The following is a 43,700-nucleotide window of genomic DNA, read 5'->3' as shown; positions in this document are numbered from 1 at the left end:
GGGCAAGTCTCCCTGGGGCATCTACGTCGGCAAGGCCGCCTACGTGCACTACGACTTCGGCGTGTACGAGGACTACGACAGCGACTACGCCTTCGTCACCGTCTACAACGGCATCACCTACGCCGGCAACGAGGAAGTCTCCAAGGCCAAGTGGAACTCCTGGGGCGGCGAGAAGTTCCTGGACAAGGAGCGCGTCGACGAGAAGACCTACCTGGCGTGGCTGGGCAAGGGCGGCGAGGGTGAAGTCAAGCCGGCCGTCAAGACCGAGACCGTCGGCCCCGACTACCCCGGCGCCGTCTTCGCTCCCGCCGAGGTCAACAAGGCCACCTACGACGCGGCCCCCGGCCTCGATGTCAAGCAGCCGGGCGCCAAGGCGTTCACCAAGACCGAGCAGGTCACCGAGTCGCAGTGGACCGCCTACAACGGCCTGGGCACCAAGACCAAGGACGCGTCCGGCAACTTCCTGATCACGACCTACTACGTCAAGGCGTGGGTCAAGCCGGGCGCCGACGCTGAGTACTACATCTTCCACTACGTCATCATCTACGTGAAGGACGCCGGTCGCCTGGGCGACAACGTCGGCGGCCAGGGCTTCACCTGGAACCAGAAGGTCGGCCAGCCGGTCTACGTCTTCGGTTACCCCGCGGGCGCGCACCCCGACGGTGACAAGCCGTTCACCGGTGTCACGCCGAAGTGGTGCTACGGCAAGACCTTCGCCGCCGCCGCGTCTGCCAAGTTCAAGGCGGAGGCCCAGGTCGGCCTCAAGTGCTCCATGACCGCCGGTTCGTCGGGTGCGCCGTGGATCCTGAAGTACAGCAGCACCAAGCGTCTCGGCTACATCAACGGTGTCACCAGCCTCATCGGCGACGCCGACGCCAACGGCCGCATCGACTTCAGCACCTCGCCGTACTTCGACGGTGAGACCTACGCGATCTACAAGGCCGCTGCGAACCTGTGGTCCGGCTCGATCGTCACCAAGGACGGCGACACCACCACCAAGGCCTGACGTTCTAGCCAGCTAGAGCAGTCAACCTCATAGCAGGGCCCGGCACTCGTGCCGGGCCCTGTGCTCTTTACCGGATGCTTGGCAGGGCTACAAGTGAGATACGTCACATCGCGCAGGCCGCCGGATGCTCGCAGTTCGCGTACCCCCTGAGCATTGGACCGATTTCACCTGTGCGAGTCCGGGTGGCAGCCCGTCCCGTGGGCGCCCCCTCAGGACGTCCGGGTGGGCCGTGAGGCCGACTCCCCGTTGAGCGTTACAGCCCATTCCTCGTGATCAGACCGATAGGTTCTTACTGTCCCTTTTGGGACCAGTGGGGCAGGGGTCACCTCCTGCGGCAGAACAAGGAGTCTCATTGAACACCCGAGTCAAGCGATTCATGCTCCCTCTCGGTGGCGCCGCCGTCGCCACCGGCATGATCGCGGTATCCCTCACTGCCAGCGCCGCCGCCACCGCGGCCGCGCCGGCCTCCGACGGCCTGTCCACCTCCAAGGCCGCCGCCATGGATACCCTGAAGTTCTGGACCGCCAGTAACGGCAAGGCACTCAAGGCCGCCACCAAGTTCACCGAGGACGCCGCGGTGAAGGGCAAGATCCGGCTGGGCGGCGGCGACGCCGCCCCCGACGGCAAGACCGGCGTCGTCCCGCCGATCGGCCAGGAGAAGGTCGTCCCCACCCGGGTGAAGAACGTCAACCTGCCGCGGACCATCGGCAAGGTGTTCTTCCGCCTCGACGGCCAGCTCTACTGGTGCTCCGGATCGTCGATCCAGGGCAAGTACCGCAACCTCGTGGCGACGGCCGGTCACTGCGTCTACGACACCGACGCCAACCGCGACACCTTGGACCGCTGGGTGTTCGTCCCTGCCTTCTACCAGGGCAAGGCGCCGTTCGGCATCTACGTCGGCAAGTCGGCCTACACGCACTTCGACTTCGCCAACTACGAGGACTTCGACAGCGACTACGCCTTCGTCACCGTCTACAACGGTGTCGAGCCGTGGACCTGGAAGGATGTCGGTCGCCTGGGCGACAACGTCGGCGGCCAGGGCTTCTCCTGGAACCAGAAGATCGGCCAGCCGGTCTACGCGTTCGGCTACCCCGCCGGCCCGCACCCCGACGGCGACAAGCCGTTCACCGGGCTCACGCCGAAGTACTGTTACGGCAAGACCTCCGCGGCCGGTCCGGTCTCGGCGTTCAACGCCGAGGCGCAGATCGCACTGAAGTGCTCGATGACCGCGGGCGCCTCCGGCGGCCCCTGGATCACTCAGTACAGCAGCACCAAGCGCGTCGGCTACATCAACGGCGTGACCAGCCTGGTCGGCGACACCGACGGCAACGGCCGGTTCGACTTCGCCACCTCGCCGTACTTCGACGGCGAGACCTACGCGATCTACAGCGCGGCCTCGAACCTCGCGTCCGGCAAGATCGGCAAGTGAGCGCGGCATGACGTCCCGCGCCGGCTGAGCACGGCGCGGACGGGAGGCCCGGCTTCGGCCGGGCCTTTCGTGTTTTCAACCTCACCACTCGGTGAGGTTCTCCTTGCCAAATATCCCATCAAGTGCCCCTCTGTCCGATTAATGAGTCACCTCATATGGCAGAGGTAAAGAAATCACATAGGCTCGAAATCATCCCCTTTGGGACGCATGGGACACAAGTGGTGTTTCATGTCAGAACAAGAGGAGCTATATGAATACTCGAGCAAAGCGCCTCATCCTCCCTCTGGGCGCCGCCGTCACCGCCACCGGCATGATCGGCGTCGCCCTCACCTCGTCTGCCGGGGCCTCGGCCAAGCCCCAGCCGACGAGCGTCTCCCTCGCCTCCAGCAAGTCCAAGGCGAGCGACACCGCGAAGTTCTGGAGCGCGAACGGCGGCCGGCAGCTCAAGGCCGCGACGCGCTATTCCAACGACGACTCGGTCAAGGGGAAGGTCAAGTTCGGCGGGAGCGACGCCGCCCCCGACGGCAAGACCGGCACCGTCCCGCCGATCGGGCAGGAAAAGGTCACCCCGACCAAGGTGAAGAACGTGAACCTGCCGCGCACCATCGGCAAGGTGTTCTTCCGCGTCGACGGAAAGCCGTACTGGTGCTCGGCGTCGTCGATCCAGTCCAAGTACCACAACCTGGTCTCGACGGCCGGTCACTGCGTCTACGACACCGACGCCAACCGCGACACCCTGGACCGCTGGGTCTTCGTCCCCGCCTACTACCAGGGCAAGGCGCCGTTCGGCATCTACGTCGGCAAGTCGGCCTACACGCACTTCGACTTCGCCAACTACGAGGACTACGACAGCGACTACGCCTTCGTCACGGTCTACAACGGCATCAACGTAGGGACCTGGAAGGACGCCGGGCGCCTGGGCGACAACGTCGGCGGCCAGGGCTTCGCCTGGAACCAGAAGATCGGCCAGCCGGTCTACGCGTTCGGCTACCCCGCCGGCCGGCACCCCGACGGTGACAAGCCGTTCACCGGTGTCACGCCGAAGTGGTGCTACGGCAAGACCAAGGCCGCGGGCGTCACGGCCGCCTACAAGGCCGAGGCGCAGATCGCGCTGAAGTGCTCCATGACCGCCGGCTCCGCGGGCGGTCCGTGGATCGCCAAGTACAGCAGCACCAAGCGGCTGGGCTACGTCAACGGTGTCACGAGCCTCATCGGCGACTCCGACGGCAACGGCCGGTACGACTTCAGCACCTCGCCGTACTTCGACGGGGAGACCTACGCCGTCTACCGCAAGGCCGCCAACCTCTGGTCCGGCTCGATCCGCTGAGCGGACCCACGGGCTGAGCTCCATGCCCTGAGCGGCAGCACAGAGATCCACGACCGGCCCGGCCCCAGAGTCAACTGGGACCGGGCCGGTCTCTCGTTGTGGCGACACGCCCTCGGTGTGGGCCGCGTTCAGGGCGCGTCAGGGCGCGTCAGGGCGCGCTCAGGTGGGGGTTCAGACCGCGGCTCACCGCGGCTCAGGCGGGGGTTCAGACCGCGCTCAGGCGGGGGTTCAGGCCGCGGGTGCCAGTTCCCTGCTGCGCTGTACGAGGGTGGCCACCACCGGCTCCCTGCTGAGCGGTTCCAGCCGCCTGCGCAAATCGGCGACGTAGGACCTCGTCCGTACGGACTGCAGGCCGGCCGCCAGGTCGAGCGCGGAGCCGCCCACCTGGCAGGCCTCCTCGACATCGCCGCACAGCGCATGGGCCGAGGCAAGCAGGGACAGGTTGAACATCCGCCCGCGGACGTACCGCCCGTCCATGTCCAGGGACCGGCGCGCGTACCGCACGGCCTGGGTGCCGTCGCCCAGATCTCTGAAGCAGTGGGCGTACTTGGCCGCGAGGTACGCCTCGTCGAAGTAGCGGATCCACTCGGGCTCCTGCTCGGGACGGCGGCGGTCGAAGGCCAGGTCGGCCTCGTGCAGCGCGAGGGCGCAGGCCGCGCCGTCGGACAGCTTGGCGTGGGCGTGGGCCTCCAGCACGTACGCCTCGGCCAGCAGGGAGGGGACCTCGGCGCGGCGGGCGGAGACCTGGGCCGCCCTTGCCAGATCGAGGGCGTGCCGTGGCCGTCCTATATATATGGCCTGGTGCGCCATGCCGGCGAGGATCTCCCCGCCGAAGCCGTGGTCGCCCGCGCCGCGCGCCAGGCTGAGCGCCTGGATCAGGTGGCGCTGTGCCAGCCCGTGCTGCTCCAGGTCGTAGGCCATCCATCCGGCGAGGCGGGTCACCTCGGCGGCGGCCGACGCCAGCGCCCTGCCGGTCGCCTCGCCGTAGATGCCGTCCTTCAGCAAGGGGGCGACCGCCGAGTCGAGATATCTGACGACGGCGGGACGCACCCGCCCGCCGCCGAAGCGGTTGTCGAGCTCTCCGAAGGAGCGGGTGACCTCGCGGATCGCGGCGATGTCGGGTGCGCCGACCTTACGCACCCCGGCGGCCTGAGGCCTGCCCTCGATGGGAAAGGTCAGCCATCGCAGGGCTCCCGCCGAGCCCGCCCCGACGGCGAAGGCGGAGTCGAGCAGGAACCTGCGCCGCTGCATGTCCGCCCTCCATAGTGCTGTCACGGTCTCGACACCCTCCTGCCACGAGTGTGGGAATTCCTGTCCGAGGTCGAGGGGCGTGGCTCCCCCCGCCATACCGAGGTCCTCTGTGGTGACGGGCCGGCCGAGCCGCAACGCGAAGATCTCGGCGAGCAGCGCCGGCACCGGGTCGCGCGGCTGCTGGCCGCCTATCCAGCGCGACACCGAGCTGTGGTCGTACCGGAGGCCGATCAGGCCCCGCGCGGCTCCAAGGTCGTTGAGCCTGCGGGCCAGCCCCTTGTGGGAGAAGGCGGCCTCGGCGATGAGATGCCGGAGGAGGAGGTTGGGCTCGCGTCGCATCGCTCTTTCCCCAAGGAGGACTACGCGGATGGTGGTGGTGGTCACTCCGCCGCAAGCCCCCCTGCGCGCATACGCCCCTCGCGCTCGCACTCGTCCGGCCGGTAACGGAGGGTTTTTGTTATAGCACGATGCGTGACTCGGTGTGGGAATTCCCAAGAGTTTGCCAAGAGCGATATCTCATGGTGAAGGCTCGGCATTTCGGCGGGGATGTCTGCCGGGAGGGATGGCGCGCATACGTCAGGGCGCCGGAGCCCCGTGTGCAGGGGGCTCCGGCGCCCTGAGCCGCTATGACGCCTCGGTGATCAGTGCCCGGGCGGGTTCGGCCCTACTTGCGCGCCACGCCGTCGAGGCGGGCCTGGTCGGCGACGGCCTGGACGACGGCCGGGGCGACACGCTGGTCGAACGGGCTCGGGATCACGTAGTCCGCCGAGAGGTCGTCCCCGACGACGGCCGCGAGGGCGTCCGCGGCGGCGACCTTCATGTTCTCGGTGATCGTGGACGCGCGGACGTCGAGTGCGCCGCGGAACACCCCGGGGAAGGCCAGCACGTTGTTGATCTGGTTGGGGAAGTCGGACCGGCCGGTCGCGACGACGCGGGCGTGCCTGCGGGCCACCTCGGGGAGCACCTCGGGCGTCGGGTTGGACAGGGCGAACACGATCGAGTCGCTCGCCATGGCGGCCACGCAGTCTTCCGACATGGTGGAGCCGGACAGTCCGATGAAGACGTCGGCCCCGGCCATCGCCTCCTCGGTGGAGCCGGTGAAGCCCGCGCGGTTGGTGTCGCGGGCGAGCGCCTCCTTGAAGGGGTTCAGACCTTCGCGGCCCTCGTAGATCATGCCCTTAGAGTCGGAGACGGCGATGTCGCCGATGCCGGCGTTCAGCAGGATGCGGGTGACGGCCACGCCCGAGGCTCCGGCGCCCGCGACGACGGCCCGCAGGTCGCCGAGGGAGCGCCCGGTCAGGCGGGCGGCGTTGCGGAGGGCGGCCAGCACCACGATCGCCGTGCCGTGCTGGTCGTCGTGGAAGACCGGAATGCTGAGGAGCTCGCGCAGCCGGTTCTCGACCTCGAAGCACCGGGGGGCGCTGATGTCCTCCAGGTTGATGCCGCCGAACGACGGCGCGAGGCGCACCACCGTCTCGACGAGGGCGTCGACGTCGGTGCAGTCGAGGCAGATGGGCACCGCGTCGACGTTGGCGAACTCCTTGAACAGCAGCGCCTTGCCCTCCATGACGGGCATGGCGGCGGCGGGGCCGATGTCGCCGAGGCCGAGGACGGCGGTGCCGTCGGAGACGACCGCGACGACGTTGGGCACCCAGGTGTACTCGTTGACGAGGTCGGGCTGGTCGGCGATCGCGGTGCAGACCCTGGCCACACCTGGTGTGTAGGCGAGCGACAGGTCGTCGGCGTTGCGGACCGGGACGGTCGAACGGACCTCGAGCTTGCCGCCGCGATGCATGGCGAAAGCGGGATCGAGATCGAGAGTTTCGAGAGAAGCGGAGAACGGCGTGACTGCCACAGCGACCCCTGTGTCGTAAGGACGGATTCCTTCGGTAGACGCCGCAGGCGAACGAGGGCCCAGGCTTCTGTAGCCGCCCGGCGGCCGTCGTCGTTGACGGTCGTCTCTTGAGGGGGTACGGGGGTCACCCGTTGCTTGATTGTGCCACACCTCGGGACGCCTGCTGATGTTAGCTGTGCCACAGATAGGTGGCCGAGGACCGACCGCCAGACGCCCCAAACCGGACATATCACTACTTCTCCCCCTTGCTCCGGACTCTTACCCGGACACTCCGGCCGTGATGCCCCCGGCCATGCCCGAGACCCGCACGGCACCCACCCGTAGGCGGCCCATGACCTACCCCGCCCCCGGCCCGGGCGGCCCTGTGGCCTCCACCGCCCGCGGTCCCGTGGCCGGTCCCCGTCCGGGCGGCCGTCGTCCGTGTAATACTCGGTATGCCGAACCGTCTCTTACAGCTGCGGGACTCCACGTGGACCTGACCTCCTACGCCGAGCTGGCGGTGCTGCTGGTCAACAGCGAAGACGCGCTCGACTCGCTGGAAGGCGCGCGGCGGTTCCTCCTCGAAGCCGGCCGGGGCGAGCAGTCGAGCCGCCTCACCCGCGCCGACCTCGAAGCCCTGCGCGAGCTGCGCCGCGAGCTGGCCGCCGTCTTCGCCGCGGCGGCCCGCCACGACGAGGACGGCGCCGTCGAGCGGCTGAACGCCCTGCTCACCCGGCATCCGGTGCACCCTAAGATCTCCCGGCACGACGGGCAGCGCTGGCATCTCCACCTCACCGAGGGCGGCCGGCTGTCCGGCGAGTACGCCGCGGGCGCCGTCATGGGCCTCACCGCCCTGGTCACCGAGCTCGGCGTCGACCGGCTCGGCATCTGCCAGGCGGCGCCGTGCCACCGGGCCTACCTCGACACCTCCTCCAACCGGTCTCGCCGCTACTGCTCGGAGCGCTGCGCCACCAGGGCCAACGTGGCGGCCTACCGCGCGCGCCGCCGCCACCTGAGCGGCCACCACGCCTGACACCGCCGCCGCCACCTGAGCGGGGCACCACGCCCGGCACCCCACCAGGGCCCGTCAACGTGGTCGCATGCCGCCGGCCCGCAGGGGCCAGTAACGCAGGACGACGCGGCCGACCAGGAGAGAGGAGGGCACCGCCCCGAAGTCCCAGCTGTCCTTGCGCCCGGGGGCACGCTGGTTCTCGCTCTCCAGCCACCAGCCGCCGTCCTCCGAGCGCCACGCCGCCCGTTTGACGATCATCTGCTCCGGGTCTCCGGGCAGCCGGGCGACCACGAGATCACCGGGCCTGACCCGCGGGTCGCGGCGCACCACGAGCCAGTCGCCGGGCCGTAGAACGGGCAGCATCGACTCCCCTTCGACGCGCACCCTCATGAACGACATCCCCCTCCGCTTCCAGGAATCAAGGCGAGTAAGTTGGGAACCGGATAGTGCTGTCTGTTAATCAGCATCAAGGAAAGGAAACCGATGCTCGCACGACTGCTGCGGCCGGGCCATGTCGCCTCCGCGCACTGCGACCTCCCCTGCGGGATCTACGACCCCGCACAGGCTCGCATCGAGGCGGAGTCCGTGAAGGCGATCATGCAGAAGTACGCCGACAACGATGACCCCGTCTTCCGCGCCCGGGCCTTGACGATCAAGGAGGAGCGGGCCGAACTGGTCAAGCACCACCTGTGGGTGCTGTGGACGGACTACTTCAAGCCGCCGCACCTCGAGACGTACCCCCAGCTCCACCAGCTGTTCTGGGACGCGACGAAGCTCGCCGGCGCGGCCGGCGCCAAGGGCACCGTCGATGTGGGCAAGGCCGAGGACCTTCTCGGGAAGATCGACGAGATTTCGAAGATCTTCTGGGAGACCAAGGCCGCCTGAGCCTTGCAAAGCCCGATTCTGGCCTCGCGTGGTCCCTCATCGCGCGAGGCCAGAGGTCTTTCATGGCCGCAAAACCCGCCCAGGGCAGCGGTATGTCAAGGAATGGGCAGCTGGGCGTCAGGGAAACCGGCCGCAATTCCACAAGATCACGACTATCGGCGCGTCCCAGTCCTGCACGATGGGGCACGGGGCGGTAAGTTGCTAATCAGCAGCTCTGTGCGAGGAGGAACGTGACCGACGAGACAGCGACGCGTGCGGACGACATCCCCGATGGGCTCTCGGGGATCCGTGATGCTGTCAGCGTGCGCCTGCCCGCTGCCAGCGCCTATCTGTCCGTGCTCCGTACGGCCACCGCAGGGCTGGCGGCACGGCTCGACTTCACGCTGGACGAGATCGAAGATCTTCGTATCGCGGTCGACGAGGCCTGCGCCATGCTGCTGGGCCATGCCGTGCCCGGCACCGACCTGATCGCCGAGTTCGAGCTGACCGGGCAGGAGATGATCGTCCGGGTCGAGGTCAGCACGGTCGGCCAGGCAGAGCCCAAGCGCGACGACTTCGCGTGGATGGTGCTCACCGCGCTTACCGACGACGTGGACGCCGAGACCGACTCCCCCGACCGCATGGCGATCGTGCTGCATAAGCGCCGAGGGTCTGCGAGGCTGTCGTGACGGAGAGGACCCGCGCCGTGGCCGGCAGTGACAGCACCGTCCCCGACAGGGTGCGGGCCCGTGGCCTGTTCGGCGAGCTGGCCGAGCTGCCGGCCGACGACCCGCGCCGCCAGCGCATTCGTGACGAGCTGGTCGAGCTCCACCTGCCCCTAGTCGAGTACCTCGCCCGGCGCTTCCGCAATCGGGGAGAGTGGCTCGACGACCTGACGCAGGTCGCCACCATCGGCCTGATCAAGTCGATCGACCGGTTCGATCTCGAGCGGGGCGTCGAGTTCTCGACGTACGCCACGCCGACCATCGTCGGCGAGATCAAGCGTCACTTCCGCGACAAGGGCTGGGCCGTCCGGGTGCCCCGCCGCCTGCAGGAGCTCAAGCTCTCGCTGACCAAGGCCATTAGCGAGCTGTCGCAGCGCCAGGGCCGGGCTCCGACCGTCGCCGAGCTGGCCGCCCATCTCCAGATGTCCGAGGAGGAGGTGCTCGAGGGCCTGGAGTCGGCCAACGCCTACTCCACCGTGTCCCTGGACGCCCCCGACTCCGGCGACGACGACGCCCCGGCGGTGTCCGACTCGCTCGGCATCGTCGATGAGTCCCTGGAAGGCGTCGAATACCGCGAGTCGCTGAAGCCGCTGCTCGAACGGCTGCCGCCTCGCGAGAAGCGCATCCTGCTGCTGCGGTTCTTCGGGAACATGACGCAGTCGCAGATCGCCACCGAGCTCGGCATCTCGCAGATGCACGTCTCGCGCCTGCTCGCCCGCACTTTGGCCCAGCTCCGCGAGGGCCTCACCGCCGAAGACTGAACCACCGCCGAGCGATCATCGCGGAGGAGCCGCCGGGGACTGACACGCGCCGCAGGCCGGGTCAGTCTTCGATCATGGCGCGCGTCGTGGCGGGCGCCAGCAGCCCGACCAGGCCGGCCAGCGCGACCACGGCCAGGAGCACGCCGAGAACGATCTGCTCCGACTGGAACAGCGAGACGGCCACCGGCAGCGCGAAGATCTGCGTGACCACGCCCGGCGCGCGGCTCCACCGGGCGGCGCCGAGCAGGCCGTAGGCCACCCACAGCAGGGCCGCGCCGATGATGACGCCGAAGGCGGAGACGGCGATGGAACTGCTCACGTCCGCCGGCGTGCCGATGATCGTCTCCACGGCGGCGTAGCCGCCGAGCGCGATGGCGGTGACGCCCTCGATCGCGAGGACGACGGCGGCCACGGTCAGGGTCACCGGACGGTTCGACATATCCGGTCACCCTACTTGACCCAAGTCGCGGGTCCCCAGCCGGTGGATACGCTGGGCGGCATGCGCGCACTCCTCCTGATCAACCCGATGGCGACGTCGACCAACCGGCGCACCAGGGACGTCCTCATCCGCGCACTCGGCGCGGCCGTCGACCTGTCGGTGGAGGAGACCGGGTACCGAGGGCACGCGACCGTGCTGGCCGGAACCGCGCGAGAGAAGGGGTTCGACGTCATCGCCGTCCTCGGCGGCGACGGGACCATCAACGAAGCGGTGAACGGCATCGTCGAGGGCGGGCACGCCCGTCCCGCGCTGATCGTGATCCCAGGTGGGAGCGCGAACGTCTTCGCCCGGTCGCTGGGGCTGCCGAACGATCCGGTGGAGGCGACCGGCGCGGTGCTCGAGGCGATCCGTGAGGACCGGCGCCGCACGATCAACCTCGGCCAGGCCATCTGGGAGGAGAACACCCTCGACGACGGCACACCCGAGGTCCGTCCACCCGGCGCGAGCGACGAGACGGCCCACGGCCCCGCGTCGCCCACCAGCCGGTATTTCACGTTCTGCGCGGGCCTGGGGTATGACGCCGAGGTCGTGCGCGCCGTCGAGGGCCTGCGCGGCGCGGGGTACAAGGCCTCCCCGAGCCGGTACATCAACACGGCGTTGCGGCACTACCTCATCACCGACCGCCGCCATCCCGCGCTGCGGCTGGAGCGCTCGCGCCGGACCACGGTCGACGGCATCTTCATGGCGATCATCTCCAACACCGCGCCGTGGACCTACGCCGGCAGCAGGCCGATCAACCCCACGCCGTGGGCCGGGTTCGACACGGGCCTGGACATGCTCGGCCTGCGGCGCATGGGAGTGGCGGCCATGCTCGGGCTGCTCCGCCAGATCGTCGGGGAACGTGTGGGCCTGCCCAGAGGCGGGCATCTCGTCCATGTGCACGATGAGGAGGAGTTCACGCTGACCGCCAGGCGACCGATGGCGTTCCAGCTTGACGGCGACTATCTGGGCGAGCGCGAACGAGTGACCTTTCGGTCTATACCATCGGCATTACAAGTCCTGGTCTGATCTGTTACATCCCGTCATAGTGTGATGCATCCGACATCCATATCCGGCAAAACGTTCCGTCAAACCTCTTGCGTGACCTGGGCCTGCCTGAAAAGCTCAACACGACGTCGGAACGTAGGACGTTTGAGGATCCCACCCTGATCCTCGAAGGTCTGCGGCGATGACATGAGCTTCCTGGCCCCCCACCCCAAGGCCCAGGCAAAAGTTCGCCCTGGTTAGTGAAACAGTTCACAAACATCCGTCAGTCACCGGACGGAGCCGCAGGCTCCACCTACGAAGGAGTGGAACGCATGGACTGGCGCCACCGCGCTGCCTGCCGTGACGTGGACCCCGAGTTGTTCTTCCCGATCGGCAACACCGGCCCGGCACTCATGCAGATCGAAGAGGCCAAGCAGGTGTGCCGCGCCTGTCCGGTCAGCGACCCGTGCCTGAAGTGGGCCATCGAGTCCGGCCAGGACGCTGGTGTGTGGGGCGGTCTAAGCGAGGACGAGCGTCGCGCTCTCAAGCGCCGCACCGCCCGAGCCCGAGCCCGCGCGGGCGTCTGACGCCGCGACGCACCCCCCGCTCACCGGACCCCGTTCTGGAACATCTTCCCCATCCACGCGCGCTTTCCGCACCGCCCCAGCGTCGTGGCGTACGGAACCAAACGCCCGGCATCGCCCCGCGCGATGGCCGGGCGTAGCAGTTCTCGAAGACGGCCTCCATCTTGCGAGGACGGGCGTCTTTCCGCGGACGGCCTCCGGCGCCCTGCCGCGGCGGGTGACCACTATGCCAGGAGTTCCGCGGCGGTGACCATCCGCCGGTGGCCCGTGCGGCGGTGAACGCTACGCCGGCTGCACCGGGATGGTCAGCGAGACCTCGGTGCCCCCGCCCTCACGCGGCCGCACCGCCAGCCTCCCAGAGAGCTCGCCCACGACGAGCGTGCGGACGATCTGCAGGCCCAGGCTGGTCGACGCCTCCAGGTCGAACCCCTCGGGAAGCCCCTGGCCGTCGTCGGCGACCACGAGATCGAGCCGCTCCTCGGTGCGCGACACGATCACCTTGATCGTCCCGCTGCCGTACGCGAAACCGTGCTGCACGGCGTTCTGCAGCAACTCGGTCAGCACCATGGCCACCGGAGTGGCGATCATCGCGGGCAGCATGCCGAAGCTCCCCACCCGGCGCGGCATCACGTTGGCCGCCGAGACCTCGCCGGTCATCGCGATCACCCGGTCGGCGATGTCGTCGAAGTCGACGATCTCCTCGGGCGTGTGGGACAGGGTCTCGTGCACGATCGCGATCGAGCCGACCCGGCGCACGGCCTCCTCCAGCGCCTCGCGCCCCTCCGGCACGCGCAGCCGCCGCGCCTGCAGCCTGAGCAGCGCGGCCACGGTCTGGAGGTTGTTCTTCACCCGGTGGTGGATCTCCCGGATGGTCGCGTCCTTGGTGAGCAGCTCGCGCTCGCGGCGGCGCAGCTCGGTCACGTCCCTGATGAGCACCAGGGCCCCGATGCGGCCGCCGCCGACGATCAGCGGGATCGCGCGGAGCTGCACCACGTTGGCGCCCGCCTCCACCTCGGTCTCCCGCGGCGCGCGCCCGCTGGCCACCAGCATCAGGTCTTCGTTGATGGGCTCGCCGGTGTAGCAGAGGGCGGCGGTCGTCTTGCCGAGCTCCGAACCGACGAGGTCGGCGTTGAGCCCCAGCCGCCGGTAGGCCGACAGCGCGTTGGGCGAGGCATAAGTGACCCGGCCGGCCCGGTCGAGCCGGAGAAGCCCGTCTCCGACCCGCGGGGAACGGACCAGGATCGGCCCCTCGTCGGGGAAGGGGAACCGGCCCTCGGCGACCATCTGCGCCAGGTCCGAGGCGCTCTGCAGGTAGGTCAGCTCCAGCCGGGAGGGCGTGCGCGCCGAGGACAGGTTGGTGGACCGCTGGATGACCGCCACGAAGTGGTCGTCGCGCCGCACCGGGATGGTCTCCTCGCGCACGGGCACGCCGCTGGACCAGTCGGGGTCGCCCTCGCGGCAGATGCGGCGCTCGCGCCACGCCGTGTCGATCAAAGGACGCTCCCCCGCCGCCACGATCGACCCGACCACGTCGTCGTGGTACACCGTCGGACCCGTCGTCGGGCGCATCTGCGCGACGGCCACCCACGCGGACTCGTCGCGCAGCGGGATCCACAGGATCAGGTCGGCGAAGGACAGGTCGGCGAGGAGCTGCCAGTCGGAGACCAGCGAGTGCATCCACTCCAGATCGGCGGGATCACAGGTGGTGTGACGGGCCACCAGTTCGCTCAGAGTCGGCACCTGTGCATCATGCGTGCTAACCCCTGCCCAACGCGAATCGAGGGTGGCTGCCCTGGGAAGATTCCCTTAATGGAGCACACAGAAGTGCCCGCTTACCCCGCGGAACCTGCGGTGGGCGTGCCCGCCGACACGAGCGGGGCCGCCGGCGAGGTCCAGACAGGCGAGACGATGACCACAGACCCCCTGGCCCGGTTGCGCAGCGCCGCCGCGGCCCGGGACGCGGCGGGACTCAGGCGCGTCCTGCGCCCCCGCACCCCCGACCACGACGGCCTGATCGACCTGGCCTCCAACGACTACCTCGGGCTGGCCCGCGACGAGCGGCTGATCGCGGCCGCCGTACGGGCCACGCGCGAGTGGGGCGCGGGCTCCACCGGGTCGCGGCTGGTCACCGGCACCACGACGCTCCACGCCGAACTGGAGGAGCGGCTGCGGCGCTTCGCGGGCGGTGCCCGGGCGCTCGTGTTCTCCTCGGGCTACCTGGCCAACCTCGCCGTAGTGGCGACGCTCGGTGCCGGCGGGCTCGTGGTGAGCGACGAGGGCAACCACGCCTCGATCATCGACGCCTGCCGCCTCTCCCGGGCCCGCGTCGCGGTCACGCCGCACAAGGACGTCGAGGCGGTGGAGAAGGCACTGGCGAACCGCGCCGAGGAGCACGCCGTCGTCGTCACCGACGCGGTCTTCTCCGTCGACGGCGACCTCGCGCCCGTGCGGGAGCTGTACGAGGCGACCATGCGGCACGGGGCCCTGCTGGTCGTGGACGAGGCGCACTCCCTGGGCGTGGTGGGCGAGCGCGGGCAGGGCGCGGTGCACGCCGCCGGGCTCGCGGACGCCCCGACCGTTGTGAGAACCGTCACACTGTCCAAGTCCCTGGGCTCCCAGGGTGGAGCTGTGCTATGCGCACGCGAAGTGGTGGAAACCCTGATCGACACGGGTAGGGCGTTCATCTTCGACACCGGCCTCGCACCCGCTCCCGTTGCCGCGGCACTCGCGGCCCTTGATATCGTGAGCGACCATCCTGACCTGCCAAGACAGGCTCGGCATAATGCGTCGGCACTGGCCCGCGCGGCCGCGGACCGTGGCTTTCCCGCGACGGACCCGGCGGCGGCCGTCGTACCGGTCGTGCTCGGCCCGCCGGATGCCGCGCTCTCCGCCGCCGCGGTGCTCGCGGAGCACGGAGTGCGCGCCGGATGCTTCCGTCCGCCGTCGGTGCCAAAGGGCCGGTCTTGTCTGAGATTGACCGCACGGGCCAATCTGAGTTCGGATGATCTCGCGGTGATCGGACGCGCGCTCACCGCAGTGGCCGAGATGAAGGTGAACGTGTGACGGACGACTCCCCCCGAATTCCCAAGTACTACGACGTCAAACGGAACTTGCTGGAACTCACCAAGTCTCTGCCCGCGGGAGCGGCGCTGCCGCCCGAACGCGCCCTCGCCGTGCGCTTCGAGACCTCCCGCACGACCGTCAGGCAGGCGCTCACCGAGCTGGTCGTCGAGGGACGGCTGCTGCGCATCCAGGGCAAGGGCACCTTCGTCGCCCAGCCCAAGGTCGCCCAGGTGCTGCAACTGACCTCCTACACCGGAGACCTGCGCACGGTCGGCCTCGAACCCGACACCAAGATCCTCGACATCAACTACATCACGGCCGACGAGACCCTGGCCCGGCGCCTGTGCATCAACCCCGGCGGGCGCGTGCTGCGCATCCACCGGCTCCGCCTGGCGAACGGCGAACCGATGTCGATCGACACCACCCACCTGTCCGCCCGGCGCTTCTCCCGGCTCCGCCGCGAGCTGGAGGTGCACGCCTCGCTGTACGAGACCCTGCATAACGCCTACAACGTCCAGCTCACCGAGGCCGAAGAGATCATCGAGACCGTGCTGGCGACCCCGTACGACGCCCAGGTGCTGGGCGTGGACGTCGGCCTGCCGATGCTGCTGCTCACCCGGCACGCCTTCGACGCCGAGGGCAACCCGGTCGAATGGGCCCAGTCGCTCTACCGGGGCGACCGGTACAAGTTCGTCACCCGCCTCCACAGACCGCCGGAGTCCGGCCTCTAGGGTGGTGCCGGTGAGCATTCTCGTGGTCACCGGCACCGACACCGGTGTGGGCAAGACCGTGGTCGCCGCGGCCGTCGCCGCGCTCGCGCGCGGGCGCCAGGCGTCCGTCGCGGTGGTGAAGCCCGCGCAGACAGGGGTGGCCCCGGGCGAGCCGGGGGACCTGGACGAGGTCATCCGGCTGTCCGGCGTGACCACGACGTTCGAGTTCGCGCGCTACCCCGACCCGCTGTCCCCGGCCGCCGCGGCCCGCGCCTCCGGCCTGCCTCCCGTCTCCCTCCTCGACGTCGCCGAGCGCGTCACCGAGCTGGCCCTCACCCATCGCCTGGTGGTCGTCGAGGGCGCGGGCGGCCTGCTCGTGCGCTTCGACGAGGACGGCGCCACGATCGCCGACCTGGCCCACACGGTCCGCGCCCCCGTGCTGGTGGTCGCCAGGGCCGGGCTCGGCACGCTGAACCACACCGCGCTGACCCTGGAGTCCCTCGCGGGGCGGGGACTGGACCTCGCGGGCGTGGTGATCGGCTCCTGGCCTCGCGACCCAGGGCTCGCCGAGCGGAGCAACGTGACCGACCTGGAGACGCTGGCCGCCCGGCCGCTGGCGGGCGCGCTTCCCGAGGGCGCCGGGGCGCTGGATCCGGCCGCGTTCGCCCGCGTGGCGCACGACGGACTGGGGCCCCCTCTCGGCGGCGGGTTCGACCCTTCCCGGTTCCGGGCAACCCTTAGTCTGTGACGCAACCGACAAGGGAGCAGCAGGACCGATGAGTATGGACATCCTCGAGATCGCCCGGGTTCAGGTGCTTGAAGAGGGTCGGGGGCTGTCCTCCGCTCAGGCCCTGCGCTGCCTCGAACTGCCTGACGACCGCCTTCCCGACCTGCTGGCCCTGGCCCACGAGGTACGCATGGCCTGGTGCGGCCCAGAAGTCGAGGTGGAGGGCATCATCTCGCTGAAGACCGGCGGATGCCCGGAGGACTGCCACTTCTGCTCCCAGTCCGGGCAGTTCACCTCCCCCGTCCGGTCGGTGTGGCTGGACATCCCCTCGCTCGTCGAGGCGGCCGTCGAGACGGCCGCGACGGGCGCCACCGAGTTCTGCATCGTCGCGGCCGTGCGCGGGCCCGACCAGCGGCTCATGGACCAGGTGCGCGAGGGCGTCAAGGCCATCCGCGAGGCCGTCGAGATCAACGTCGCCTGCTCGCTCGGAATGCTCACCCAGCAGCAGGTCGACGAGCTGGCCGAGATGGGCGTCCACCGCTACAACCACAACCTGGAGACCGCCCGCTCGCACTTCGGCAGCGTGGTGACCACCCACACGTGGGAGGAGCGCTGGGAGACCTGCGAGATGGTCCGCGAGGCCGGCATGGAGCTGTGCTGCGGCGGCATCATCGGCATGGGAGAGACCAGGGAGCAGCGTGCGGAGTTCGCCGGCCAGCTCGGCGAGCTGCGGCCGGACGAGGTCCCGCTGAACTTCCTCAACCCGCGCCCCGGCACGCCGTTCGCGTCGTACCCGCTGGTCGAGGGCCCCGAGGCGCTGAAGACCGTCGCGACGTTCCGGCTGGCGCTCCCGCACACGATCCTGCGGTACGCCGGGGGACGCGAGCTGACCCTCGGCGACCTCGGCACGCGTGACGGCATGCTCGGCGGCGTCAACGCCATCATCGTCGGCAACTACCTCACGACGCTCGGCCGCTCGCCCGAGCGCGACCTCGCGCTCCTGGCCGACCTGAAGATGCCCATCAAGGCGCTGTCGCAGGCCCTGTGACGCCGCTGAAACGCCCGATGAACAGGCTAGATGGGGCCCCAAGGATTGACCGGGGCGAGAACAGGTAAGTTCACGTCATGGAGTCTGCAAAGCACGCCGGTGACATCGCGGTCGCCGTCTCACGAGCCTATGGTGCCGACGTCATGTTCACCTTGTCGGGCGGGCACGTCTTCCCGTTGTACGACGGGGCGGTCCATGAGGGGATGCGCATCGTCGATGTGCGGCACGAGCAGAGCGCGGTGTTCGCCGCGGAGGCGACCGCCCGGCTGACGCGGCGTCCGGGCCTGGCGGTGCTCACCGCCGGCCCCGGCATCACCAACGGTGTCAGCGGCGTCGCCACCGCCCATTTCAACGGCTCCCCCGTCGTGGTGATGGGAGGCCGGGCGCCGGCGTCCCGGTGGGGGTCCGGCGCGCTCCAGGAGATGGACCACCCGCCGCTGTTCGAGACGATCACCAAGCTGGCGTTCACGGCGGGCGGCGCCGACTCGATCGGCCAGGACGTCGAGATGGCGTTCCGCACGGCCGTCGCCCCGCACCGCGGGCCGGTGTTCCTCGACTTCTACATGGACCACCTGTTCTCGCCCTCCCCGGCGCACCAGGCCGAGACCATGACGCCGTCCCCGCTGGAGCCCGACGCGGACACCCTTGCCACCATCGCGAGGCTGATCACCGAGGCCGAGCGTCCGGTGCTCGTGCTCGGCTCGGACGTCTGGATGGAGGGCGCCGAGGAGGCGGCCCGCGACTTCGCCGAGGCCTTCCGGCTGCCGGTGATCCCCAACGGCCAGGGGCGCGGCATCCTGCCGGCCGGGCACGACCTGCTGGCCGCCCGGGCGCGGGGCGTGGCGTTCTCCCAGGCCGACCTCGTCATCGTCGCGGGCGCCCCGCTCGACTTCCGCCTCGGCTACGGCTTCTTCGGCGGCAGGGACGGCGCCCCGCTGGCGAAGGTCGTCCACCTGGCCGACGCCCCCTCGCACCTCGCCACCCATGTCGACACGGCCGCCTCGGCGTCCGGCGACCTGTCGGTGCTCTTCTGGGGGCTCAGCACGGCCTGCGCGGACGCCGGGGTGTCGCCCGCCGCCCACGCCGCCTGGGTCACCAAGCTGGCGGAGGCCTCGGCGGCGGCCGTCGCGGGCGACGCCGAGCTGCTCGCGTCGGACGCCGACCCCATCCACCCGATGCGCATCTACGGCGAGCTCAACCGCATCCTGGACGACGACGCCGTGGTCATCGGCGACGGCGGCGACTTCGTCTCCTACGCCGGCAAGTACATCGAGCCCCAGCGGCCCGGCTGCTGGCTCGACCCCGGCCCGTACGGCTGCCTGGGCACGGGGCTCGGCTACTCCATCGCCGCCCGCATCGCCCGCCCGTCCTCGCAGGTCGTGCTGCTGCTCGGCGACGGCGCGGCCGGGTTCTCCCTGATGGACGTCGACACGCTGGTCCGCCACAAGCTGCCGGTCGTCATGATCTGCGGCAACAACGGCATGTGGGGGCTGGAGAAGCATCCCATGCAGATGCTGTACGGCTACGACGTGGCCGCCGAGCTGCAGCCCCAGTGCAGGTACGACCAGGTCGTCACCGCTCTCGGCGGCGGTGGCGAGCTGGTGACCTCCCCGAAGGAGATCGGCCCCGCGCTGCGCCGCGCCTTCGACTCCGGCGTGCCGTACATGGTGAACATCGCCACCGACCCGCAGATCGCCTACCCCCGCACCACCACCGGCATCTGACCGGCGCGGCCCGTGTCCGCGCCGGCGCTCAGCCGGCCCTCGGCCCGGGCGGGCTCCCTCGGCCCGGGCGGGCTCCACAGGGCCTGCTGCGAGGCCCTCGGAGGCGCTCCGGCGCTCAGGTGGCCGAGGGGGTCGGCGTCGGGGACGGGCTCTCGCTGGGGTCGCCGCAGGGGATGCCCTGTTCCACGACGATGGTCACGGGCCGGTCGACCGCCCAGGAGGTGCCGGCCGCCGGCGTCTGGTCGAGCACGCGGGTGCAGCCCTCGTCGCTCGGCTCCCCGCTGATGTCCACCCTGACCTTGAAGCCGGCGGCCCGCAGCTTGGCGGTCGCCTGCGTCTGGTGCAAATTGATCACCGCGGGCACGACCCTCTTCGCCGCCGGGGACTTGGTGACCGAGGGGGAGGGCGAAGGGCTGCGGGTCTTGGTCGGGCTGGGCGACGGCGAGGGGCTCGTCGGGGTCGGCGAGGCGGAGGGCTTCTCCGAGTGCCCGGACCCTGCGACCGTGGGACGCGGTGACTGGACCGGCCGAGGCGAGCGTGCGGGCTTCGTGGGGGACGGCTCGCCCTCGCTGGGAGAGGGGGACTGCGTCCCCTCCACCTCGGCCGACGCGCCGGCGCTGGCGATCTGGTTGTACGCCACCGCGCCGACGCCGCCCAGCAGGGCGCCCACCGCGATGACACCGACGATCAGGCCGGCCTTGCCGCGTTGCGGGGCGGTCTTCCTGCGGCCGCGCGAGCCGCGCTGGACGGGCGGGCCGGCGGTCGCCGTGGTGGGCGGCGAGTGCGCGCCGGTCGGCGGGCCCGCGGCGGGCATGATGTACGGAGGCGGCGGGGCGGTCGAGGGCCCGGCCTCGCCGTCGCCCCAGCCCGCCGGGCCCATGCGCACCCCGGTCTCGGGGGAGGCGAACTGGTGGGGATGCCCGGCCGTCTGCTGGGGATACCCGGCCCCCTGGTGCGGGTTCCCGCCCATCGTCGTGGTGTGCTCGGAGGAGACCATGCCGGTCAGCCCGGTGACGCCGGAGACGCCCATCGCGCCGCTGCCGTCCCTCATCGCCCGCCGGGCGGCCACGCTCATCTCCGCGGCGCTGCGCCAGCGCCGCGCCGGGTCCTTCACCAGGGCGCGCTCGACGAGATGCCGCACGGCGGGCGGCACGTCGGCGGGCAGCGGCGGCGGGTCCTCCCGGATGTGCTTCAGCGCGATGGTGACGGGGGTGTCCCCGTCGAACGGCCGGTGTCCCGCGAGGCACTCGTAGGCGACCACGCCCAGGGCGTACAGGTCGACGGCCGGGGTCACCGGCTGCCCCTCGGCCTGCTCGGGCGCGCAGTAGGCGGCGGTGCCGAGCACCATGCCGGCGTCGGTCAGCCGGTGGCCGACGTCCGCGCGGGCGATGCCGAAGTCGGTGAGGACGAGCGTGCCGTCCGGGCGGACCAGCAGGTTGCCTGGCTTGACGTCGCGGTGCACGATGCCCCTGTCGTGCACGGCCTGCAAGGCGGAGGCGGCCTGGGCGATGAGCTCCATGGCCGGCTCGGGCGCGATGCGGGTGAGCCGGGTGAGCAGCCGGTCGAGCGGCTCGCCGTCGACGAACCGCATCACCAGGTAGGCGGTGGGGCCGTCCCCGGGCACGTCGCTCACGCCGTAGTCGTAGACGTCCACGACGCCGGGATGGTTGATCGTGGCCATCGCGCGGGCCTCCCCCTGGAAGCGCGCGGCGAAGCCCGGGTCGTCCATCCGGCCTGGTAACAGCACTTTTACGGCGACGGTGCGGGCAAGGACGGTGTCCTCACCGCGCCACACCTCGCCCATGCCGCCGGCGCCGAGACGGACGTCCAACCGGTAACGTCCCGCCAGCATGGTCCCTTGGGCAACCATCTCTCCCCCGCTAACCCCATTCCGTCCAACCCGACGTCACCCCAGAGTTCTCCAACAAAGCGGATTTGTGTCGCGACCAGGTCACGGCGGAGTCACAAAACCCTGTGGCCGTACGGCTCGTGCCGGGGTGTCAGCAAGCCGTAACGCCGTGTTCGACGCAGCGGGCGGACCAACCCCGCGGCGTCACCTGCACCACCAGCCGGCGTCGGCACGCCGGGCAGTAGCGAGGCGGCTCCATGAGCCGCGCGGCCTGACATGCGGAATGGTCCTCGTCTCCTGCGAGACGTCCGCAATGGTCGCAGTAAGGGCTCACGCCAAGAGCGTATTCCATCGTTCCCTGCCAAGGCCGTCAACCGGCGAAGGTGGTGCGAGCCCGCGCGAACAGGATGGCGGCGGACAGCGAGTGCGCGACCGTGCCGCGAGGCCCGCACCCGTAGGCTGGCCCGCATGACGATCGCCCCAGGGCTGCGCGCCGAGATTCTCATCATGGTCGAGCGGGGAGACACCGCGATCAAGGTGGGCAGCGGGGACGTCCCCGTGCTCGGCACGCCGCGGCTGCTGGCGATCGCCGAGGCGGCCACCGTACGCGCCGTCCAGGACCACCTGGCTCCCGGGCAGACCTCGGTGGGGACGAAGGTGACGCTGGAGCACCGCGCGGCGAGCCCCGTGGGCACGCACGTGGAGGTCGCCGCCGAGCTCGTCGAGGTGGACGGCCGGCGCCTGGTCTTCGAGGTCACCGCGAGGGACCGCCGGACGACGGTGGCCGTCGCCACGATCGAGCGCGTCGTGGTCGACCGCGAGCGCTTCCTTTCGGGCCTCTCCCGCTGAACCCCGCCGGGCCGCCGGCCGCGATCCACGCGGCGCGCGGTCCGGCGCCGGCCGGCGCGGCCGGGCGGCGGCCGTCATTCGATGACCGCGATCAGGTCACCCTCCTGGATGACATCGCCCTCGGCCACCTTCAGCGCGCTCACGACACCGGAGTCCTCGGCCAGCACCGGGATCTCCATCTTCATCGACTCCAGGATGACCAGCGTGTCGCCCTCGCTCACGCTGTCGCCCTCAGCGACGACGACCTTCCAGACGTTCGCCACCATCTCGGCACGTACTTCCGCCACCGGAACTCCCCTCAATCAAAATGATCCAACTGTGCCCAGAAGGCCGTGCTCATCGTCCCACTCCCGTGAACGGGCACGGGGACGGGACCACGAGCCCATCAGGCATCACGAACGCATGCGAGCGACCAGCCCGGTGTCGTAGTCACCGCCGGCGAACTCGGCGTCGTCCAGCAACTCGGCGAGGAAGGGCAGGTTGTTCTTGGGCCCTTCGACGCGGAAGGCCGCCACCGCCTCGCGGGCCCTGGCCAGCGCCTCCTCGCGGTCGTCGCCGTGGACGCACAGCTTCGCCATCAGCGGGTCGTAGAACGGCGTGACGGTGTTCCCCGCGACATATCCGGAGTCGAGCCGGATGCCGGGGCCGGCCGGCTCCTCCCAGACGTCGATCTTGCCGGGGCCGGGGAAGAACCGCTTGGGATCCTCGGCGTACACCCGAAGCTCGATGGCGTGCCCGCGCGGCGGCGCCGCCGTGAACGTGACGGGCTCCCCCGCCGCGACGCGCAGCTGCTGCTCGACCAGGTCGACGCCCGTGACCAGTTCGGTCACCGGATGCTCGACCTGCAGCCGCGTGTTCATCTCCAGGAACACGAAGTCCTGCTCATCGGCGTCCACCAGGCACTCGACGGTGCCCGCGCCGCGGTAGCCGACCGCCTCGCCCGCCCGCACGGCGGCGGCCAGCATGCGCTCGCGCAGCTCCGGCGTGACGCCCGGCGACGGGGACTCCTCCACGACCTTCTGATGACGCCGCTGGACCGAGCAGTCGCGCTCGCCCAGCGCCACCACGGTGCCGTCGGCCGTCCCGAGGATCTGCACCTCGACATGGCGGGCCCGCTGGATGTAGCGCTCGAGCAGGATCGCCGGACCCGCGCCGCCTCCCTCGGAGCCCGTCCTGCCGCTGAAACGCTCGGCCGCGCGGACGGCGGTCTGGAAGGCGCCGGCCAGCCCGGCCTCGTCGTGGGCGACGCCCATGCCGATGCCCCCGCCGCCTCCCGCGGTCTTGACCATGACGGGATAGCCGATCTCGGCCGCGGCGGCCAGCGCCTGCGGCAGGCCGGTCACCGGCTCACGCGTGCCCGCCGCCACCGGGACGCCGGCGGCCTCCATGAGGTTACGTGCGTTGATCTTGTCGCCCATGCGCTCGATCGCGTCCGGAGCCGGCCCGACCCAGACCAGGCCCGCGTCGATGACGGCCCGCGCGAAGGCGGCGTTCTCGGCGAGGAAGCCGTACCCGGGGTGGACGGCCCGCGCTCCGGTCGCGCGGCACGCCTCGATCACCTTGGCGACGTCGAGGTAGCTCTGGGCCGGCGCGGCGGGGCCGAGCAGGAACGCCTCGTCGGCTTCCCGCACGAACGGCAGGTCGGTGTCGGCCTCCGAGTGCACCGCGATCGCCCGCAGGCCCATGCACTTCACCGTGCGCACGATGCGCCGCGCGATCTCACCTCGATTGGCCACCAGAACGCTCTCGAACACCGGCCGCACTCCCTTCGACGGTTCACCACCTTATGGCCCGACCCCCGTCGGAACCCCTCGCTCCAGACCACCGATCCCCCGTGTCCCATCTGTAGGAACCCCACAATCGGGCGCGAGCGCGGACGGCCGTCCGCACCTTACGCAGAACCTTGCTCACCTGCGGGCAAAGAGCCTCTCAACAGGGACGACAGGCGAAGTACCGACGGCCCGCGCGCGTTCCCGGGCCCTGACCGCCGGGCGGCCGGTTGGAGGGTTGCGCCGATGTCAGAGGCGGGTGGCGGGGGTCAGGCGGTCGATGACCCTGGCCATGGACTCCACCACCGCGGGGTCGTACTCGTCGCCGCCGTCGAGCCGGAGCCGCTCCAGGGCCGCCGCGGCGCGGTCACGGTCGGTGGACCCGCCCACCAGGTCGTCGTAGGCGTTGGCCGCCTTGATGATGCGGCTCGCGAGCGGCGGCACGTCGCGGCCGGTGAACGGGTCACCCTGGCGGCGCACGATGTCGGCGACCCGGTCGAGCACGCCGGTCTTCTTGATGATCTCGGCTCCGAGCTCGGCGATGCTGCGCGCCTGGACCGGATCGGTGAGCACGGTGGCGCCGCCCGGGATCGGGTCGCGCAGGGAGAGCTGGCCGATGTCGTGCATCAGCGCGGCGTACTCGAGCTCCAGCAGCTCGGGCTCGGCCATGCCGAGCTCCCGGCCGATCGCCAGGGACAGGTGGCTCACCCGGCGCGAGTGCCCGGGCTCGACGTAGCCGCCCACCTCGGTGACCCTGGCCAGCGCGCGGACGGTCTGCAGGTAGGTCGCGCGGATGCCCGCGTACTTGCGGAAGGCGACCTGGGTGACCAGCAGCGGGGCCGCGAACACCACCAGGGCGGCGAGGTTCATGCTGTGGGAGGCGAGGGCCAGCAGGGTGCCCGAGGCGGCGACGGCGGCGCCGAGCGGCGCGGCCATGCGCAGCTCGTCGCGGATGGCCACGCGCAGCGCCGTGCGCACCTGCTCGGCGCGCAGCACGGCGGCGATCACCACGTCGGCCGCGAGCATCGCAGTGATGAGCACGGCCATCACGCCGAGCACGACCCACCACGTGCCCTTGCCGTCGTCGGTGGTGGCGTACAGCAGCGAGGCGAGCGGGCGGTAGGCGAAGGCCAGCAGGGCGCCGGAGAGCAGCCGCCGCGCGATCGCGTCGAGTCGCGGCGGCCTGCCGACGGCGAGATGGGGCAGCGCGCCCAGGGTCATCCCGGCCGACATGACGGCCACCACCTGCAGCGCCGAATGCCGCGTCGGCACGCCGCCCACGTCGAGCAACAGGGTGTACCCAAGGGCGGCGGCGGCCCCGATGGGCGCCACCTCGCGGTTGCCCGGCATGGTCAGCCTGGCCAGCTCGCCGGCGGCGACCAGCGCGCCGAAGGCGATCGCGATCTGGGTGTCGACCAGCCCGACGGCGGCCGTGTGGGCGATGCCGGCGACGGTCACCATGCCGGCCGCGCAGATGAGCAGCAGCTGGCCGGAGTCGAGCCCCTGCATGGGCCGCGTCGCGAGGGTCACCGCTCCGACACCACTTCGATCGGAGCCGTCGGGTCGTCGTGGTCCTTGGCGACGGTCTCGACGATCTCGTCGGCCTTCGGCGCGGGCATCTTCCCGGGCGGGTCCCAGCCTCGCCGGTCGACGGCCTTGACGAACGCGCACACCATGACGGGGTCGAACTGGGTGCCGGACTGCTTGCGCAGCTCGGCGATCGCCTCGTCGATGGACTTCGCCTTGCGGTAGGCGCGGTCGGAGGTCATGGAGTCGAAGGCGTCGGCCACGGCGATGATGCGGGCGAACTCCGGGATCTCGGCCCCGGCGAGCCCCATCGGGTAGCCCTTGCCGTCCTGGCGCTCGTGGTGGTGCATGATGCCGGCGAAGGCCTCGTCGAGGAAGTCGATGCCGCGGACGATCTCCAGGCCGCGCATCGGGTGGAGCTGGATCGCGGCGTACTCCTCCTCGGTCAGCCTGCCGTCCTTCTGCAGGACCTTCGTCGGCACGCCGAGCTTGCCGACGTCGTGCAGCATGCCGGCGTAGCCGATGGCCCGCATGCGCTCGGGGCCCATGCCGATCTCTTGGGCGATCATGGTGGAGGCGCTGGAGACGCGGGTGCAGTGACCGCGCGTGTAGTAGTCCTTGGTCTCGACCGCCTGGCAGAGGGCGGCGATCGTGGCATCGTACGACCGCTGCTGCGCAAGGTACTGGCCGAAGGCCCACCGGGCGATGAACAGCGGCAGCAGCACGAGCACCGCCGAGATCGACTGCACGGTGGCCCACAGCCCGGCGATCAGCAGGCCGAAGGTGGCGTAGCCGAGATAGGAGACGAGGAACTGCGCGATGCCGCGCAGCGGCACCTCGTCGAGGTGCAGCTGCCCGGCGAGCGACAGCATGACCGTGAACAGCACGGCGTTCAGCGGCACGAAGACCGCGGCCGCGCCCATGAACGGGCCGAGCAGGTCGGTGAACCGGTCGACGCTCGGCACGTCCTGCGCCCCGCCGAGCCACTCGAAGACCCACCCGGCGGCGTAACCGCAGATGGCGAACTGGGCGCCGTTGAACAGCCGCTTGTGCAGCGGGAGCCCCGGCCGGACGCTCAGAACCGCCGTCGCCCCGACCAGGGCCGCACCCACATCTCCCACCAGCACCACCGCGGCGAGCGCCGCGGAGAAGCTGACCGACATCGCCGCCTGCTCGACGTTGAGCAGCGTCGGCACCGATTCGCAGACCAGGAACAACAGCGCGAGCACCAGCAAGGTGGGCCAGTGGTGCTCGCCCAGACGGTCCGGGACGACAAGGCCCCGGCCGATCAACACCCCCGCCACCCCGACAACCGTGACCAGGTAGACCTTCGCCGGCCAGGGTAGCTCACGCACTGCGACCGCCTCGGGCCGTCACGGGCACGCGCTCAGGTCCAGGAGATGCCCGAAGGCACTTCGATAGCGCCCCCCAGAAGAACCATCACAGCGAGCGCGCCGAGAGCCCATGCCGGGCCGCCGGTGCCCATGGCCGCCACCAGGCGTGTGGCCATTGCCTTAACCATGTGCCGCCTCCACCCATCGAGTCCGGCTTCAGGCTACAGAAACGGAGGTCAGCCGTACGGGAAGTCGAAGAATCGCATCCAAAGCGTAATCAAACCACTACCCGCAGCTAACGCGATCTCGCCCATTCGACCGTGGCCTTGAGACCGGTGAGGAGATCGGTGCGCGGGCGCCAGCCGAGGCCCTCCAGCGCGGGCGCCGGGTCGACCGCCATGGCGGGCAGGTCACCGAGCCGGGCCGGCTCGAACCTCGGCTCGTCGGCGGCCCCCGCGGTGGAGGCGATCATGGAGTGCAGCTCACGGTCGGTCGTCTGCACGCCCGTCCCGAGGTTGAACCTGCGGCCGTCGCCGCGCTCCCCGCACGCGCGGACGAAGCCGTCCACGACATCGTCGACGAAGATGTAGTCGCGGGTCTGGGAGCCGTCACCATAGACGATGGTCGGCGCGCCTCTCAGCAGCGCGTCGGTGAAGATCGACACCACCCCGGCCTCGCCCGTGGGCGACTGGCGCGGGCCGTAGACGTTGGACAGCACCAGCGTGGTGTACGAAAGCCCGTGCAGCGCCCTGAACATCGACAGGTAGATCTCGCCGCTGAGCTTGGAGGCGGCGTACGGGGAGCGCGCGTCGGTCGCCGCGTCGCCCGGGACGGGGATCGCGGCCGGGCGGCCGTACACCGCGACGGAGGAGGCGTAGACGACCTTCCTCGCTCCGGCCGCGCGCGCCGACTCCAGGACGTTCACCGTGCCCTCGACGTTGAGCCGGGCGTCGAACACCGGATCGGCCACGCTGGCCCGGACGCTGATCTGGGCGGCGAGGTGGCAGACGACCTCGGGGCGCCACTCGGCCATCAGCCCGCTCAGCGCGGGGTCTCTGACGTCGAGTTCGTGCAGCCGGAAGCGCGGGCTGCGGACCGCCCCGGTCAGGTTCTCGCGCTCTCCCGATGACAGATCGTCCACGACGGCGACCTCGTGGCCGTCGGCGAGCAGCCGGTCAACGAGGGTCGAGCCGATGAACCCGGCACCGCCGGTTACGAGTAGCCGCATCCCGGCATCTTAGGGGATCGGCCATCGCCCACTCCGACGGGAACCGGCCGCTCAGTCGGCGGCGAGCTCGGCCCGGACCGCCTCGATGCGTTTGAGCACCTTGGACCGGAGATCCTCGGGCACGGGGTCGCATCCGCAGTGCTTGGCGACGAGCTGCTTGACGACCTTCTCCAGCCCGTATTCCTCCAGGCATGGCCCGCACTCGTCGAGATGCTGCCGTATGTCCGACCGGCGGCGGTCGTCCAGCTCGCCGTCCAGGAAGGTGTAGACCCTGTCCAGCACTTCCTTGCAGTCGGTGTCGTGCGGGTTGCCACAGCTCATGCCCAACACCCCGCCAGTGCGCCGTCTCCACGGCCGCCGGTCACCAGGGATCGCCAAGTATCAACCCGCTGCATCACGACGGGTCCTCCGATCGCACAAGCCCGCGTTCGCGCGCGTAGTCCTCGAGTTGCGTCCGCAGCTGGCGCCGTCCGCGGTGCAGTCGGGACATCACTGTCCCGATGGGTGTGCCCATGATGTCGGCGATCTCCTTGTAGGGGAAACCTTCGACGTCGGCCAGATAGACCGCCATCCGGAAGTCCTCCGGGAGGGCGGCGAGCGCGTCCTTGATGTCGCTGTCGGGCAGATGCTCGAGCGCCTCGACCTCGGCGGACTTCAGACCGGCCGACGTGTGCGACTCCGCACGCGCGAGCTGCCAGTCTTCGATCTCCTCTGTGCCGGACTGCTTGGGCTCCCGCTGCTTCTTGCGGTAGCTGTTGATGAAGGTGTTGGTCAGGATGCGGTAGAGCCAGGCCTTGAGGTTGGTGCCTTCCTGGAACTGGTGGAAGGACCCGAAGGCCTTGGCGAAGGTGTCCTGAAGCAGGTCCTCCGCGTCCGCGGGATTCCTGGTCATCCGGAGCGCTGCCGAGTAGAGCTGATCGAGATATGGCATGGCATCACGTTCGAACCGCTCGCTGCGCTGCTCCAGAGTCTCCTCGGCTGTTGTCTTGGAGACCGGACCCACCCCCTTATACGCGCCGTACACAGCCGACAATACCGGCTTGTGCATGACCGCCAGATCGCCGACCTCGGCCATCAGCATGGGACGGAACCTCCTAGCGTGTTTACACGCGTCTGCAACACGCGAGGCATAGCATCTGTTCCCGGTAAGTAGAAGGTGACGAACGACCCGGTACGGGGAAAAAGATACGTACCGGCTGGTAGCGATTCCCCGGAGCCCCGACCGTCCAGGAGCCATTGTGCTGCCCATCCCAGCCAACGAACTGAACGGCTCAGGCGCACTCGGGCCGTACTGGACCTTCTACCACGCCGTCGTCGCCGAGCAGCTGAAGCGGTGGCTCCCCGGCCGGCCCGGACTCGTCCTCGATCTCTCCGGGGGCCGCGGGCGGTGGCCGGCGCAGGCGGCGAACGCGGGGCACCACGTCATCGAGGTCGTCGACTTCCGCCGCCCCCCGGGCGCCACGCTGCGCGACGCCTCCAACAGGATCCGCAAGGTGCGGGCCGACGACCTCGCCTTCCTCCCCGACGCCTCCGTCGACGCGGTCATCGCCGAGGAACGGGCACTGTCGCTGGAGCTGATGGCAGAGTCCACGATCGAAGACATCGTGCGGGTGCTCAAGCCGGGCGGGCGCGTGCTGGCCTGCGTCGACTCGCTGGTGCTCGGCATGGCGATCATGGCCGAGCAGAACTACTGGGCCCACCTGTGCCAGACCGGCACCGGCGAGGTGATGCTCGTGCCGTGGCCGGACGGCAGCATCACCCGCTGTTTCTCCAGCGCCCAGCTTCGCGAGCTGCTGGCGGACGCCGGCCTGGAGGTGGAGTGGGTACGGCCGCGCACGGTGCTGTCCCCCTCGACCGTCGACCACGTCCTCGCCGCCGACACCCGAGCCCTCAACTGGCTCGTCCGCACCGAGCTCGACGCGCACCCCGACGACGACGACACCGTCGGCATCCACCTGGTGGCCAGCGCGCGCAGGCCCGGCTGACGCCGGCGGGGCCGTACCCGGCCTCACCGCCGCCCGCCATGGCCCGCGCGCAGGCTCGCCGGGACCCGGGCTCGCCGGGTCCGTCAGCGGCGGCGTTCCCGCTGGGACTGGCACTGGACGCAGCGAGCGGCCTCCGGGCGGGCCGCGAGCCGGCCCTCGGGGACGGGCTTGCCGCAGTCCACGCACCTGCCGTAGACGCCGGCGTCGAGCCGTCTAAGCGCGTCCACCACGGCCGTGCGCTGCCGCGTCGCGACATCGATCATGGCCTGCGCCCGGTCGGCGTCGGTGAGATCGGATCCCGCGTCCGCCGCCGATCTGTCCCCTACGGCGACCGGGTCACCACGCAGCACCCTGATCGACCGGTCCAGTTCGGCCAGCATGCTCTCCAGTTGGGCGCGAGCGGTCGCGTCGTCCACGAATCCGCACCTCCGGGAAGAAAAGGAGTGAAGCCTGGGGCGGGACCCCCCGGAACTCCCGCCTGGCCTTGAAGTACACCTCTGAGCGGTGACTCTCTGCCAGCACGTCATCGCTTTCCTCACCGGATGCCCATTCGGCCGGGTTCTTACACCGGTGCGATCCAGGCTTTTCACCGGCGGGAAGCCTCAGAACAGAGCGGCCTCGGGGCTTTCCGGCTCCATGAGGTGGGGGCCGTTGTTCCTGACGTTGTTGACCTCGCTGGACACCGGGTAGGCGGCGAGCCCGCTCGGCGGCGAGGCCTTCAACCAGTCGAGCAACTGGCCGGGGTCGGTGCGCTCGGGATCGAGCCAGTCGGCCCACCGGTCGCGCCCGATGATCACCGGCATGCGGTCATGGATGTGCCCGAGGTGATCCTCGGCGGTGGTGGTGATGACCGTGCAGGTGGTGAGCCACTTCAGCGGGTCGTCGTCCGCCCGGGTCGGATCCTTCCAGAACTCGTACAGCCCGGCCATGGCCATCACCCCGCCGCCCTCGGGGTGGATGAAGTAGGGCTGCTTGGTCTTCTTGTCGGCCCTGAACCACTCGTAGTAGCCGTCCGCGGGCAGCAGGCACCGCCGCCGCGCGAAGGCCCTGCGGAACGCCGGCTTCTCGGCGAGCGTCTCGACCCGCGCGTTGATCATCCGGGAGCCGATGGAGGGATCCTTCGCCCAGCTCGGTACGAACCCCCACTTGAGCACCCGGAGCTGCCTGGCCGGCTCCGGCGTTCCTCCGCTGTCGGCCTCACCTTCGCCGGCCTGCTCGACAGGGCGGGTGAGCACCGCGTAGACCTTCTTGGTCGGGGCGACGTTGTAGTCCGGACCGAGCTCCTCGGGCGTCCCGTCCAGCCCGATGTCGAACTCCTCCAGCAACTCCTGACGCTTGCGCGCTGAGGCGTATCTACCGCACATGCCCATAGACTGCCGCACCCGCGCCGGCCATGCGTACACCCCGTGCGAACCGTCCCGGCGGTGGCGGCCTCACCCCTTCCAAAGGCGGGCTCCCGGTAGGCTCGGAGCTATGTCAGCTCCCATGTGGCACGCGCCCGAGGCGCCCGGCCCCGTCGACGCGGCCGTCCGGCTGCCCGGGTCCAAGTCGGTCACCAACCGCGCCCTCCTGCTGGCCGCCCTCGCCGACGCTCCCGGCACGGTACGGCTGGCGCTGCGCAGCCGTGACGCCGACCTGATGGTCGCGGCCCTGCGATCGCTCGGGGCCGGGCTGACCCCCTCCGGCGAGACCGCGTCCAGCGTCGACTGGCACGTCGTCCCCGGTCCGGTGCGAGGCGGCGCCTCGATCGACGTCGGGCTCGCCGGCACGGTCATGCGGTTCGTCCCGCCGATGGCGGCGCTGGCCGACGGCGAGGTGTCCTTCGACGGCGACCCGCACGCCCGCACGCGGCCGATGGGCCCGATCCTCGCCGCGCTGCGCACCCTGGGCGCCGAGGTGAGCGGCGACGCGCTGCCCTTCACCATCCGGGGCCCGCTCGCGGGTGGCGAGGTGACGCTGGACGCCTCGGCCTCCTCGCAGCTCGTCTCCGGGCTGCTGCTGGCCGCCCCGCGCTACGAGAAGGGCGTGACCGTCCGCCACAGCGGCCCTCCGGTGCCGTCCATGCCGCACATCGAGATGACGGTGCAGATGCTCCGCGCCGCCGGGGTGAGCGTGGACGACGGCGAGCAGGACGTCTGGCGGGTCGAGCCGGGCCCGATCGCGGCCCGTGACCTCACGGTGGAGCCCGATCTGTCCAACGCCGCCCCGTTCCTGGCCGCCGCCCTCGTCACCGGCGGCACGGTCACGATCCCCGGCTGGCCGCAGGAGACCACGCAGGGCGGCGACGCGCTGCGCACGCTGCTGCCGCGCATGGGCGCGACCGTCGCCCGCACCCCCGAAGGGCTGAAGGTCACCGGCGGCGAGCGCGTCGACGGCATCGACGCCGACCTGCACGACGTCGGCGAGCTGACCCCCACGATCGCCGCCCTCGCGGCCCTGGCCGGCTCGCCCAGCACCCTGCGCGGTGTCGCCCACCTGCGCGGCCACGAGACCGACCGGCTCGCCGCGCTGGCCACAGAGATCAACCGGCTCGGCGGCGACGTGACCGAGACCGGCGACGGCCTGGTGATCAGGCCCCGGCCGCTGCGCGCCGGTGTCTTCCGCACCTACGCCGACCACCGGATGGCGACGGCCGGAGCGGTGATCGGCCTCGTGGTCCCCGGGGTCCAGGTGGAGGACATCGCGACCACCGCCAAGACCCTCCCCGAGTTCGCCCGCATGTGGGCGCTGATGTTGGAGGAAGCCCGCTGAGAAAACGGGAGTACGACGAGGAGGACGTGCGGGTCAGGCCGGGCAAGGGGTCGCGGCCGAGGACCAGACGCCGTCCCGCGCACGACGACGCCGTCCCGGGGTTCGTCGTGGCGGTCGACCGTGGCCGCTACACCTGCCTCGTCGGCGGCGACGTCACCGAGACCGGCGTCGACGGCCGTCGCGGGAAGGGGCGCGGGGAGGCCGCGCGCCCGGTGACGGCGATGCGGGCCCGCGAGCTCGGCCGCAAGGGCATCGTGGTCGGAGACCGGGTCAGCCTGGTCGGCGACACCTCAGGACGCCCCGACACCCTGGCTCGCATAGTCAGGCTCGAACCGCGCACGTCGATGCTGCGGCGCAGCGCCGACGACACCGATGAGTTGGAGCGCCCCATCGTCGCCAACGCCGACCAGCTCGTGATCGTCACGGCGCTGGCCGACCCGCCGCCCCGGCCCAGGATGATCGACCGCATGCTCGTCGCCGCGTTCGACGCCGACATCGAGCCTCTGCTGTGCCTCACCAAGGCCGACCTCGCGGCCCCCGACGACCTCGTCGCCCGCTACGAGCCGCTCGGCGTCCCCTACCTGGTGGTGCGCAAGGGCGGCGACCTCGGACAGGTGCGGGCCAGGCTCGACCACCGGCTGAGCGTCCTCGTCGGCCACTCGGGGGTGGGCAAGTCCACCCTCGTCAACGCCCTGGTCCCGGACGCCGGGCGGGCGGTCTCGCACGTGAACGCCGTTACCGGGCGCGGGCGTCACACCTCCAGTTCGGCGGTCGCCCTCGAACTGCCCGGCGGGGGCTGGATCATCGACACTCCCGGGGTGCGCAGCTTCGGTCTCGGACACGTCGTGATCGACAACGTGCTGGCCGCGTTCCCCGCGCTGGCCGAAGGCACCGTCCACTGCCCGAAGGGCTGCACCCACCGGGGCGAGGAGTGCTCGCTCGACGCGTGGGTCGCGGAGGGCCACGCCGACCCGATGAGCCTCGCGTCCCTGCGCCGCATCCTCGCCAGCCGCGACGGCGCCCCCGACGACGACTGAGACGGCTCCCGCCCCCACGACGACCGAGCCCGGCGACGACTGAGACGGTTCTCGCCCCCGACGACGACCGAGCCCGGCGACGACCGCGGCGGTTCTCGCCCGCGAAGCGGCCCCGGCCGCGACGCGCCCGCCGCGACGCGGTGACCCAGCATGACCGGCATGCGACGCTTCGGAGCGATCAGGGACTGCTGAAACGGGCGGCGGCACGATAGCGTTTGTCCCTGTGACGGGCTATAGCGACGACCTGCGCCTGGCGCACATGATGGCAGACAGCGCCGATGATCTGACCATGCGCCGGTTCCGCGCCGTTGACCTGCGGGTGGACACCAAACCTGATCTCACTCCGGTGAGCGACGCCGACCGGGCGGTCGAGGAGGCCATCCGCGGCACGCTCAGGCGTGCCCGGCCCCGCGACGCGGTCGTCGGCGAGGAGATGGGCAAGACGAGCGGGTACGGCTCCCGCTGCTGGGTGATCGACCCCATCGACGGCACCAAGAACTACGTGCGCGGCGTCCCGGTCTGGGCCACGCTCATCGCGCTCATGGAGCACGGGCGCGTCGTCGTCGGCGTGGTCTCGGCGCCCGCCCTCGGCCGCCGCTGGTGGGCGGCGCGCGAGGGCGGCGCGTGGACGGGTCGCAGCCTGACCAAGGCGTCCCGCTGCCAGGTCTCGTCCGTGAGCCGCCTGCAGGATGCCTCGTTCTCCTACTCCAGCTTCGGCGGCTGGGAGGAGCGCGGCCGCCTCGAGGAGTTCCTGACCCTCGCCAAGACCGTCTGGCGCACCCGCGCCTACGGCGACTTCTGGTCCCACATGATGGTCGCCGAGGGCTCGGTCGACATCTCCGCCGAGCCCGAGCTGTCCGCTTGGGACATGGCGGCCCTCACCGTGATAGTCGAGGAGGCGGGCGGCGTCTGGACCGACCTGTCCGGCGCCCAGGACGTGGACGGCGGCAGCATGGTCTGCGCCAACCCGCTTCTGCACGGGGAAGTGCTCAAACGCCTCGGCGACTGACCGGCCGCCGCAGGAACCCGCCGGCGCGCGGCGGCCGGCGGGCGGAGCTCAGCGCTCGTCCGGTGGCCGGACGATGACCCGGTCCTCGAGGTAGCAACTGCAGTTACCGCATCCTGGAAGCATGCCCCACCCTCCTCGGCTGTCGTGCCATCGACGCTACGGCACATCCTCGCCTCCGTAACTGTCGGCGAGGGGACAGTCACGTGCACCTGACGGTGACGGCGCCGCCATGCCGGGCGCCGCGATCCGCCGCGCGGGCCAAGGGAGGGTAGAGCGGCTTGGAACCCTCAAAACGATAGTGACCCGACCCGTTCATTCTTCGTTCACCTTGAACCGGGAATCAAGTCATCTTCGGTCCCTAGCGTCCTACCCGTTGAGTTGAACAACGTGGGAGGACTAGAACCGTGAAGTATGCAGGCCGGCTCGCCGTAGCCGCCATCGCCGGCGTGCTCTCGCTCGCTGCGTGCGGCACCGATAACAACACCGGTGGCACCGACACCGCTTCGGCCCCCGCCGGCAGCGCGGGCGCCGCCGGGCTCAGCGGCACGATCAACGCGGCCGGCTCCTCGGCCCAGGCCAACGCGATCGCCGAGTGGAAGAAGTCGTTCCAGTCGACGAACCCCGGTGTGAGCATCAACTACCAGCCCAGCGGCTCCGGCGCGGGCGTGCAAGCCTTCATCCAGGGCACCGTGGCGTTCGCCGGCTCGGACTCGGCGCTCAACGACGCGAAGGGCGAGCCGGCCCAGGCCGACGGTCGTTGCAAGACCGGCAAGGCGATCAACCTGCCCATGGTGACCGGCCCGGTCGCGGTCGTCTACAACCTCCCCGGTGTGGACAGTCTGCAGCTCTCGCCGAAGACCATCGGCGGCATCTTCAACAGCACCATCACCAAGTGGGACGACGCGGCGATCAAGGCCGACAACCCCGACGCCAAGCTGCCGTCGACTCCGATCCAGGCGTTCCACCGCTCGGACGAGTCGGGCACCAGCGACAACTTCACCAAGTTCCTGAAGGCCACCGCCGAGTGGCCGTACGAGCCCGCCAAGGCCTTCCCGGCCGAGGCCAAGGGTCAGGGCGCCAAGGGCTCCGACGGCATCGCGCAGGCCGTCAAGGGCGCCGAGGGCGCGATCAGCTACGTCGAGCTCTCCTACGCGGAGAACTCCAGCCTGTCCAAGGCCAAGGTCGCCAACGGCTCCGGCGAGTTCGTCGAGCTGACCCCGGAGAGCGCCGGCAAGACGATCGAGGCCGCCGAGATCAAGGGCACCGGCAACGACCTGAAGCTGTCGATCGACTACGCCACCAAGGCGGCGGGCGCCTACCCGATCGTCCTGGTGACCTACGAGATCACCTGTGAGAAGGGCCTGTCCGCCGAGGACTCCAAGCTGGTCAAGTCCTTCCTCACCTACACCGCGAGCGACGAGGGCCAGGCCGCTCTGACCAGCCTCGGCTACGCGCCGCTGCCGGCGAGCCTGGTCGCCAAGGTGCGCACGGCCGTCGAGGCGATCGCCTAACTCAATGGCCACGCCACTTCGTACACGTGAAGGCGGGCCGGCCGTGCGCCGGTCCGCCTTCCGGCGCAGCCGCGGCGAAGGCCCCTTCCGCTTCGCGACGACCGGCGCCGGAATCCTGCTGCTCGCCATCATGGCGGCGATCGCGGTCTTCCTGGTCGTGAAGGCCGTTCCGGCCCTCCAGGCCAACACCTCGCACTTCCTCACCGAGAAGGTCTGGACCCCGAACGCCACCAAGCCCGTCTTCGGCATCGCGGCCCTCGCGTTCGGCACCGTGCTCAGCTCCTTCCTGGCGCTGATCATGGCGGTCCCCATCGCGATCGGCGTGGCCCTGTTCATCTCCCACTACGCGCCGCGCCGCCTCGCCGGCGTCCTGGGCTACGTCATCGACCTGCTGGCGGCCGTCCCCAGCGTCGTCTACGGCCTGTGGGGTGTGATCTTCCTCATCCCGTTCATGCAGGGCCCCTCCACGTTCCTCAACACCTACTTCGGGTGGATCCCGCTGTTCGCCGGCGACGCCGTCTACGGCAAGTCGATGCTCACCGCCTCCGTCGTGCTCGCGATCATGATCCTGCCGATCATCGCGGCGATCTCCCGCGAGGTGTTCCTCCAGGCGCCCAAGATGATCGAGGAGGCGTCGCTGGCCCTCGGCGCCACCCGATGGGAGATGATCAGGATGTCGGTGCTGCCGTTCGGCCGTCCCGGCGTCATCAGCGCGGCCATGCTCGGTCTCGGGCGCGCGATGGGCGAGACGATCGCGGTCGCGCTCATCTTCCCCGCGACCTTCGACATCGACATCAGGGTCCTGTCCGCCAACGGCAACAGCATCGCCGCCAACATCGCCAACGGCTTCGGCGAGGCGACCCCCATCGGCCAGGGCGCGCTGATCGCCTCCGGCCTAGTGCTGTTCATCATCACCCTGGTCGTGAACATGGCGGCCCGGCTGATCATCGCTCGCCGCAAGGAGTTCTCGGGGGCCGCCGCATGACCATGTCGCCCAGCGTCATCACCCCGGTCTCGTTCAACCGGCGGCTGAAGAACCGCGTCGTCCAGGGCCTGGTCTGGCTGGCCTTCATCCTCGCGGTGATCCCGCTCATCTCGGTCATCTGGCTGGTGGTGAAGAACGGCCTCGCCCGCTTCGACACCGAGTTCCTGACGCACTCGATGCGCAACATCGGCGCGCGAGACGCCGGAGGCGGCGCCTACCACGCCATCCTCGGCACGCTCGAACAGGTCGGGCTCGCCACGCTGATCTCGGTGCCCGTCGGCCTGCTGACGGCGATCTACCTGGTGGAGTACGGCCAGGGGCGTCGCCTCGCCCGTTCCATCAGTTTCTTCGTCGACGTCATGACCGGCATCCCCTCCGTGGTGGCCGGTCTGTTCATTTTGGCGTTCTGGGTGCTCGTGCTCGGCCTCGGCTACTCCGGCTTCGCGGGCGCGCTGGCGCTGTCGATCCTGATGATGCCCACCGTGGTGCGCTCCACCGAGGAGATGCTCCGCCTGGTCCCGAACGAACTGCGGGAGGCGTCGTACGCCCTCGGCGTGCCGAAGTGGAAGACGATCCTGCGGATCGTCCTCCCCACGGCCTTCACCGGCATCATCACCGGGATCATGCTGGCCATCGCCCGCGTCGCGGGCGAGACCGCGCCGCTGCTGCTCACGGTGTTCATCACCGACTCCATCAACACCGACCCGTTCACCGGGCCGCAGATGGGCCTCCCCCTGTACATCTTCGACCAAATGGGCCGCCCGAACGACACCGCGATCGACCGGGCGTGGGCGGGAGCGCTCACCCTCATCCTGTTCGTCATGCTGCTCAACCTGGCGGCGCGCATCATCGCGTGGTGGCGCTCTCCCGCCAAGGGCCGATAAGGGGTTATCGACAATGGCCAAGCAGATCGAGGTGTCCGACCTCGACGCGTACTACGGATCGCACAAGGCGATCGAAGGCATCACGATGACGGTCGAGCCCCGCTCGGTCACCGCCTTCATCGGCCCGTCCGGATGCGGCAAGTCGACGTTCCTGCGGACGCTGAACCGCATGCACGAGGTCATCCCGGGCGCCCGCGTCCAAGGCAAGATCATGCTGGAGGACCAGGATCTCTACGACAAGGACGTCGACCCGGTCTCCGTGCGGCGAACCGTCGGCATGGTCTTCCAGCGGCCGAACCCGTTCCCGACCATGTCCATCTTCGACAACGTCGCCGCGGGCCTGCGCCTCAACGGCCGGATCTCCAAGTCCGAGGCCCAGGGCATCGTGGAGACCTCCCTCAAGGACGCCAACCTCTGGAACGAGGTCAAGGACCGGCTGAACAAGCCGGGCTCGGGCCTGTCCGGCGGCCAGCAGCAGCGGCTCTGCATCGCCAGGGCGATCGCCGTCAGCCCGGCCGTCCTGCTCATGGACGAGCCGTGCTCGGCCCTGGACCCGATCTCGACGCTGGCCATCGAGGACCTGATCGCCAAGCTGAAGAACGACTACACGATCGTGATCGTCACCCACAACATGCAGCAGGCGGCGCGGGTCAGCGACAGGACGGCCTTCTTCAACCTGGCCGGCCAGGGCCAGCCCGGCAAGCTGGTCGAGATGGACGAGACGTCGAAGATCTTCACCAACCCCACCCAGAAGGCGACCGAGGACTACATCACCGGGCGCTTCGGATGACCGGCTTCTAAGGAGATGGTGTGACCCAGCCGCAGGCGGCACCTGTAGTGGACGGGGACACTCGGCCGGCGCCCATGCTGCTGGTTGCCGATCCCGACGCCGACATGGTGCGGGAACTGGCCTCGGCCCTCGAACGCGAGGGCGTCTTCGTCGCCGGGGTTCCCGACGGCGCGCAAGCCCTCCTCCAGGCGGGCGCGCTGAGGCCGGACGTGGTGCTCGTCAGCGCCACGCTGCCGGTCATCGGCCCGGTCGACTTCGTCCGCGCGGTACGGCTGGCTCGCGCCGTGCCCGTGCTGCTGGGCGTGGGCGAGGGGCATGCCGAGCAGGCCGTGCAGGCGCTGGCCGCGGGGGCCACGGCGTGCGTGGCCCGGCCCTACCGCGTCCCCGAGCTCCTGCCGTTGGTGCAGGCCGCGTTCCCGGGGGACGCGGCCGGGCGCGGCGTGCTCACCGTGGGGATCGTCGAGCTCGACGTCGGCGCCTATCAGGTGCGGGTGGCCGGGATGCCGGTCCACCTGCCGCTGCGCGAGTTCGAGCTGCTGCACTACCTCATGCGCAACGCCGACCGGACGGTGACGCGCGAGCAGATCATGCGCCACGTGTGGCACGCGGCGGACACCATGTCGACCAACACCATCGCGGTGCACGTCAAGCGCCTGCGCGCCCGCCTCGGTGACGACGACGACCAGCTGATCCAGACGGTGCGCGGCGTCGGCTACCGGCTGATCACCCCTGCTTGACCCTGCTTGACCGTACTGTCCGCGAGGAGACGGGCGATCGTCTCCTCGTCACAGCTCTCCCAGAAGCCGCCGACGACGTCCTCCAGGTGGGCCAGCGACTCCGCCCGGAAGAGGACGTTCTGGTACTTGGTGATGTCGTACGTGGTGGTGCCCATCACGGCGAGGTCGAGCGGGCGGATGTCCATGCCGCGGAACTCCTCGATCTCGCCGTAGGACGAGAGGATCCCCGCGCCGTACGCGCGATCCTCGCCGTCCTCCGCGAGCACCCCGAACTCCAGGGTGAACCAGAAGACCTTCGAGACGAACTCCAGCGCCTCCTCCGTCCGGACCCGGCGGGCGGCGGCGCCGGCGAGCCGGTAGAGCCGGGCGAAGCGGTCGGACGCCAGCGCGTTGGCATGCCCGAGCACCTCGTGGAGCACGTCGGGCTCCGGGGTGTAGAACGGCACCGAATGGTGGCGGATGTACTGCGTCGAGTAGAACAGGCCGTCCGCGAGCACGCCGTAGAAGTCGCGGAGCGGCACGAGCCCGGCGGCGGGAAGGTAGCGGAACCCCGTCAGCGGCGCGAGGAGGTCGCCCACCTCCTGCAGCTGCGGGATCCTGCCGCTGGGCAGTCCGAGGCGCTCGCAGCCGCGCAGGTACTCCGTGGCGGCGTACCGCCGGTGCTTCACCGCGAGCTCCCGCGCGACCAGCGCCCACACCTCGTGCTCCCGCTCGGTGTAGGCCACCGCGGGCACCGGGTCGCCCGGCGTGTGGTTCAGCGCGAGGGCGGCGATGGCGTTGCGGCGCTCGCGGTAGACGGGGTCCGCGACCCCGGGGTGGCTCGCGGCCAGCTCGACGACGACGGACCCGTCCTCCCGCGTCGCCACCGGGGCAAAGTACTGAGCTTCTTCGAACATGACAGAAATATCGGTAATTCCGGGTTTCGCTGGCAAGAGTGACCACTTTGCGTGGTCATATCGGCCAGACATCACCCCTCCGGGCACCTGACGACTGGTCGATCCGCTCAGCGCGAGACCAGGCGGGAAATCGCGGCGTCCGCGCCGCCATCCGAGCCACGGCCCTCCGGACGCATCAGGCCGCACGCCGTAGTCTCGGGCCATGCCCACCGCGCACGGTCCCCTGGACCCCTTGGACGGCCGGCTCCTCGCCACCATGCGGGCGCATCCGCGCATCGGCCTCACCGAGCTGGCGCGGCTGCTCGGGGTCGCACGCGGCACCGTGCAGGCGCGCGTCGAGAAGCTCGTCGCGCGCGGCGTCATCGGCGACTTCGGGCCGACGGTCGTGCCGGCCGAGATGGGATACCCCATCCTCGCGTTCGTGTCCCTGCAGATCTCGCAGGGCAGGCTGGCCGAGGCCGTGCAGGCGCTCGAGGTCGTCCCGGAGATCCTGGAGGTGTACGGCACGAGCGGCCAGGCCGACCTGCTCTGCCGGGTGGTCGCACGAAGCACCGACCACCTTCAGGAGATCATCGCCCGCGTACTGGCGTCGCCGGCCGTCCAGCGCACCGACACGACCATCGCCCTGTCCACGCAGGTCCCCTACCGCGTCGAGCCCCTCCTGCGCGCCGCCACCCGCCCCGTCCCGTAGACGCGGTCCTGGGAGGCCGGATGCGGTCCTTGGAGGCTGGGGACGGGGGCTGGGGGTAGGGGAGCTCAGCCCTCCTGGGAGGCGCACCTCTCCCTGTCGGTGCACACCCGGTTGGCGATGACCTGCAGGAAGATCTGCTGTGCCTGGTCGAAGGTCTTGGCGACCATGGCGACACCGTTCGTCACCCGGGCGATCTGCTCGAGCTTCCCCGCGTCGATGTCCTCGCCGAAGCCGATGAGCGTGATGGTGACCGGCCTGCCGGGATCGAACTCCTTCTGCAGCGCGGCCAGGAGCTCGGTGAGGGAGATGCCGTGGCGGTCGTCGTCGTTGCCGTCGGTGAACACGATGACCGAGCTCAGCATGTTCCTGACCTGCTGGGTCGAGGCCGACCGGAACGCCGCCAGCAGCGAGTCGTACAGGCCGGTGTCACCCCGGGTGTGCCCGGGCAGCTTGTGCAGCTCCCGGATCACCTCGGGCGCACGTTGCCGCAGCGGCCCGACCGGCACGACCTCCTTGTAGTCCTTGTCGCCGTCCAGGCCCGTCGAGAAGATCCACAGGCCGACGTCGCTTCCCTGCGGCAGCGCGCGGATGCCGGCCTCCGCGACGCCCACCATGGCCTGCATCCGCGTGGCGCCCAGCCCCGGGACCTTCTCCCCCATCGAGCCGCTGACGTCCAGCAGGAGCAGGTTACGGGTGTCGGCGAGGAGCAGCCTCATCGAAAGCAGGCCGCGGAGCGTGGTCATGGGATCGGGGGCCGGGATCTCCTGCGGCGGCGCGGCGCGCACCCCATGGCGATCGTCCATCTCCGTCCCGGCGTTCCCCGCCGCGTCCCGGAAACCGGCCGCCTGCAGGAGGGGGCGGCCCGTGCCGGACAGTATGAGCCGCCGGAACTCCTCCGCGGCCTTCCGCTTCGCGGCGTCCCTGGTCACCGGTACGTAGGGATAGTCCAGGGCCAGCGTCCCCTCCTCGGGATACAGCCCCACCACCCGGGGACCGGTGCGGGCGCTGTTGTGGCGCCAGATGGCCTGCTCGCTGGCCACGATCACCGGATCGGCGCCCTTGTCGGGCCGTTCGACGAGATCGAACAGCGCCTGCTGGGACGGCAGCACGGATCGTTTCAGGTTCGTCGTTATGCCCTGCACGATCTTCAGCAGGGCGGGGCGGTCCGTCACCACGGAGTTGAGCGCGTCGAGCGCCGCCAGCCCCGACGCGAACCTGCTCGGCGCCGGCAACGTCGTGAAGGCCTTGGGGAGCTTCTTCTTCGTCGCCGAGGTGGGGATCAGGAGCGTCCAGGACGGCTTCCCCTTGCTCGCGGCGAGCTTCGCCGCGGTGGCCTCGGGCATTCCTATGATCACCGGCGAGCGGGCGAGCGGCGTCCTCTGGGAGAACAGCGTGCGATCCGCGCCCTGCACCCGCGCGAGGTCGACCCACACAGACGCGTCCGGTACCCACACGTCCATGATGTCTCTGCGCAGGGCGAGATCGTCGGCCACGTCGGCGGGACTTCCCGTGCGCACCGACACCGACAGGCATCCACCGCTTTCGGCGTCCTTCCTGGCCACCTGCTCGAGCACCGGTCCGATCTCCGGCGCGGCCATCACCCGCAGCTGCGGCCGTTCCCCGCACACGGAGCTCGATATCAGCCCGTACGCCCCGGTGGCGAGGACCGCCACCAGGACGGCGCCCAGCGCGACGGCCGCGATGGCGCGACGGCGGGCATTGACCAGAGGATTCGCCGTGCTCATGGCCGCGAGGACGCCGGCCAGTGGGGCGAGGAAGCCGGCCAGACGCTCTTTCCAGGGAGGAGGATCGTCCACCCATACGTCCTGACCAAGGGGATCCGGATTACGATGCCTGCCTGCCACGACGTCACGCCCTTAACGTCAACAAAGCGTACTCAGCGAACATCTCCCCCCGGCGTATCGGGAAGCGTAGCGTGTCCGTCGGGCGCGAAGATACGGTCTGACCAAGCGCTTGAATAACGGATGTACTGCGATTGTCAGACGGCCGCCGGCGCACATCCGCCTTTCCCGGCGGTGCGGCCGGGGTCCGCCCCTCCACCGTTCTCCACCTGCGCTTTCCCCGGCAGGGCGTGGTCAGGTCGAAGGTGTCCTGAGCAGCACGGGTCGAACGTGACCCTGAAACGAACCGGCTCTGGAACGCAGGAAAGCCACCCACAACGTGGATGGCTTCCCTGAATGATGCTATGAAAAATTTTGTCCGGCGGTGTCCTACTCTCCCACACCGTCCCCGGTGCAGTACCATCGGCGCTGGAAAGCTTAACTTCCGGGTTCGGAATGTAACCGGGTGTTTCCCTTCCGCTATGACCGCCGTAACC

The 43,700-nt window shown here is 70.3% G+C and carries 42 protein-coding genes, 1 rRNA gene and 1 pseudogene; 25 read left to right on the top strand and 19 right to left on the bottom strand.

Features of this window, described 5'->3' with window-relative positions:
- The 3 genes from MYF83_RS38495 to MYF83_RS38485 form a co-directional block, all read left to right on the top strand.
- Positions 1–1,006: trypsin-like serine peptidase (locus MYF83_RS38495; protein WP_504974997.1), on the top strand; the 1,006-nt coding region annotated here is incomplete at its 5' end.
- Between the two features lie 352 nt (positions 1,007–1,358).
- Positions 1,359–2,435: a trypsin-like serine peptidase gene (locus tag MYF83_RS38490; protein WP_248965749.1), complete on the top strand. Its 1,077-nt coding sequence runs from the start codon at positions 1,359–1,361 to the stop codon at positions 2,433–2,435.
- Positions 2,436–2,685: 250 nt separating this feature from the next.
- A complete protein-coding gene (locus tag MYF83_RS38485; protein ID WP_248965748.1) occupies positions 2,686–3,762 on the top strand; it encodes a trypsin-like serine peptidase in 1,077 nt (358 codons plus the stop codon).
- A gap of 228 nt (positions 3,763–3,990) precedes the next feature.
- Here the strand turns inward: MYF83_RS38485 and MYF83_RS38480 are convergent, their stop codons facing one another.
- Both MYF83_RS38480 and MYF83_RS38475 read right to left on the bottom strand, forming a co-directional pair.
- Entirely contained in the window at positions 3,991–5,352 is a 1,362-nt protein-coding gene (locus tag MYF83_RS38480; protein WP_248965747.1) for an NsdA family TPR-like regulatory protein, read from the bottom strand.
- Positions 5,353–5,677: 325 nt separating this feature from the next.
- Positions 5,678–6,808 carry an NAD(P)-dependent malic enzyme gene (locus tag MYF83_RS38475; protein ID WP_248965752.1) on the bottom strand — a complete coding sequence of 377 codons (1,131 nt, stop codon included), beginning with the start codon at positions 6,806–6,808 and terminating at the stop codon, positions 5,678–5,680.
- A 529-nt stretch (positions 6,809–7,337) separates the two neighbouring features.
- On the opposite strand from MYF83_RS38475, the gene MYF83_RS38470 reads away from it, so the two are divergent.
- Entirely contained in the window at positions 7,338–7,880 is a 543-nt protein-coding gene (locus MYF83_RS38470; RefSeq protein WP_248965746.1) for a CGNR zinc finger domain-containing protein, read from the top strand.
- Positions 7,881–7,934: 54 nt separating this feature from the next.
- On the opposite strand, the pseudogene MYF83_RS38465 reads toward MYF83_RS38470, so the two are convergent.
- Positions 7,935–8,267 (bottom strand): annotated as a pseudogene (locus tag MYF83_RS38465) (S24 family peptidase); the annotation flags it as partial.
- Positions 8,268–8,342: 75 nt separating this feature from the next.
- Between MYF83_RS38465 and sodN the strand changes: the two are divergent.
- From sodN to MYF83_RS38450, 3 genes are all read left to right on the top strand, one after another.
- Positions 8,343–8,744 carry a superoxide dismutase, Ni gene (gene sodN / locus MYF83_RS38460; RefSeq protein ID WP_248965744.1) on the top strand — a complete coding sequence of 134 codons (402 nt, stop codon included), beginning with the start codon at positions 8,343–8,345 and terminating at the stop codon, positions 8,742–8,744.
- A 230-nt stretch (positions 8,745–8,974) separates the two neighbouring features.
- The gene (locus MYF83_RS38455; RefSeq protein WP_248965743.1) at positions 8,975–9,412 is read left to right on the top strand and encodes an ATP-binding protein; all 438 of its coding nucleotides are present in this window, start codon (positions 8,975–8,977) and stop codon (positions 9,410–9,412) included.
- Entirely contained in the window at positions 9,409–10,209 is an 801-nt protein-coding gene (locus MYF83_RS38450; RefSeq protein WP_248965742.1) for an RNA polymerase sigma factor SigF, read from the top strand. Before MYF83_RS38455 ends, MYF83_RS38450 begins: the two co-directional genes overlap by 4 nt.
- 61 nt (positions 10,210–10,270) lie before the next feature.
- Here the strand turns inward: MYF83_RS38450 and MYF83_RS38445 are convergent, their stop codons facing one another.
- The gene (locus tag MYF83_RS38445; RefSeq protein ID WP_248965741.1) at positions 10,271–10,648 is read right to left on the bottom strand and encodes a hypothetical protein; all 378 of its coding nucleotides are present in this window, start codon (positions 10,646–10,648) and stop codon (positions 10,271–10,273) included.
- A gap of 60 nt (positions 10,649–10,708) precedes the next feature.
- Between MYF83_RS38445 and MYF83_RS38440 the strand changes: the two genes are divergently transcribed.
- Complete coding sequence (locus tag MYF83_RS38440) at positions 10,709–11,716, top strand: diacylglycerol/lipid kinase family protein (protein ID WP_248965740.1); 1,008 nt, start codon at positions 10,709–10,711, stop codon at positions 11,714–11,716.
- A gap of 290 nt (positions 11,717–12,006) precedes the next feature.
- Positions 12,007–12,261, top strand: a complete 255-nt coding sequence (locus MYF83_RS38435; RefSeq protein ID WP_248965739.1) for a WhiB family transcriptional regulator — start codon at positions 12,007–12,009, stop codon at positions 12,259–12,261.
- A gap of 279 nt (positions 12,262–12,540) precedes the next feature.
- Here MYF83_RS38435 and MYF83_RS38430 read toward each other — a convergent pair whose 3' ends face one another.
- Complete coding sequence (locus tag MYF83_RS38430; RefSeq protein WP_248965738.1) at positions 12,541–13,998, bottom strand: GAF domain-containing sensor histidine kinase; 1,458 nt, start codon at positions 13,996–13,998, stop codon at positions 12,541–12,543.
- Positions 13,999–14,067: 69 nt separating this feature from the next.
- On the opposite strand from MYF83_RS38430, the gene MYF83_RS38425 reads away from it, so the two are divergent.
- The 5 genes from MYF83_RS38425 (at position 14,068) to MYF83_RS38405 (ending at position 19,530) form a co-directional block, all read left to right on the top strand.
- Complete coding sequence (locus MYF83_RS38425) at positions 14,068–15,321, top strand: 8-amino-7-oxononanoate synthase (protein WP_248965737.1); 1,254 nt, start codon at positions 14,068–14,070, stop codon at positions 15,319–15,321.
- On the top strand, positions 15,318–16,052 hold the full coding sequence (locus tag MYF83_RS38420; RefSeq protein ID WP_248965736.1) for a GntR family transcriptional regulator: 735 nt from the start codon (positions 15,318–15,320) through the stop codon (positions 16,050–16,052). The genes MYF83_RS38425 and MYF83_RS38420 overlap by 4 nt, the downstream gene beginning before the upstream one ends.
- Before the next feature lie 10 nt (positions 16,053–16,062).
- A complete protein-coding gene (bioD, locus tag MYF83_RS38415) occupies positions 16,063–16,779 on the top strand; it encodes a dethiobiotin synthase (protein WP_248965735.1) in 717 nt (238 codons plus the stop codon).
- A gap of 28 nt (positions 16,780–16,807) precedes the next feature.
- Positions 16,808–17,806, top strand: coding sequence for a biotin synthase BioB (gene bioB, locus MYF83_RS38410; RefSeq protein ID WP_248965734.1), 999 nt, complete (start codon positions 16,808–16,810; stop codon positions 17,804–17,806).
- Positions 17,807–17,883: 77 nt separating this feature from the next.
- The gene (locus MYF83_RS38405) at positions 17,884–19,530 is read left to right on the top strand and encodes an acetolactate synthase (RefSeq protein WP_248965733.1); all 1,647 of its coding nucleotides are present in this window, start codon (positions 17,884–17,886) and stop codon (positions 19,528–19,530) included.
- A gap of 115 nt (positions 19,531–19,645) precedes the next feature.
- Here MYF83_RS38405 and MYF83_RS38400 read toward each other — a convergent pair whose 3' ends face one another.
- Positions 19,646–21,382 carry a serine/threonine-protein kinase gene (locus MYF83_RS38400; protein ID WP_248965732.1) on the bottom strand — a complete coding sequence of 579 codons (1,737 nt, stop codon included), beginning with the start codon at positions 21,380–21,382 and terminating at the stop codon, positions 19,646–19,648.
- Positions 21,383–21,530: 148 nt separating this feature from the next.
- The gene (gene bsaP / locus MYF83_RS44840) at positions 21,531–21,731 is read right to left on the bottom strand and encodes a biotin synthase auxiliary protein BsaP (RefSeq protein WP_443729309.1); all 201 of its coding nucleotides are present in this window, start codon (positions 21,729–21,731) and stop codon (positions 21,531–21,533) included.
- A 116-nt stretch (positions 21,732–21,847) separates the two neighbouring features.
- Between bsaP and MYF83_RS38395 the strand changes: the two genes are divergently transcribed.
- Complete coding sequence (locus MYF83_RS38395) at positions 21,848–22,228, top strand: thioesterase family protein (RefSeq protein WP_248965731.1); 381 nt, start codon at positions 21,848–21,850, stop codon at positions 22,226–22,228.
- Between the two features lie 74 nt (positions 22,229–22,302).
- On the opposite strand, the gene MYF83_RS38390 is transcribed toward MYF83_RS38395, so the two are convergent.
- The 7 genes from MYF83_RS38390 to MYF83_RS38360 form a co-directional block, all read right to left on the bottom strand.
- Positions 22,303–22,515 (bottom strand): biotin/lipoyl-binding carrier protein, encoded by a 213-nt coding sequence (locus tag MYF83_RS38390; protein ID WP_248965730.1) that lies wholly within the window; start codon positions 22,513–22,515, stop codon positions 22,303–22,305.
- Between the two features lie 105 nt (positions 22,516–22,620).
- Positions 22,621–23,982 (bottom strand): acetyl-CoA carboxylase biotin carboxylase subunit, encoded by a 1,362-nt coding sequence (locus tag MYF83_RS38385; RefSeq protein WP_248965729.1) that lies wholly within the window; start codon positions 23,980–23,982, stop codon positions 22,621–22,623.
- Between the two features lie 264 nt (positions 23,983–24,246).
- The gene (locus MYF83_RS38380) at positions 24,247–25,506 is read right to left on the bottom strand and encodes an HD-GYP domain-containing protein (RefSeq protein ID WP_248965751.1); all 1,260 of its coding nucleotides are present in this window, start codon (positions 25,504–25,506) and stop codon (positions 24,247–24,249) included.
- A gap of 17 nt (positions 25,507–25,523) precedes the next feature.
- On the bottom strand, positions 25,524–26,879 hold the full coding sequence (locus MYF83_RS38375; protein ID WP_248965728.1) for an HD-GYP domain-containing protein: 1,356 nt from the start codon (positions 26,877–26,879) through the stop codon (positions 25,524–25,526).
- A 274-nt stretch (positions 26,880–27,153) separates the two neighbouring features.
- A complete protein-coding gene (locus MYF83_RS38370; RefSeq protein ID WP_248965727.1) occupies positions 27,154–28,086 on the bottom strand; it encodes an NAD-dependent epimerase/dehydratase family protein in 933 nt (310 codons plus the stop codon).
- 51 nt (positions 28,087–28,137) lie between these two features.
- Positions 28,138–28,407 (bottom strand): mycothiol system anti-sigma-R factor, encoded by a 270-nt coding sequence (gene rsrA / locus MYF83_RS38365; RefSeq protein WP_248965726.1) that lies wholly within the window; start codon positions 28,405–28,407, stop codon positions 28,138–28,140.
- 73 nt (positions 28,408–28,480) lie between these two features.
- Complete coding sequence (locus MYF83_RS38360) at positions 28,481–29,134, bottom strand: sigma-70 family RNA polymerase sigma factor (RefSeq protein ID WP_279340649.1); 654 nt, start codon at positions 29,132–29,134, stop codon at positions 28,481–28,483.
- A 190-nt stretch (positions 29,135–29,324) separates the two neighbouring features.
- Between MYF83_RS38360 and MYF83_RS38355 the strand changes: the two genes are divergently transcribed.
- A complete protein-coding gene (locus tag MYF83_RS38355; RefSeq protein ID WP_248965725.1) occupies positions 29,325–30,071 on the top strand; it encodes a class I SAM-dependent methyltransferase in 747 nt (248 codons plus the stop codon).
- An 83-nt stretch (positions 30,072–30,154) separates the two neighbouring features.
- On the opposite strand, the gene MYF83_RS38350 is transcribed toward MYF83_RS38355, so the two are convergent.
- Positions 30,155–30,487, bottom strand: a complete 333-nt coding sequence (locus tag MYF83_RS38350) for a TraR/DksA family transcriptional regulator (RefSeq protein WP_248965724.1) — start codon at positions 30,485–30,487, stop codon at positions 30,155–30,157.
- Between the two features lie 186 nt (positions 30,488–30,673).
- On the bottom strand, positions 30,674–31,435 hold the full coding sequence (locus MYF83_RS38345) for an SOS response-associated peptidase (protein ID WP_248965723.1): 762 nt from the start codon (positions 31,433–31,435) through the stop codon (positions 30,674–30,676).
- Between the two features lie 109 nt (positions 31,436–31,544).
- Here MYF83_RS38345 and aroA point away from each other — a divergent pair, with 109 nt between their 5' ends.
- The 8 genes from aroA (at position 31,545) to MYF83_RS38305 (ending at position 39,775) form a co-directional block, all read left to right on the top strand.
- A complete protein-coding gene (gene aroA, locus MYF83_RS38340) occupies positions 31,545–32,822 on the top strand; it encodes a 3-phosphoshikimate 1-carboxyvinyltransferase (protein WP_248965722.1) in 1,278 nt (425 codons plus the stop codon).
- 26 nt (positions 32,823–32,848) lie between these two features.
- Positions 32,849–33,859, top strand: a complete 1,011-nt coding sequence (gene rsgA / locus MYF83_RS38335) for a ribosome small subunit-dependent GTPase A (protein WP_248965721.1) — start codon at positions 32,849–32,851, stop codon at positions 33,857–33,859.
- 223 nt (positions 33,860–34,082) lie between these two features.
- On the top strand, positions 34,083–34,868 hold the full coding sequence (gene hisN, locus MYF83_RS38330; protein ID WP_248965720.1) for a histidinol-phosphatase: 786 nt from the start codon (positions 34,083–34,085) through the stop codon (positions 34,866–34,868).
- A 404-nt stretch (positions 34,869–35,272) separates the two neighbouring features.
- On the top strand, positions 35,273–36,379 hold the full coding sequence (pstS, locus tag MYF83_RS38325) for a phosphate ABC transporter substrate-binding protein PstS (protein WP_248965719.1): 1,107 nt from the start codon (positions 35,273–35,275) through the stop codon (positions 36,377–36,379).
- Positions 36,380–36,383: 4 nt separating this feature from the next.
- Positions 36,384–37,364, top strand: coding sequence for a phosphate ABC transporter permease subunit PstC (gene pstC / locus MYF83_RS38320; protein ID WP_248965718.1), 981 nt, complete (start codon positions 36,384–36,386; stop codon positions 37,362–37,364).
- Positions 37,361–38,248 carry a phosphate ABC transporter permease PstA gene (gene pstA, locus MYF83_RS38315; RefSeq protein WP_248965717.1) on the top strand — a complete coding sequence of 296 codons (888 nt, stop codon included), beginning with the start codon at positions 37,361–37,363 and terminating at the stop codon, positions 38,246–38,248. The genes pstC and pstA overlap by 4 nt, the downstream gene beginning before the upstream one ends.
- Before the next feature lie 13 nt (positions 38,249–38,261).
- Positions 38,262–39,038 carry a phosphate ABC transporter ATP-binding protein PstB gene (gene pstB / locus MYF83_RS38310; RefSeq protein WP_248965716.1) on the top strand — a complete coding sequence of 259 codons (777 nt, stop codon included), beginning with the start codon at positions 38,262–38,264 and terminating at the stop codon, positions 39,036–39,038.
- A gap of 20 nt (positions 39,039–39,058) precedes the next feature.
- Positions 39,059–39,775: a response regulator transcription factor gene (locus MYF83_RS38305; RefSeq protein ID WP_248965715.1), complete on the top strand. Its 717-nt coding sequence runs from the start codon at positions 39,059–39,061 to the stop codon at positions 39,773–39,775.
- Here MYF83_RS38305 and MYF83_RS38300 read toward each other — a convergent pair.
- The gene (locus MYF83_RS38300; RefSeq protein ID WP_248965714.1) at positions 39,751–40,671 is read right to left on the bottom strand and encodes a phenylalanine 4-monooxygenase; all 921 of its coding nucleotides are present in this window, start codon (positions 40,669–40,671) and stop codon (positions 39,751–39,753) included. The two genes, MYF83_RS38305 and MYF83_RS38300, sit on opposite strands and share 25 nt — an antisense overlap.
- A 202-nt stretch (positions 40,672–40,873) precedes the next feature.
- On the opposite strand from MYF83_RS38300, the gene MYF83_RS38295 reads away from it, so the two are divergent.
- Positions 40,874–41,362, top strand: coding sequence for an Lrp/AsnC family transcriptional regulator (locus MYF83_RS38295; protein ID WP_248965713.1), 489 nt, complete (start codon positions 40,874–40,876; stop codon positions 41,360–41,362).
- Between the two features lie 65 nt (positions 41,363–41,427).
- On the opposite strand, the gene MYF83_RS38290 is transcribed toward MYF83_RS38295, so the two are convergent.
- On the bottom strand, positions 41,428–43,179 hold the full coding sequence (locus MYF83_RS38290; RefSeq protein ID WP_248965712.1) for a substrate-binding and VWA domain-containing protein: 1,752 nt from the start codon (positions 43,177–43,179) through the stop codon (positions 41,428–41,430).
- Between the two features lie 401 nt (positions 43,180–43,580).
- A 5S ribosomal RNA gene (gene rrf, locus MYF83_RS38285) occupies positions 43,581–43,697 on the bottom strand.
- Positions 43,698–43,700: the final 3 nt, after the last annotated feature.

Origin of the sequence: Sphaerisporangium perillae (assembly GCF_023276435.1) — a bacterium.
Classification (GTDB): domain Bacteria; phylum Actinomycetota; class Actinomycetes; order Streptosporangiales; family Streptosporangiaceae; genus Sphaerisporangium; species Sphaerisporangium perillae.
Note: the sequence above shows the minus strand (reverse complement) of the source record. Positions and strands in the feature narration are given on the sequence as shown.

What these genes read in the sequence shown, in the direction of transcription:
- bsaP (WP_443729309.1), bottom strand. Translation starts at nt 21,731, where the DNA reads ATGGAATACGCTCTTGGCGTGAGCCCTTACTGCGACCATTGCGGACGT.
- MYF83_RS38440 (WP_248965740.1), top strand. Translation starts at nt 10,709, where the DNA reads ATGCGCGCACTCCTCCTGATCAACCCGATGGCGACGTCGACCAACCGG.
- MYF83_RS38485 (WP_248965748.1), top strand. Translation starts at nt 2,686, where the DNA reads ATGAATACTCGAGCAAAGCGCCTCATCCTCCCTCTGGGCGCCGCCGTC.
- MYF83_RS38445 (WP_248965741.1), bottom strand. Translation starts at nt 10,648, where the DNA reads ATGTCGAACCGTCCGGTGACCCTGACCGTGGCCGCCGTCGTCCTCGCG.
- bioB (WP_248965734.1), top strand. Translation starts at nt 16,808, where the DNA reads ATGAGTATGGACATCCTCGAGATCGCCCGGGTTCAGGTGCTTGAAGAG.
- MYF83_RS38475 (WP_248965752.1), bottom strand. Translation starts at nt 6,808, where the DNA reads ATGCATCGCGGCGGCAAGCTCGAGGTCCGTTCGACCGTCCCGGTCCGC.
- MYF83_RS38370 (WP_248965727.1), bottom strand. Translation starts at nt 28,086, where the DNA reads ATGCGGCTACTCGTAACCGGCGGTGCCGGGTTCATCGGCTCGACCCTC.
- MYF83_RS38360 (WP_279340649.1), bottom strand. Translation starts at nt 29,134, where the DNA reads ATGCACAAGCCGGTATTGTCGGCTGTGTACGGCGCGTATAAGGGGGTG.
- pstB (WP_248965716.1), top strand. Translation starts at nt 38,262, where the DNA reads ATGGCCAAGCAGATCGAGGTGTCCGACCTCGACGCGTACTACGGATCG.
- MYF83_RS38380 (WP_248965751.1), bottom strand. Translation starts at nt 25,506, where the DNA reads ATGCAGGGGCTCGACTCCGGCCAGCTGCTGCTCATCTGCGCGGCCGGC.
- MYF83_RS38345 (WP_248965723.1), bottom strand. Translation starts at nt 31,435, where the DNA reads ATGTGCGGTAGATACGCCTCAGCGCGCAAGCGTCAGGAGTTGCTGGAG.
- pstA (WP_248965717.1), top strand. Translation starts at nt 37,361, where the DNA reads ATGACCATGTCGCCCAGCGTCATCACCCCGGTCTCGTTCAACCGGCGG.
- MYF83_RS38300 (WP_248965714.1), bottom strand. Translation starts at nt 40,671, where the DNA reads ATGTTCGAAGAAGCTCAGTACTTTGCCCCGGTGGCGACGCGGGAGGAC.
- MYF83_RS38295 (WP_248965713.1), top strand. Translation starts at nt 40,874, where the DNA reads ATGCCCACCGCGCACGGTCCCCTGGACCCCTTGGACGGCCGGCTCCTC.
- MYF83_RS38435 (WP_248965739.1), top strand. Translation starts at nt 12,007, where the DNA reads ATGGACTGGCGCCACCGCGCTGCCTGCCGTGACGTGGACCCCGAGTTG.
- aroA (WP_248965722.1), top strand. Translation starts at nt 31,545, where the DNA reads ATGTCAGCTCCCATGTGGCACGCGCCCGAGGCGCCCGGCCCCGTCGAC.
- MYF83_RS38425 (WP_248965737.1), top strand. Translation starts at nt 14,068, where the DNA reads ATGGAGCACACAGAAGTGCCCGCTTACCCCGCGGAACCTGCGGTGGGC.
- MYF83_RS38400 (WP_248965732.1), bottom strand. Translation starts at nt 21,382, where the DNA reads ATGCTGGCGGGACGTTACCGGTTGGACGTCCGTCTCGGCGCCGGCGGC.
- MYF83_RS38395 (WP_248965731.1), top strand. Translation starts at nt 21,848, where the DNA reads ATGACGATCGCCCCAGGGCTGCGCGCCGAGATTCTCATCATGGTCGAG.
- MYF83_RS38405 (WP_248965733.1), top strand. Translation starts at nt 17,884, where the DNA reads ATGGAGTCTGCAAAGCACGCCGGTGACATCGCGGTCGCCGTCTCACGA.
- MYF83_RS38480 (WP_248965747.1), bottom strand. Translation starts at nt 5,352, where the DNA reads ATGCGACGCGAGCCCAACCTCCTCCTCCGGCATCTCATCGCCGAGGCC.
- rsrA (WP_248965726.1), bottom strand. Translation starts at nt 28,407, where the DNA reads ATGAGCTGTGGCAACCCGCACGACACCGACTGCAAGGAAGTGCTGGAC.
- pstC (WP_248965718.1), top strand. Translation starts at nt 36,384, where the DNA reads ATGGCCACGCCACTTCGTACACGTGAAGGCGGGCCGGCCGTGCGCCGG.
- sodN (WP_248965744.1), top strand. Translation starts at nt 8,343, where the DNA reads ATGCTCGCACGACTGCTGCGGCCGGGCCATGTCGCCTCCGCGCACTGC.